This is a genomic window from Pseudomonas sp. Marseille-Q1929, assembly GCF_017316265.1.
Taxonomy (GTDB): domain Bacteria; phylum Pseudomonadota; class Gammaproteobacteria; order Pseudomonadales; family Pseudomonadaceae; genus Aquipseudomonas.
On record NZ_JAFLWU010000017.1, the window covers coordinates 1 to 57385 of the forward strand.

The following is a 57385-nucleotide window of genomic DNA, read 5'->3' on the forward strand; positions in this document are numbered from 1 at the left end:
CAGGTGTGGTGATAGTGCCGTCATCGCTCGCCCATGAAAAGCATTGTGTCTTACTCTGTCATGAAGTCGAGCTCCTCTCAGCTAAGTGAGGTCTCCTTGTTTGTTTATTAGCCCCCCGCCCACAACGTTCTACACAACCCTCATCGTCGGCAGCGTCAGATGTGTATCGGAGACAGCAACAACCCCAACCATCCCGCCACCCACAACACCCCGCCGAACCCCCCGATAAACGCCTGCTGTGCCAGCGGCTGCACATCGGCCCTCGCCGACGCCGGCAACAACCCCATCGCCGCTGGCATATCACCCGCCACCACCCGCGACGCGATCCCGGCCACTTGGTCCTGCCACTGCGCACCGATACTCGCCCCCAACAATTGCTCGCTGTGGCTGCTCAACAACGCCCCATACACGCCAATGGCCAGCATGATTGCGCTGAAACGCATGGTGGTACTCATCCCCGAGGCCATCCCGACGCGGTCGCGCGGTACGCAGGCCATGATGTTTTTCTGCGTATCGCCATTGAGCAAGCCCGCGCCGGCCCCTGTGACCGCAATGGCCAATGCGAAGGGCACGTACCCGCCGACATTCACCGCCCACGCGCTGAGCAGGTTGCCGCAGCCCACCAGGGTCAAGCCGGCGGCCATCATCGTTGCAGGGGTAAAACGCCCCGCCAGGCGCGCGCCGATGCGGGGGCAAACCAGCATGGTCAGGGCGAACGGCAACATGCCCAGGCCCGATGCGATGGCGGAAAATCCCAGGCCGTTCTGCAGGTAGAAGGGCAGCAGCGTCATCATCACTTGCGCGCATCCGGCGTAGGCAAACATCCCGAGCAAGGCGCCGATAAAGCGTGGGTGGCGAAACAGTTGCAGGTCCACCATGGGCCGTTGCTGCACGCGTTCGACCAGTACAAACACCCCCAGCAGCACCGCGCCAGCCAGCAGGCGCGCATAGGTCAGCGGGCTGTCCCAGCCGATGCGGTTGGCCTCGATCAGCCCCCAGATCAGGCACAGCAGGCTGGCACTGAACGCCAGGCTGCCCCAGGGATCAAGGCGGGCCGACTGGGTATCGCGGGATTCCGGGATGGCGCGCAGCACCAGCGCCATCAGTGCCAGGCCCACGGGCAGGTTGAGGTAGAAAATCCAGCGCCAGCCCAGGTACTCGGTGATCAAGCCGCCAAGGGTAGGTGCAGCAGTCATCGCCACGCCCATGCACGCGCCCCAGAACGCCCAGGCTTTGGCGCGCTCCACTTCATCGTGGAAGGTATGGCCGATGGAGGCCAGGGCCGACGTCAGCAATAGCGCCGCGCCGACGCCTTTGACGGCGCGGGCGATGTCCAGCCACAACGCGCTGGGCGCGGCGCCGCAGCCGATGGACGCGAGGATGAAAATACTCAGGCCCCAGACCAGGGTTTTCTTGCGCCCGAAGCGGTCGGCAAGGCTGCCGGCCGGCAAGAGCAGTGCGGCGAAGGCCAGCATATAGGCACTGACGACCCACTCGATATCGGCGAAATTGGCCCCCAGGTCGCGGGCGATACTCGGCAGGGTGACGGCGACAATATTGGTGTCGAGCACAATCAGCGAGCAGACGCCGGAGGCGGTGAGCAACGTCAAGCGCGGGTTGACGGGCCTCATGGGTAGATTACCCGGGAGGCAATGGTAGGTGTGAAATCGCAAGGCATCGCAAAGGCTCTCTGGCTGTTAGGATAGGCCCAGCTTATCGCCGTCCAACGTTGCCTTTGTTAGGTAGCAATAAGAACTTCATTACCTTTGAGCTAATCCTGCGATGGAAATCCGTCATTTTCGCTACTTCCTGGCCGTCGCCCGGCAACGCAACTTTACCCGCGCCGCCGAGCAACTGGGCATTGCCCCGCCGACCTTGAGCCGGCAGATCCAGGACATGGAAACCGCATTGGGCACGCGCTTGTTTATCCGTCAGCAGCGCGAAGTCAGCCTGACCGAAGCGGGCGCGGCACTGGTGCAGGAAGCCGAAGCCACCGTGCGCCAATTCGAATGCGCCCAGCGCCACGCCCAACGGGCCGGGCGCGGTGATATCGGGCATATCGAACTGGGTTATGTGGCGTCGGCGGTGTATGGCGGCGTGCTGCAGCGGCAGATGCAGGCGTTCAGTCAGGCGTTTCCCGATGTGAGCGTGAATGTGCGCGAATGCGCCATGGCCGCATTGCCAGGCGCGGTGGCGGATGGGCGGTTTGATATTGGTTACGTCCGCTCGCCCATGACCTTGCCCGACGGTGTCGAAGCGATACGCCTGGACAGTGAAGGGTTTGTTTTGGCGCTGACGCAGGGTTCCTGGCTGTTGGGGTTGAAGGCCATCGGCTGCGAACACCTGCAAAACGAGACCTTTATCCTCCCGGAGCAGATCAGCGGTACGCTGCACGTCGCCGCCCAGGGCGGTTATGCGCCGCGCCTGGGGCCGCAGCCGGGTGGCTTGGTCGCGGTGCTGGCGCTGGTATCGCTGGGGCAGGGCGTCGCGGTGGTGCCGGCGTCGGTGGTGGGGCATGTGACGCTGCCGAATGTGCTGTACCGCCCCATTCAAGGCAATGACGCGTCGTCGTGGCTGTCGCTGATTCACCGCCGGTTTGAAAAAGCACCGGCGGTCGCGCGGTTTATCCAGCAGGTAAAAGCGGCGCGCTGAACACGACTACAGATCTTGTAATAGTTTTGCACTGTAGGAAATTTACCTTTCGGCTGTACGATTCAAGTCCTTTTTTATCGCAGGATTTGCATGAACACCCTCTCGGAGCCCCCCAGTCGTCTTTCCCCAAGACATCCGCTGCTGCCGTTCCCGCTGAAGCATCCCGTATTCCGACTGCTAACCTTGTCCCGGTCCACTGACCGCGCATTGCTGTGCCTGGCATTCTGAACTTCGAATCAAAGAGACTCTATAAATGGAATGGTTAGCGGATCCAACGGCCTGGCTCGGCCTGTTGACCTTGATTGTGCTGGAACTGGTGCTGGGTATCGACAACCTGGTGTTTATCGCGATCCTCGCGGACAAACTGCCACCCGAGCAGCGTGACCGTGCGCGCTTGATCGGTTTGTCCCTGGCATTGCTGATGCGCCTGGGCCTGCTGGCGAGTATTTCGTGGTTGGTGACCCTCACCCAGCCGCTGTTCGAGGTGTTCGACAAGAGCTTCTCCGGCCGCGACCTGATCATGCTGTTTGGTGGTGTGTTCCTGCTGTTCAAGGCCACCATGGAGTTGCACGAACGCCTCGAAGGCCACGTCGCCCAACGCAGCGGCAATGCGGCCTACGCGATGTTCTGGCCGATCGTGGCGCAGATCGTGGTGCTCGACGCTGTGTTCTCCCTCGATGCGGTGATTACCGCCGTGGGCATGGTGGATGAGCTGGCGGTGATGATGATCGCGGTTATCGTGTCCATAGGCGTGATGATTGTCGCGAGCAAGCCGTTGACCCGCTTCGTCAATGCGCACCCGACGGTGATCATGCTCTGCCTGGGCTTCTTGATGATGATCGGTTTCGCCCTGACCGCCGAAGGCCTGGGTTTCCATATTCCGAAGGGCTACCTGTATGCGGCCATCGGTTTCTCGATCCTGATCGAAGTGTTCAACCAGATTGCCCGCGCTCGTCGCAAGAAGTCGGCGCAAGGCGTGTTGCCGGTACGTGAGCGCACCGCCCATGCGGTGATGCGCTTGCTCGGCGGCCGTAGCCTGGCGGTGGAAGAGGTGGGTGAAGAGGTGGCCGACCTGTTGGGCGAGCCGGATACCACGCAAGGCCCGCTGTTTGATCGCCGCGAGCGCGTGATGATCAGTGGCGTGCTGCAATTGGCCGAGCGGCCGATCCGCACGTTGATGACGCCACGGGCCAAGGTGGACTGCATCGACTTGGCGGACGACGCCGAGACGATTCGCCTGAAACTGATGCATTCGTCCTACTCGCGCCTGCCGTTGATCCGTAATGGCGCGGTGGATGAACCCCTGGGTTTCGTGCACAAGAAGGAGCTGCTCAAGGAGTACCTGGCCGGCAACGAGCCGAACCTGGAGCATCTGGCACGCCGGGCGATCAACCTGCTGGAGAGTTTCTCGGTGCTCAATGCCCTGGAGCAGATGCGCCAGGAATCCACCCACATCGCCTTTGTGATCAACGAATTCGGTGACTTCATGGGCGTGTTGAGCATGACCGATATTCTCGAATCCATCGCCGGTGAACTGCCCGACGCCAGTGAAATCGAGGGGCCGGACATTGTCGAGGACGGTGCAGGTTTTCGCGTGAACGGCGCCCTCAACCTCAACCAGATCCGCCAGCGCACCGGCTTCAACGCCACGGCGACCGAGGACTACCAGACCCTCGCCGGCCTGGTGATGAGCCTGCTGGACCGCTTGCCGGTGGTGGGCGACAGCCTTGTGTACGAGGGCTGGCGCCTGACCGTGGCGGCCGTCGAGGAGCGGCGGGTGACCCAGGTGGCTATGGTGCGTGAAACGTAAAGCGGTCCTTGCCCGCATGTTTTGACACATACAACGCCTGGTCCGCCTTGACCAGCACTTGGTTCAGGGTTTCGCCATCCTCCACCCGGGCCAGGCCGATGCTGATGGTCACCGGGTGTTGGCTGGCGTCCGCCCGCACCTGGGCACACAACTGCTCCGCCAACTGCGCCGCGTCTTCGCGGCGTACGCCTGCCAGGTAGATAGCGAATTCTTCGCCGCCGAGGCGCGCATAGTCGTATTGGCTCATCACCGCGCGGATGTCATTGGCGACACGCTTGAGTACATCGTCGCCGACGTCGTGGCCGAACCGGTCATTCACTTTCTTGAAATTGTCGATGTCGATCATCGCCAGGTAGTGGTCGTGCGCGCGTGGCTGGTGGGCGAGTTTTTGCCCGGCGCTGGCCATGAAGGAGCGGCGGTTGGGGATGTCGGTCAGTGTGTCCACGTAGGCCTGGTCCAGCAGCAGCTTGGCCATGATGTAGTTGCTCAGCTTGACCTGGCGCAGCTTGAGGAAGCTGTAGAGGGTCAGCAGGCTGAGAAAGCTGGAATAAAAGAACACCGTGGTGCCTTTGACTTCCAGCACCGAGGTTTCGGTGAGGTAGAACGGGTTGAGCACCACCCAGGTGATCACCAGCGTGGCGGCGAATGCCCAGCGGCTCAACGGCAGTACGGATGCGCTGTAGAGGATGGTCGACGCGCCGAGGATCAGCCAGCCGGGGTGCAGGTCCATGGGCAGGCCTTCGATCACCAGGCGGATGCCGATGGCGATGATGCTGACGAAAATCAGGTTGATCCACTGGAAGTGGCGCACCTGGGTGTTGAAGGCCAGTACCAGCGTGGTGATCAACAGCGCGCTGAGAAATATCACCGAATAGAAGGTAAAACCCTGGCCGCCGCGAAAGCTGACGATCAGGTTGAACACCAGCCAGATGCTGATGCTGGCGAGGTAGATCAACAGGCAGAAAGGCTTGAGTCGCTCGAAATCGTGCTGGGCGAACTCAAGTTGCAAGGCGGGTGAGGGGAGTTTCTTGAGGACTTCGGCTTCAATGGTCTTGAACATTGCTGACCCTGGCTCGGCTGAGACTGCATTGAGCAGCGTAGACGTCTGTCAGGGCCGTGCAAGGGCTAACTGGCGTAGCGGGCGAAGGTATCCTCCACGAGTTGTGCCTGATCTTCCAAGGGGCCGAAGCCTTTGAGTGTCTCTTTCAGTTGCCCGTTGAAATAGATCAGCGCGGTCGGAGTGCCCGTGACCTCGGGATGCCTTGGGGTTTGTGCACAGTCAAGCACCATGCTCACGACGTTGGGGTATCTGGCGGCAACCCTTTCAAACAGCGGCACGGCTTCGGTGCATGCAGGGCAGTGGGCGGAAACAAACAGCAGAAACACCGGATGTGGAGAACTCAATACCCGTTGGTAGTCCTCGGCATTGGCAATCGTTGCGGTGGCAAGTCCCATGACGGTGGCGCTCCTGCGTGGCGTCAGTTGAGTGCCAACGCTAAATCGAGGATTCGCTACCGTCTACTGTCAACCTTCACAGGTTGGCATCACGCTCCAGACGCTCGCGTGCCTTGCGTGCCTGATTTGCGCATTTCTTGTATTCCAGGTTGTCCCGCGAGGCCTTGGCTTGGCGGTAGCCGTGATGGTTCTGGCTGGTGTAGTTGGTGCTCAAGGCTTCGTTGAGCTTGCGCAGTTCGATCTTGCAGTCGCGCCGGTCGTTGCCGGCCCAGGCGCTGGTGGCGATCAGACAGGAACATATAACCAGGGTGAGGCTGAGCTTCATCGGGGTGCGGTCCTTGTCGGCGGGGATGTGCAAAGGCTAGTCCAGCATGGGGATTTTTCCATGGTGCGTGCGCACTGCAACGGTGCGCGGTAACGCTGTTGTAGCGCACTCGGCTGGGGCCTGTCACCGCACTGTGGGGCCTGGGGTAGCAGGTTGACCGCAGGTGCTGGCGTAACGCCGTATCGTCAGCAACGATTTATCTTGCTGATTTGTAATGAATTTATTCCCTGCGTGTTTTTCTGTTACGGCGTGTGGCACACTTTCTGCTGTCTATTCCGTTGTTACATACTAGGTTCCGGTATAGCGGAATACACAACCCCTGGAGTGCTTGTCATGCATCACCGACCTTCCGTGTTCAAAGCGTGTGTTTTTCTCTTCGCCGCATCGGCTTCCCTCGCAAGCCTCGTGCAGGCGGCGGACAGCAAGCTCGATAACGTGCTCAAGCGTGGGCATCTGATCGTGGGTACAGGCAGTACCAATGCGCCGTGGCACTTCCAGGGAGCGGATGGCAAGTTGCAAGGGTTTGATATCGACATCGGGCGCATTGTCGCCAAAGGATTGTTCAACGATCCAAGCAAGGTCGAGTTTGTGGTGCAGTCGTCCGACGCGCGGATTCCCAACCTGCTGACCGACAAGGTCGACATGAGCTGCCAGTTCATTACCGTCACCGCCAGCCGTGCGCAGCAGGTCGCGTTTACCCTGCCGTACTACCGCGAAGGCGTGGGCCTGCTGTTGCCCAACAACAGCAAATACAAGGAAATCGAAGACCTGCAAGCCGCCGGCGACGGCGTGACCGTGGCTGTGCTGCAAAACGTGTACGCCGAAGAACTGGTGCACCAGGCGCTGCCCAAGGCCAAGGTCGACCAGTACGACAGCGTCGACCTGATGTACCAGGCGGTGAACTCCGGCCGCGCCGATGCCGCTGCCACCGACCAGTCTTCGGTCAAATACCTGATGGTGCAGAACCCTGGCCGCTACCGCAGCCCGGTTTACGCCTGGAGCCCGCAAACCTACGCGTGCGCGGTCAAGCGTGGCGACCAGGACTGGCTGAACTTCGTCAACACCGCCCTGCACGAAGCCATGACCGGTGTGGAATTCCCCACCTACAAGGCCTCGTTCAAGCAGTGGTTTGGCGTCGACCTGCCCGAGCCGGCGATTGGTTTCCCTGTCGAGTTCAAGTGATTCGTGACAACCGGGGCGCCGCCGACGGCGCCCCTATCAGGTACTGCTGACCATGAACTATCAGTTGAACTTTGCTGCCGTGTGGCGCGATTTCGACACCTTGCTGGCGGGGCTCGGTCTGGGCCTGCAACTGGCATTGCTGTCGATCGCCATCGGCTGCGTGATCGGCCTGCTGATGGCCTTTGCCATGCTGTCCAAACACCGTGCGTTGCGCATCTTCGCCTCGGTGTATGTGACGGTGGTGCGCAATACGCCGATTCTGGTGCTGATCCTGTTGATCTACTTTGCGTTGCCTTCGCTGGGGATTCGCCTCGACAAAATCCCCTCGTTCATCATCACCCTGTCGTTGTACGCCGGTGCCTACCTGACCGAAGTATTCCGCGCCGGGCTGTTGAATATTCCCAAGGGCCTGCGTGAAGCCGGCCTGGCCATCGGCCTGGGCGAATGGCGCATCCGTGCCTACATCACCGTGCCGGTGATGTTGCGCAACGTGCTGCCGGCACTGTCGAACAACTTTATCTCGCTGTTCAAGGACACCTCGCTGGCCGCCGCGATTGCCGTGCCGGAGCTGACCTATTACGCCCGCAAGATCAACGTCGAAAGCTACCGGGTGATTGAAACCTGGCTGGTCACGACCGCGCTCTACGTGGCTGCCTGTTACCTCATTGCCATGCTGCTCCGTTACCTGGAACAGCGTCTGGCGATCCGTCGTTAAGGAGGGTTCCCATGTACGAGTCCCCCAGCTGGCTGCATGAGTTGTGGATCGCCCGGGATACCCTGTGGGCGGGCTTTCAAGCCAGTGTGTATGTGTCGGCGCTGGCGATTATCTTTGGCACCCTGATCGGCATTGTCGCCGGGTTGATCCTGACCTACGGCAAGTTCTGGATGCGTGCGCCGTTTCGCCTGTATGTCGACTTGATCCGTGGCACGCCGGTGTTTGTGCTGGTGCTCGCGTGTTTCTACATGTTGCCGGCCCTCGGTTGGCAGATCAGCGCGTTCCAGGCCGGTGCGGTCGGCTTGACGCTGTTTTGCGGCTCCCACGTGTCGGAGATCGTGCGCGGTGCGCTGCAAGCCATTCCCCGTGGGCAATTGGAAGCGGGCAAGGCGATTGGCCTGACGTTCCAGCAGTCCCTGGCCTACGTGCTGTTGCCCCAGGCGCTGCGGCAGATCCTGCCGACCTGGGTTAATTCCTCCACGGAAATCGTCAAGGCGTCGACCCTGCTGTCGGTGATCGGCGTGGCGGAATTGCTGCTCAGTACCCAGCAAGTGATTGCGCGCACGTTCATGACCCTGGAGTTCTACCTGTTCGCCGGGTTTCTGTTCTTTGTCATCAACTACGCCATCGAATTATTCGGGCGCTACATTGAAAAGCGGGTGGCCTTGCCATGAACCAACCTCACATCGAGCAACCGTTGCTCAACATTCGCGGCCTGCGCAAACAGTACGGCGAGGTGGAAGTGCTCAAGGGCGTCGACCTGACCATGCAGCGCGGCAACGTGGTCACGTTGATCGGCTCCAGCGGTTCGGGCAAGACCACGCTGTTGCGCTGCGTCAACCTGCTGGAAGAGTTCCAGGGCGGGCAGATCACCCTCGACGGTGAGTCCATCGGCTACAGCGACATCGGCGGCAAGCGCGTGCGCCACCCCGAGCGGGTGATTTCCCAGCATCGCGCCATGACCGGCATGGCGTTCCAGCAGTTCAACCTGTTCCCGCATTTGACGGCGTTGCAGAACGTCACCCTCGGCTTGCTCAAAGTCAAAAAAATGGGCAAGGACGAGGCCGTGGCACTCGCGGAAAAATGGCTCGACCGCGTAGGGCTTCTGGAGCGCCGCAACCACTTCCCCGGCCAGCTCTCCGGTGGCCAGCAACAGCGTGTGGCGATCGCCCGCGCCATTGCGATGAACCCCAGTCTGATGCTCTTCGACGAAGTCACCTCGGCCCTCGACCCGGAGTTGGTGGGCGAAGTGCTCAGCGTGATCAAGGGCCTGGCGGAAGAGGGCATGACCATGTTGCTGGTCACCCACGAGATGCGCTTTGCCTATGAAGTGTCCGACAAGATCGTTTTCATGAACCAGGGCCGTATAGAAGAGCAGGGTAGCTCGAAGGACATTTTCGAACGCCCACAGTCGCCGCGCCTGGCGGAATTTCTCAAGAACATTCGTTTTTAATCAGGAGGCTATTTTTATGAGCATTACTCGTTACGGCACCGGCAGCACCGCCGGCGGCGGCCAGCCCCGTCCCTTCGCCCGCGCGGTGGAAGCGGACGGCTGGCTCTACGTCTCGGGCCAAGTGCCAGCGGTGGACGGTGAAATCATCAACGGCGGCATCGTCGAGCAAACCCGACAGACCATGCGCAATGTGGTGGCGATTCTTGAAGAAGCCGGCTACGAGTTGAAAGACGTGGTGCGTGTCGGCGTGTGGCTGGAAGACCCGCGCGACTTCTGGAGTTTCAACAAGGTGTTCGGCGAATACTTCACCCCGGAACACGCCCCGGCGCGGGCCTGTGTGCAGGCCAACATGATGGTGGATTGCAAGGTGGAGATCGATTGCGTGGCCTACAAGAAAAAGGGCTAAATGCCCGACTCTTGAGATCACCGAAGATCCCATGTGGGAGCTGGCTTGCCTGCGATGACGGAGTGTCAGGCAACCCATGGGTGACTGAACCACCGCCATCGCGGGCAAGCCCGCTCCCACAGGGGTTCACTGTGCAGCATTACCACTATGACCGGACCAAAAACTGCCATGACCGAAGACACCATCAAGCGCCGCGCCAAAGGCCTGGACCGGGCGTTCGATATCCTCGATTTTCTCAAGGAGATCGGCCAGCCCCTGCGCCCGAATGATATTGCCAGCGGCATCGGCAGCCCCAAGTCCACGGTCTATGAACTGGTCGCCTCGCTGCTGGAGCGGCGCATCCTCGAAACCGTGGGCAAGGACGGTCACGTCTACCTCGGCCGCCAGCTGTACTTCCTCGGCCAGGCGCACCTGCGGCACTTCGACCTGACCCGCGAGGCCGACCACGCCTTGCAGGAGATCGTCAGCCAGACCCACGAAACCGCGCAGATGTGCCTGCTCAACGGGCGCAAATACACGGTGGCGCTGATGCGTGAGGGCGAGCGGCACTTTCGCATTTCCTCGGACATCGGCGAAAACGCGCCGATCCCCTGGACCGCGTCCGGGCGCCTGTTGCTCGGGCATTTGAGCGACAAGCAGATCATCGACCTGATCGACCACGACGACTTTATCCTGCCGGACGGCCAGCGCTTGCCGCTGGACACCTTCCTGGCGCAAATCCGTCAGGCCACCCTCGATGGGTTCTTTTCCTTCGACAGTGTGGCCGACACCTTTACCCATTGCTTTGCCGCCCCGGTACGGGACGCGCAGGGCATCAGCATTGCGACCCTGTGCATCGTCGCCCCACGGGCCGATGCGCTGAAAAACTACAACGACTATCGCCGGGTGTTGATCGACAGCGCCAACAACCTGGCCCGTCGCATCAACGAATAGGAGCATTTCATGTCTGCCATCAATGCCGTTGCAAAGGGTGCCGCCGCCGTCGGTGCCCACTTGGTCCGTGACGTCAGCCTGCCTGCCCTGGTGCTGCACCGCGAAGCCCTTGAACACAACATCCGCTGGATGCAAACCTTCGTCAGCAACAGCGGCGCCGAACTGGCGCCCCATGGCAAGACGAGCATGATGCCGGCGCTGTTCCAACGCCAGATCGCCGCCGGTGCCTGGGGCATCACCCTGGCCAGTGCGGTGCAGACCCGCGCCGCCTATGCCGGTGGCGTGCGCCGCGTGCTGATGGCCAACCAACTGGTGGGCGCGCCCAACATGGCGTTGATCGCCGACCTGCTGGCGGACAAGGATTTTGACTTCCACTGCATGGTCGACCACCCGGACAACGTCGCCGACCTCGGCCTGTTTTTCGCCGCCCGTGGCCTGCGTCTCAACGTGATGATCGAATACGGCGTAGTCGGTGGCCGTTGCGGTTGCCGCAGCGAGCAGGAAGTGCGCGACCTGGCCAAGGCGATCAAGGCCCAACCGGCCCTGGCCCTCACCGGTATCGAAGGCTACGAAGGGGTGATCCACGGCGAGCACGCCATCAGCGGCATCCGCGACTTTGCCGCGAGCCTGGTGCGCCTGGCGGTGGATCTGCAGAACAACGGTTCGTTCGACCTGCCCAAGCCCATCGTCACCGCCTCGGGGTCGGCCTGGTATGACCTGATCGCTGAATCGTTTGAAGAACAAAATGCCGCCGGCCGCTTCCTCAGCGTATTGCGCCCGGGCAGCTACGTGGCCCACGACCACGGCATCTACAAAGAAGCGCAATGCTGCGTGCTCGACCGTCGCAGTGACCTCAACGAAGGTCTGCGCCCGGCACTGGAAGTCTGGGCCCATGTGCAATCGATGCCAGAGCCGGGGTTTGCGGTGATCGCCCTGGGCAAGCGCGACGTGGCCTACGACGCCGGGTTGCCGGTGCCGCTCAAGCGCTACAAGGCGGGCGTTGTGGGCTCTGAAGGCGATGATGTGAGCGCGTGCAAGGTCACGGCCGTGATGGATCAGCATGCGTTCATGACCGTCGCCGCTGGGGTTGAACTGCGCATTGGCGACATCATTTCGTTTGGCACTTCGCACCCTTGCCTGACCTTTGACAAATGGCAGGTGGGATGCCTGGTGGATGAGCAGTTGCAGGTGGTTGAGAGTTTGCATACCTGCTTCTAGACCGAGTCGCGGCCATCGCAGGCAAGCCAGCTCCCACATTTTGATCTGTGAACACTTTCAAATGTGGGAGCTGGCTTGCCTGCGATGGGGCCCTAAAAAACACCCGAGACAATCGCCATGAGCACCCACCCCCACATCGCCCTCATCGGCGAATGCATGATCGAACTGCAACACCGCGCCGACGGCAGCCTGCACCAAAGCTTCGGCGGCGACACCCTGAACACGGCGGTCTACCTGCGCCGCGAGCTGGGCGATAGCGGCCATGTCGACTATGTGACGGCGCTAGGCGATGACAGCTTCAGCGACGCCATGTGCCAGCAATGGACCGACGAAGGCCTCGGCCTCGGCATGGTCCAGCGCCTGCCCGGGCGCTTGCCGGGTTTGTACTGCATCCAGACCGACGCCAATGGCGAGCGCAAATTCCTCTACTGGCGCAACGAAGCCGCCGTGCGCGACTGCTTCACCACGCCCGCTGCCGAGCCGATCCTGGCCGCATTGCCGGCTTACGACGTGGTGTATTTCAGCGGTATCACCCTGGCGGTGCTGGGTGAAGTCGGCCGCGAGCGCTTGCTGCACACCCTGGTCGAAACCCGTCGGCGCGGCGGCAAGGTGGTGTTCGACAACAACTACCGCCCGCGTTTGTGGGCCAGTGTCGAGGCGGCACGTGAGGCGTATCGCAAGGTCTTGGCCCAGGTGGACATGGCCTTGCTGACCGAGGATGACGAGCGAGCGTTGTTTGGGTATGCCAGCAGTGAGCAGGTGTTTGCGGCGTATCCGGCGATTGAGGAAGTGGTGCTCAAGCGTGGTGCGGAGGACTGCCTGATCCGTTCTAACGGCGAGCGCTTTGCTGTGCCGGCCGTGAAAGTCGAGAAGGTGGTGGATACGACGGCGGCGGGGGATTCGTTCAGTGCGGCGTATCTGGCCAGCCGTTTGAAGGGCGGCTCGCCGGAGCAAGCGGCGGTGGCGGGGCATGGGTTGGCGAGTCGGGTGATTCAACTGCCGGGGGCGTTGATCCCCCGGTGATTGGCCGCCTGCGGCGGATCGCGGGCAAGCCCGGCTCCCACAGTTGACCGAGTTTTGTCTGAAGGAACTCGGTCAACTGTGGGAGCTGGCTTGCCTGCGATAGCGGCCTGAAGCCAACCCCTCAATCCCGGTAAAACACCTGCACGAGGTGATACCCAAACTTGCTCTTGATCGGCCCATGCACCACCCGCAGCGGCTTCTTGAAAATCACCGCATCGATCACCCCCACCATCTGCCCCGGCCGAATCTCCCCCAGATCACCACCGCGCTTGCCCGACGGGCAGGTGGAGTACTTCTTGGCCAGCACGTCAAAGGCTTCGCCCTTGGCAATGCGCTGCTTGAGTTGTTCGGCTTCTTCGCTGGTTTTCACCAGGATATGACGGGCTTGGGCTTTCATTGATCTCTACCAGGTACGTGCAACGGCGCGCGATTATGCCTGAACTCATTCGACCACGCTGATCATGCTACGGATTTTCGTGGCCAGCAGGTCGATGGAAAACGGCTTGGCCACCATGTCCATGCCGTCCTCCAGGAAACCTTGGCGCTCGGCGGCTTTTTCCGCGTACCCGGTCATGAACAACACGCGCAGGCCCGGCCTATGTTGGCGGGCGATCTCTGCCAGTTGCCTGCCGTTCATGCCCGGCAGGCCGACGTCGGTGACCAGCAGATCCACGCGTAAATCCGATTCCAACAGCGGCAGCGCAGTGCGTGCATCCGCCGCCTGGTGTGCGGTGTAGCCCAACTCATCGAGCACGTTGACCACCAGCATGCGCACCGCCGGATCGTCTTCGACCACCACCACGGCTTCACCTGCCAGGGCCACCGGCGCTTCACCGAGGCTGGCCGGCAGGCTGCTTTCCAGCGCGGTGCCATGCAGGCGCGGCAGGTACAGGCGCACGCAGGTGCCCTGGCCCGGTGCGCTGTGGATGGTCACGTGCCCGCCGGACTGCTGGGCAAAGCCGTAGATCATCGACAGCCCAAGGCCAGTGCCTTGGCCGATGGGTTTGGTGGTAAAGAACGGGTCGAACGCCTTGGCAAGGATTTTCGGCGCCATCCCTGCGCCGTTGTCGCACACGCCGAGCATCACGTAGTCACCGGCTTTTACCGGTTCCAGGGTGGTGATGTCGGTGCCGTCCAGGTAGCTGTTGGCCGTCTCGATCAGCAGTTCGCCGCCGTCGGGCATGGCGTCGCGCGCATTGATCACCAGGTTGAGCAGGGCGTTTTCCAGTTGGCTGGCGTCGGTGTTCACCGGCCAGATGTCGTGGCCCAGTTGCACCTTGAGCGCGATATGCGCGCCCTTGGTGCGGCGGAACAGCTCTTCCAGGGACGCCACCAGCTGGTTCGGGTTCAGCGGGCGACGGTCCAGCGACTGGCGCCGTGAAAACGCCAGCAGGCGATGGGTCAGGGCGGCAGCACGGTGGGCGGAGGACACGGCGGCATCGGTAAACCGACCGATTTCGTCACTGCGCCCAGCGGCGATATAGCGTTGCATCAGGTCCAGGCTGCCGATGATCCCGGTGAGCATATTGTTGAAGTCGTGGGCGATACCGCCGGTGAGCTGGCCCACGGCTTCCATCTTCTGCGCATGGCGCAGGGCATCTTCGGCGCGTTCGCGTTCGAACATCTCGTTTTGCAGGCGCTCGTTGGCTTCGGCCAATGCCTGGGTGCGCTGGGCCACACGCTCTTCGAGGTTCTCGTTGAGGTGGCGCAGGGCTTCTTCGGTGAGTTTGCGTTCGGTTTCGTCGATGACAAAGATGTAGAAGCCGTTTACCGAACCGTCATTGCTGAAACGCGGCAGGTACTTCATCAGCGCATGGCGCGGGCGCCCGTCGCGGTGCGGGGTGATGGTCTGGAAGCTGCACGCCTTGCCCTTGAGCGCCGCGTTGATCTGGTCCTCGCGGCCGGCATACACCTCGTCGCCGAGCACTTCGCGGATGCTCTTGCCGTACAGTTCCTGGGGCGTCATGCCGTACCACTCCAGGTACGCGCTGTTGTTCAGGCGAAAGCGTTGCTCGTGATCGACGTAGCCAATCAGCACCGGCATGGCGTTGATGATCAGCTGCAACTCGGTCTGGCTTTGGCGCAAGGCCTGTTCGGTGTGCTTGCGCTCGGTGAGGTCCAGCGCCGCGCCGAGAAAACGCGCCGGGCGGCCCTGATGGTCCTTGTAGCAACGCCCCCGGGCAAACACCCAGCGCACCTGGCCGTCGGCTTGCTGCAGGCGGTATTCCTCGGCGTATTCGGTGCCAAAGGTGATGCAATGCTTGATGCTGCGCGCCACCATGCCCCGGTCTTCCGGGTGCACGCCTTGCAGGTAGGCGCTAATGGGCAACAGGCTGGCATGGTCGGGCGCCACGCCGTGCAGGTAGGCAAAGTGGGCGTCGGCGATAAAGCGGTCTTCGCCGATGTCCCAATCCCAGGTGCCCACGGCATCGGTGGCGGCCAGCGCCAGTTGCAGGCGTTGCTCGGTGTTGTGCTGGGCCTTGCGGCGTTCGTTGGTTTCGATGGCGGTGACCAGGATCCCGGCGACGCTGCCGCTTTCATCACGCACTGGGCTGTAGGTCAGGTCCAGCCAGATCTCGGTGTCGCGGTGATTGCGTTGCAGGATAAAGCGCTGCTCGGTGAAGGTGCGCACCTGGCCTTCGAGCACGGCGTTGTAGATCGGCGCGGTGAAGCTTTGCAGCTCCGGCCAGGCCTGGTGCGCGGGTTGACCGAGGGCGTCGGGGTGCTTGTTGCCGGCCAGCAGGGCGAAGCCGTCGTTGTAGAGCTGGGTCAGTTGGCTGCCCCACAGCAGGAGCATCGGCATCGGTGAGTGGACGACGATATCCACGGCGGTGCGCAGGCTTTGCGGCCAGTCGTTGATCTCACCGAGGGGGCTTTGCGCCCAGTCCAGCCGCGCGATCAAGGCGGCGGCTGCGCTGACGGTGGGTGTTCCATTCATGAAAAAGCCCTGAGCGTAACGCTTTGAAATATGACAAACGCCGATTATCCCGTGAGTCGGGAACGGCTGACTACCCCTCGAAAAATAGCACGCCTTGGTGTTTTGTCCTCAAATGAGTGTGTCAGGGCTGAAACCTTTCATCTTCACGCTAGTTCGGGGCGGTCGCGAAACTCCTCCAGGGCCTGTGGATTGGCGAGGGCGTCGGTATTTTTCACCGGTTCGCCGTGCACCACGTTGCGCACCGCCAATTCGACGATCTTGCCGCTGATGGTGCGGGGGATATCCGTGACAGCGAGGATCTTCGCCGGCACATGACGTGGCGTGGTGTTGGCTCGGATCACCTGGCGGATTTGCTGTTCCAGGGTCTCATCCAACTCGATACCGTCGTTGAGGCGCACAAACAGCACCACCCGTACGTCATCCTGCCAGCGCTGACCAATGGCCAGGCTTTCCAGCACCTGGGGGACTTTTTCCACCTGGCGATAAATCTCCGCCGTGCCGATGCGCACACCGCCGGGGTTGAGCACCGCGTCGGAGCGCCCGTGAATCAACAGGCTGCCGTTGGGCCGTTGCTCGGCGTAGTCGCCCTGGGCCCACACGCCGGGGAACTGGCTGAAGTACGAGGCGCGCAGCTTCTTTTGCTCGGGATCGTTCCACAAACCGATGGGCATGGCGGGAAAGTGGCGGGTGCAGACCAGCTCGCCTTTTTCGCCGACCAGCGCGCGGCCCTGGTCATCCCAGACCTCGATCGCCATCGCCAGGCTCTTGCACTGCATCTCGCCCCGGCGCACCGGCAGCACCGGGTTGCCGATCACAAAACAGGAGACGATATCGGTGCCGCCGGACATGGACGACAGGCACAGCTCAGCCTTGATCTCGCGGTACACGTAGTCGTAGCTTTGCGGCGACAGCGGCGAGCCGGTGGAGATCAGGCCCTTGAGGCTGCGCAAATCGTGGCTCAGGCGCGGTTGCACGGCGGCCTTTTCCAGGGTGGCGAGGAACTTCGGGCTGGTGCCGAACACGCTGATCCGTTCGGCGTCGATCAAGTCGATCAGGCGCTCTGGCCCCGGATGAAACGGCGAGCCGTCATACAGCACCGCTGTGGCGCCGATGGCCAGCACCGAGACCAGCCAGTTCCACATCATCCAGCCGCAGGTGGTGTAGTAGAACAGGCAGTCATCGCGGTTCAGGTCGGCATGTAGGCCGTGTTCCTTGAGGTGCGTGAGCAGCACACCGCCGGTGCCGTGGATGATGCACTTGGGCACGCCGGTGGTGCCGCTGGAATAGAGGATGTACAGCGGGTGATCGAAGGGCACCGCGACGAATTCAGGCTCGCCGCCGGGTTGGTAGAAGTCGCCCCACAGGCTGACGCTGGCCGCTGTTTGATAGTCCGCGACCTGCGCCTGGGGCCGTGCGTACGGCACGATGATCAGCTGCTCCAGGGACGGCAGGCGTTCGAGGATTTCGTTGAGCTTGGCCGTTTGGTCGATGTCTTTGCCGGCGTAGCGGTAACCGGCGCAAGTGATCAGCACCTTGGGTTCGATCTGGCCGAAACGGTCGATCACGCCCTGGGTGCCGAAGTCGGGCGAGGAGCACGACCAGATCGCCCCGAGGCTGGTGGTGGCAAGCATGCCCACCAGGGTTTGCCAGGTATTGGGCATGCACGCGGCGACGCGGTCGCCCTGGGTCACGCCGATGGCCCGCAGGCTGCTTTGCAGGCCCGCGACGTGGGCCGCCAGTTCGGCGTAGGTCAGTTGTTCGCGCTGGCCGTCTTCACCGATGGCAACCACGGCGGGGTGGTCGTCGCGGCGGCGCAGCAGGTGTTCGGCAAAGTTCAGGGTGGCGCCGGGGAACCACTGGGCGCTGGGCATTTCATCGCCTTCGATCAGCACGGCGCTGGGCGGGCTGCGAAACTGCACGTCAAAGAACGCGACGATGGCCTGCCAGAAGTCGGGGCGCTGGTCGATGCTCCACTGGTGCAGGGCGGGGTAGTCGGCGAGTTGCAGGGCGTAGCGGTCGTTGATGTAGCGGCGGAACTGGTCCATGCGCGTGGCGGCGATGCGTTCCGGGGAGGGTTGCCAGAGGATGTCGGACATAAAGCTGCCTCTTATTCTTGAACAAACGCAGATGAAAACGGTGGGAGCTGGCTTGCCTGCGATGGCGGTGTGTCAGTCACTGATGTGTTAACTGGCCTACAGCTATCGCAGGCAAGCCAGCTCCCACATTTGAATCGCTGTGTTTGAGCTACTGGGCCAGCCAGCCGCCGTCGATGTTCCACGCGGCGCCGCGCACTTGGCTGCCGGCTTCGCTGCAGAGGAACAGTACCAGCTCGCCGAGTTGCGGCGGCGTGACAAACTCCAGCGACGGCTGCTTCTCCGCCAGCAGATCATGCTGCGCCTGCTGCGGGTCCACGCCGGTGGCGATGCGATCATCAATCTGCTTCTGCACCAGCGGCGTCAGCACCCAGCCCGGGCAGATGGCGTTGCAAGTCACATTGCTGGTGGCCGTCTCCAGGCCCACCACCTTGGTCAAGCCGATCACCCCATGCTTGGCCGCCACATACGCCGCCTTGCCCACCGAGCCGACCTGGCCGTGCACCGAGGCGATGTTGATGATGCGCCCCCAACCCTTGGCCTTCATCCCCGGCAGGCTCAAGCGCGTGCTGTGGAACACCGACGACAGGTTGATGGCGATGATCGAATCCCAGCGCTCGGCAGGGAAGTCTTCCACCGCGGCCACGTGCTGGATGCCGGCATTGTTGACCAGGATGTCGACGCCGCCGAATTCACGCTCGGCGTAGGCGAGCATATCGGCGATCTGCGCCGGGTCGCTGACGTCCGCCGGGTGATGGCCGACCTTGCCGCCAAACGCCTGGACCTGGGCGATCACCGTGCTGGCGTCGCCGAAGCCGTTGAGGATCAGGTTGGCGCCGGCCTTGGCCAGGCTCAGCGCTATCCCCAGGCCGATGCCGCTGGTGGAGCCGGTGACCAGGGCGGTCTTGCCGTTTAAAGTCGTCATGAAAACCTCACACAATGCCGGTGGCGTAGAAAGTCCCGATCACCACGAACACCGCAAGGGTCTTGATGATGGTGATGCCGAAAATGTCCTTGTAGGCTTCGCGGTGGGTCAGCCCGGTCACCGCCAGCAGCGTGATCACCGCGCCGTTGTGGGGCAGGGTGTCCATGCCGCCGCTGGCCATGGCGGCGACGCGGTGCAGCACTTCAAGGGGGATATTGGCCGCATGGGCCGCCGAAATAAAGCTCTCGGACATGGCCGCCAGCGCAATGCTCATGCCGCCCGAGGCGGAACCGGTGATGCCGGCCAGCAAGGTCACGGTAATCGCTTCGTTGACCAGCGGGTTGGGGATGCCCTTGAGCCAATCCGCCAGCACCAGAAAACCCGGCAGCGAGGCGATCACTGCACCAAAGCCGTATTCCGAGGCGGTGTTCATCGCCGCCAGCAGCGCGCCGCTGACCGCACTTTTGCTGCCTTCGGCGAGTTTGCTTTTGATCGCCGACCAGCCGAACGCGAGCACCATCAAGATGCCCACCAGCAGCGCCGCCTGCACCGCCCAGATCGCGGTGAGCTTGGCGATTTCGGTGGTTACCGGCGCGCTCATGCCCGGCAGGGCGAGGCTGTGGGTCTTGCCGTACCACTGCGGAATCCAGTGGGTGAACAGCAGGTTCATCACGCCCACGAGGATCAGCGGCGACAGGGCGATCCAGGGATTGGGCAGGCTGAGGTTTTCGGCGGTTTCCGGCTCGTTGCGCAGCTCGGTGCCATAGCCTTCGCCAGCACGCTGGGCCTTGTTGCGCTGGCGCGCCAGGTAGAGCATGCCGGCGCAGAATACGAAGATCGTGCCGATCAAGCCCAGCCACGGCGCGGCCCAGGCGGTGGTGTTGAAAAACGTGCTGGGGATGATGTTCTGGATCTGCGGCGTGCCGGGCAGGGCGTCCATGGTGAACGAAAACGCGCCGAGGGCGATGGTCGCGGGAATCAGGCGCTTGGGGATATTGCTCTGGCGAAACATCTCCGCCGCAAACGGGTACACCGCAAACACCACCACAAACAGCGACACGCCGCCGTAGGTGAGCAGGGCGCAGACCAGCACGATCACCAGCATCGCCTGGCGCGTGCCGAGCAAGCGGATCGCCGCGGCCACAATCGAACGGGAAAAGCCCGACAGCTCGATCAGCTTGCCGAACACCGCGCCGAGCAGGAACACCGGGAAATACAGTTTGATAAAACCGACCATCTTCTCCATGAACACCCCGGTAAAGGCAGGCGCAACGGCGGATGGATCAGTCAGCAGGACAGCGCCGAGGGCGGCGATGGGGGCAAACAGGATAACGCTATAGCCACGGTAGGCAGCCAGCATCAGCAGCGCGAGGGCTGCCAGGGCGATGATTACACTCATGGAGTGTCTCCGGATCGAATTGTTATTTTTGTGGGGTGTTGCTGTAGGAGGAAGCTATAGCTAGATCTGTGCCAAGATATTAAGTTATTGAAATATAAGGAAAATATACAAATTCTTGATGGCGATTTTGAAGGTTGTCTCTAATTTGAGACAAATGAAGATCCCCTGTGGGAGCTGGCTTGCCTGCGATAGCGGTCTATCAGCTTGCTCATCTGTCACTGATGTACCGCTATCGCAGGCAAGCCAGCTCCCACAGTTGATTGTCTTTGATTTGAGAGTTGTGTCTCGTTTTGGAGACTAGGCGATGCCCAACGCCACCATCTTCTTGTACAACGTCGACCGCCCCAGCCCCAACCGCTTGGCCGCCTCCACCACATTCCCCCCGCAGGCCGCCAGCGCCGCCGCAATGACCTGCCGATCAAACCGTTCCCGCGCCGCGCTGAAGCTTTCGCCTTCTACCGCCGCCACCGCATTGCGCTCGACCGGGGTAAAGGTGCCGATCGCCGCACGAATCTCCTCGGCATCCAGCACCAGGTCATCACTCAACAACGCCGCCCGTTCCAGCACATTGCGCAGCTCGCGGATATTCCCCGGCCACGCATGTTGCGCCAGCAGCGCCAGGGCTTCGCGGTCCAGTTCGTGCTGGCTGCGCAGTTCCTCAAGGATCGCCTCGCTCAGCGCCGGGATATCTTCCAGGCGCTCGCGCAAGGGTGGCACCTGGATCGGCAGCACGTTCAGCCGGTAGTACAAGTCTGCGCGGAACTCACCGCGCTTGATCGCCGCTTCCAGGTCCATGGACGTCGCCGCGATCACCCGCACATCGCTGTGGAGCATTTCGTTGGAGCCTACCGGTTCGAACTCCTTTTCCTGCAATACGCGCAGCAGTTTGCTTTGCAGCGGCAGGGGCATATCGCCGATTTCATCGAGGAACAACGTACCTCCCTGGGCGATCTGGAACTTGCCGGCACGGCCCTTGCGGTCGGCGCCGGTAAACGCGCCCGGCGCGGTGCCGAAGAATTCGGCTTCGAGCAGGTCGGCGGGAATCGCCGCGCTGTTGACGCTGACAAACGCCTTGTGTGCACGCGGTGATGCGCCGTGGATCGCCTGGGCGAGCAATTCCTTGCCGGTGCCGGTTTCCCCCAGCAACAGTACCGGCGACTCGGCGCTGGCACTGCGCCGTGCGCGGCGTTTGACTTCGAGGCTGGCGGCGCTGGTGCCGATAAAATGCGCGAAGTTGTATTTGCTCTGCCGCGAACGCAGCAACGAGCGGGTCGAGGCCAGTTCCTGCTGCATGCTCAGGTAGCGCTCGATCAGCGGCGACAGGTTGCGCAGCTCATCGAACAGCGCAAAACCAATCGCGCCGATCACCGCGCCGGCGTCGTTGTGAATCGGCAGGCGCATCACCACCAACGGGCCTTTGGGCGTGTCCTGGATGTCCAGCAGGATCGGCAGGTCGGTGCGCACCACCTGGCGCAACAGGCTGTTGGAAATCACCTGCTCGCACGGCTGGCCGATGGCTTCATCGGCGCTTTTCAGGCCGAAGCGCTTGGCGTAGCGCTCGTTCATCCAGACGATATTGGCGTCGCGGTCGACAATCACCGTGCCTTCGCTGGACTGTTCGATGATCTCGAAAAGCGACTGGATGGCCAGGCCGCGCACCTGTTGGTAGTCCTTGAGGCTTTCGCTGGTGTTCATGCTTTTGCCGCCAACACAAAATAGGAGTGGGAGTGCGGTCCTGTGGGAGCTGGCAAGCCAGCTCCCACAGGGGTATGCGTTTACAGGGGGATGTTGGCGGCGGCTAGTAGCTCTTGGGTGTAGGCGTGCTGGGGGGCTTCGAATACCTGATGACTCGCCCCAGCCTCCACCACCTTGCCATCCTTGATCACGATCATGTCATGGGCCATGGCCCGCACCACCGCCAGGTCATGGCTGATAAACAGGTAGGTCAGGCCGTACTTTTCCTGCAATTCACGCAACAGCGCCACCACCTGCTTCTGCACCGTACGGTCGAGGGCCGAGGTCGGTTCGTCCAGCAGCATCAGCGCCGGCTTGAGCACCAGGGCGCGGGCGATGGCGATGCGTTGGCGCTGGCCACCGGAAAATTCGTGGGGGTAGCGGTGGCGGCTGGCGGGGTCGAGGCCGACGTCCTTGAGCACCTGGATCACCTGCGCATCGCGCTCTTGCAGGCTGCACGGCGCGTGCACTTCCAGGCCTTCGCTGATGATCTGCTGCACTGACATGCGTGGGCTGAGGCTGCCGTAAGGGTCCTGGAACACCACCTGCATCTGTTTGCGCCACGGGCGCATCTGCTGGTGGTTGAGCGGGTCGAGGGCGGTGCCCTGGAAGCGGATGCTGCCGGTGGAGTCCAGCAGGCGCAGGATCGCCTGGCCCAAGGTGGACTTGCCCGAGCCGGACTCACCGACAATCCCCAGGGTCTTGCCGCGTTGCACGCTGAGGCTGATGCCGTCCACCGCGCGCAGATAGGTTTTGCGCCGGAACAAACCGCCGCCGAGGGGGAAGTGCACGCTCAGGTCGTCAACCTGCAACACCGTTTCACGCGGGTCGCTGCACAACACGTCTCCCGAGGGTTCGGCGTCCAGCAGCAGGCGGCTGTAAGGGTGCTGCGGTGCCGTGAACAACGTCTGGCAGTCGGCCTGTTCGACGATCTCGCCGGCGCGCATCACGCACACGCGCTGGGCAATGCTGCGCACCAGGTTGAGGTCGTGGCTGATCAGCAGCAGCGACATGCCCAGGCGCTGTTGCAGGGACTTGAGCAGCAGCAGGATCTTGCGCTGCACCGTCACGTCCAGCGCGGTGGTCGGCTCGTCGGCGATCAGCAGTTCCGGCTCGCAGGCCAGGGCCATGGCGATCATCACCCGTTGGCGCTGGCCGCCGGAGAGCTGATGCGGATAGGCCTTGAGGCGTTCCTGGGGTTTCTGGATGCCCACCAGTTCGAGCAGTTCAAGGATGCGCGCCTGCGCCGCCTTGCCACCCAGGCCCTTGTGCAGCAGCAGGGTTTCGCCGATCTGCTTTTCGATGCTGTGCAGCGGATTGAGAGAGGTCATCGGCTCCTGGAAGATCATCGCGATGCGGTTGCCGCGCAGCTTCTGCAAGGTGCTGGCCGATGCGCCCACCAGTTCCTCGCCGCGATAACGAATGGAGCCGGTGGTCAACGTGCCGGCTTCGGGCAGCAACTGCAGGATCGAATGGGCCGTCACCGACTTGCCCGAACCCGACTCGCCCACCAGCGCCAGGCACTCGCCGGGGCGCACGTCCAGGCTCAGCTTGCTCACCACGGTCTGGACGCTGAAGGCGACGCTGAGGTCGCGGATCTCGATCAGATTCATATGCAATCACTCATGAACGGGGGTCGAAGGCGTCACGCAACGCCTCGCCAATAAAGACCAGCAGCGACAGGATCAGCGCCAAGGTGAAGAACGCCGTCAGGCCCAGCCACGGCGCTTGCAGGTTCTGCTTGCCCTGGGCGATCAATTCGCCCAGGGACGCGCTGCCGGCGGGCATGCCGAAGCCGAGGAAATCCAGGGCGCTCAAGGTGGAAATCGCCCCGGTCAAGATAAACGGCAGGTAGCTCAAGGTGGCGGTCATGGCATTCGGCAGGATATGCCGACGGATGATCTTCGCGTCGCCCAAGCCCAGGGCCCTTGCGGCCTTGACGTATTCCAGGTTGCGCCCGCGCAGGAACTCGGCGCGCACCACGTCCACCAGGGCCAGCCAGGAAAACAGCGCCATGATCCCCAGCAGCCACCAGAAATTCGGCTCGACAAAGCCCGAGAGGATGATCAACAGGTACAGCACCGGCAGCCCCGACCACACTTCCAGCACCCGCTGGCCGATCAAATCCACCCAGCCGCCGTAATAGCCCTGCAACGCACCGGCGGCAATGCCAATGGCCGCGCTGATCGCGGTGAGCGCCAGGGCAAACAGGATCGACACCCGCGCGCCGAAGATCACCCGCGCCAACACGTCCCGCGACTGATCGTCGGTGCCCAGCCAGTTCACCGCCGAGGGCGGGCTGGGGGCAGGGCGGGTCAGTTCGTAGTTGGGCGTGTCGTCGCTGAACGGGATTGGCGGGAACAGCATCCAGCCGCCGTCCTGTTTGATCAGTTTTTGTACGTAGTCACTGCGGTAATCGGCCTGGAACGGCAGCTGGCCGCCGAACTGTTGCTCGGTGTAGCGCTTGAACACCGGGAAATACAGCTCGTTCTTGAAGCTCAGCACCAGCGGCTTGTCATTGGCGATCAACTCGCCGCCGAGAGTAAGCATAAACAGGCCGATAAACAGCCACAGCGACCACCAGCCGCGACGGTTCTTCTTGAACCGCTCGAAACGCCGACGGGCCACGGGAGACAGGTTAAGCATCAGGCGTTCCTCGCGGCGAAGTCGATACGCGGGTCCACCAGGGTGTAGCAGAGGTCACCGATGAGTTTTATCAAGAGGCCGAACAGGGTGAAGATAAACAGCGAACCGAACACCACCGGATAGTCCCGCGAGACGGCCGCTTCGTAGCTCATGCGGCCCAGGCCATCGAGGGAGAAAATCACCTCGATCAGCAAGGAGCCGGCAAAGAACACGCTGATGAATGCCTGGGGAATTCCCGAGATCACCAGCAGCATGGCGTTGCGGAACACATGGCCGTACAGCACGCGGCGTTCGCTGAGGCCCTTGGCGCGGGCGGTGACCACGTACTGACGGGTGATTTCATTGAGGAACGAGTTTTTCGTGAGGATGGTCAACGTGGCGAACCCGCCGATCACCAACGACGTCACCGGCAGCACCAGGTGCCAGAAGTAGTCGGCGATCTTGCCCACGGTGCTCAGCTCTTCGAAGTTCTCCGAGACCAGCCCGCGCACCGGGAACCAGTTCAGCGAGGTGCCGCCGGCGAACACCACGATCAGGAACATCGCAAACAGGAACGCGGGCATGGCATAGCCGATGACGATGGCGGTGCTGCTCCACACGTCAAAGCTGCTGCCGTGGCGCACCGCCTTGCGAATCCCCAGGGGGATTGAGACGAGGTAGGTGATCAGCGTGGCCCACAGGCCGAGGGAGATGGTCACCGGCATCTTTTCCAGGATCAGGTCGATCACCGTCTTGCCGCGAAAGAAGCTGTTGCCGAAGTCCAATCGGGCGTAGCTGGTGAGCATCAGCCACAGGCGTTCCGGCGCGGGCTTGTCGAAGCCGTATTGTTTTTCGATGTCCTTGATCAGCTTCGGGTCCAGGCCACGGCTGGCGCGGGAGCCTTCGCTGATGCCGTCGCCGCCTGAACCCCCCACCGCGCCGCCGCCGATGCCTTGCAGGCGGGCTATGGCTTGTTCCACCGGACCGCCAGGGGCGGCTTGGACGATCACGAAGTTGACCAGCAGGATAATCACCAGCGTGGGGATGATCAGCAGCAGGCGTCGCACGATATAAGCAAACATCAGTGGCTACCCCCGCGTTTTTGCATCTGTTCGTCTGTCAGCGGCGTGGGGCTGATTTCCCACCAGCTTTCCAGGGCTTCATCGTTCTTCGCCTCGACGGCCGGGCGGCCGAAGCGGTTCCACCACGCGGCGGACGTGCCGGGCGGGTAGTAGTTGGGAATCCATAGGTAATTCCATTGCAGCACCCGGTCCAGGGCGTGGGCGTAGGTGAGCATCTGCGCCTGGGTGTTGGCCTTGACCAGGCCCTTGATCAAGATGTCGACGGCCGGGTCCTTGAGCACCATGTAGTTGTTGGCGCCCGGGTCGAAGGCGGCTTCTGAGCCGAAGTAGTTGTACAACTCCATCCCCGGCGACGTGGTGACCGGGAAGCCAGTGACGATCATGTCGTAGTCCCGTGCCATCAGGCGGTTCACGTACTGCGAAGAGTCAATGCGCCGGATATTCAAGGTGATGCCGATCTGCGCGAGGTTGCGCTTGTACGGCAGCAACAGGCGTTCCAGGCCGTTCTGGGTATTGAGGAAGGTGAACTCCAGTGGCTCGCCTGCGGCGTTGACCAGCTTGTCGCCGTCCGGTTTCCAGCCGGCCTCTTCCAGCAGGGCCAGGGCTTGCAGCTGCTTGTCGCGGATCATGCCGCTGCCGTCGGTGACGGGGGCCTTGAATACTTGGGTGAAGACCTCGTCGGGAATCTGCCCGCGCAGGGGTTCGAGCACCGCCAGTTCCTCTGGGCTCGGTGGTTGGCTGGCGGCCAGCGGGCTGTTGGAGAAGAAGCTTTGCTGACGGATGTACATAGTGCGCATCATCTGCCGGTTGGCCCATTCGAAGTCCCACAGCATCGCCAGGGCCTGGCGCACGCGGCGGTCCTTGAACATCGGTTTTTGCACGTTGAACACATAGCCCTGGGCCGGTTGCGGCGCCTCTTTGGCCAGGTGCGCCCGTTGCAGGCGGCCCTCGTCGAGGGCCGGGCCGTTGTAGCCGATGGAATAGCCGGTGGCGGAAAACTCGCGGTTGAAATCATAGGCACCGCCGCGCAGGACCTGGCGCGCCACTTCGGTGTCGCCGAAGTATTCCAGGCTCAGGTGATCGAAGTTGTACAGGCCACGGCTGACGGGCAGGTCCTTACCCCACCAGTCGGGGTCGCGGGTAAAGGTGATGGTGCTGCCGGAGTCGATCTTGCTGATTTTGTACGGGCCGCTGCCCAGGGGTATCTCGTAGCCGCCGCCGTTGGCGAAGTCGCGGGTTTTCCACCAGTGTTCGGGGAGCACCGGCAGGGTCGCCAGGTCGAGGGGCAGGGTGCGGTTTTCATTGCTGGAGAAATCGAAGCGCACTTGGCGTTCGCCTTCGACTTCGACGTGCTTGACGTCGGCGAACAGTGTGCGAAAGCCCAGGCGGCCTTGGGTCATCAGCAGGTTGTAGCTGTAGCGCACGTCTTCGGCGGTGATCGGCGTGCCATCGGCGAAACGCGCCTTGGGGTTGAGGAAGAAGCGCAGCGACAGGCCATCCTCGGCGCGTTCCATCTTCTCGGCCACCAGGCCATAAACGGTGTAGGGCTCATCCAGGGAGCGCTGGGCCAGGGGCGAATACAGCCAGCCGTCGACCTGGGACACGCCGATGCCTTTGTCGATATACGGCAGCACATGGTCAAAGCGCCCGATCTCGATGGCCGAGCGCTTCAGGCTGCCGCCCTTGGGGGCGTTGGGGTTGACGTAGTCGAAGTGGTGGAAGCCGGCGGGGTACTTGGCCGGTTCGCCGTACACGGTGAGGTACGGCTGCGGCGCCGCGATCACGGCGGTGCTGGTCAACAGCAGGGAAGCAGTAAGCAGTCTTAGAAAAGCCAATCGCATTATCAGCCTTGAGCGCCGGGTAAACAGGAATAGGGATTTGTACGCTAACGGCATTCGTGTCGCCAGTCGTCACATGCACAACGGCCCACCAAAAGGCGGGCCGTTGTGTAGGGCATCAGCGCAGGCTGGATCAGTCCTGGCGGCTGGTGACTTCCAGCAGGTGGTAGCCGAACTGGGTTTTCACTGGGCCTTGTACGGTGTTGACCGGGGCGCTGAAAACGACAGTGTCGAATTCCTTGACCATCTGGCCTGGGCCGAACGAGCCCAGGTTGCCGCCGTCGCGGCTGGATGGGCAGCTGGAATTGGCTTTGGCGATTTCTGCGAAATCAGCGCCGCCTTCGATTTGGGCCTTGAGTTCGTTGCACTTGTCTTCAGTGGAAACGAGGATGTGACGGGCGGTGGCTTTGGCCATGGGGAGGATCTCCTTGGGGTAAAAAGGGGGAGCGTACCGGATTCAGGCGGTTATTTGTTGGCAAAGTTCCGCTGGGTTGGCTTTTGGTTGGAGTGAGTACATATCCATTGCTGCGGTAACGGCCGCTATTGGTTCCGCCCTTACGGCGGCTCACTTTTGAAGAGCGCAAAAGTAAGCAAAACGCTCTTGCCCCAACACTCGGCACCTCGCCTAGGCTCGGTGTGCCCGTAATCCGACATGGATTTGGGGGGCCGCCGCCACGCGCCATCCATGGCGCGGGGCGGCTAAACCGGCATCCCTGCCGGTTTACCCCCCAAATCCATGCCGAATTCCGGCCAGCGTGTTTAACGGGGCGCCCAAGATCAAAATCAAAAGCAAAGCGAGGCGGCCTAGTAGCCGACCGGGTCTCTGGAGCTGACGCGTTCCCCTGTGGGAGCTGGCTTGCCTGCGATGGCATCAACTGGGTGTGCCTGATGTACCGAGTTGCCTGCATCGCAGGCAAGCCAGCTCCCACACAAGCCAGCTCCCACAGTTGCCATCAGGGCAGCACGATGTAGTCGTTGTGCTGCACGACTGGCCGATGTGGACCTTGCTCCAGGTGGATGTAGCGCCCATCCACCAAGTCAATCGGCAGGCAGTCATCAATATCCATTACCGCATCGGTATGGGCCTGGGCCCAATGGCGCAGCATTTGCTGCTTGCCCAGGGCTTTCGCTTCCCGCGTATTGCGCGCCACCACCAGCACGTAGTGATGAGCCTCGCCAAACGCGTTGGCTTCATAACCGCCCAGGTTGATGAAGTACAGGCGCTCGGCGCCGGCAGCGGGGGCCAGGTGGCTGAGCTGGATCTTCCAGCCGTCCACGCCGTCCACCGCCATCCATGAATCAATGTGTACACCTTTGGGGCTGCCAAACCAGGCATCGCGCAATTGCGGGTAGGTGGCTTGCAGCGTATCCGCCACGGCGAATACCACATCGTGCACTTCGATCCTGGCCCGTGGGTGCTTGCCCCCGAGCATGACGACAAACAGCATTGCAGGTTCTTCCTGGCGACTTGGCAGGCGCCAACCATACTGCGATTGAACCCTTTTGTCCGGCGAATGCCACACTGTTTATCCGCGAACTCATCAGGAGGTTGTCATGCGTACCATTGATCTGGCCGGTGTTCCCGTGCCTGTTGTCGGCCAGGGCACCTGGCGCATGGGCGAGGACCCGGGCCAGCGCCGTGCCGAAGTTGCGGCCTTGCAATTGGGGATCGACGAGGGCATGAGCCTGATCGATACCGCTGAGATGTACGGTGAAGGTGGCGCCGAGGAGGTGGTCGGCGAAGCCATTCGCGGCAGGCGCGACCAGGTGTTCCTGGTGAGCAAGGTGTACCCGCACAATGCCAGCCGCAAGGGCGTGCCACGTGCCTGCGACGCCAGCCTGCAACGCCTGGGCACGGACTACATCGATTTGTACCTGCTGCACTGGCGTGGCCAGTATCCCTTGGAAGAAACCGTCGACGCCTTCGAACGCTTGCGTGAAGCCGGCAAAATCGGTCGCTGGGGTGTGTCCAACTTTGACGTGGCAGACCTCCAGGAACTCGCCGCCCCGGCGTGTGCCACCAACCAGGTGCTCTACAACATTGAAGAGCGCGGCATCGAGTTCGACTTGCTGCCTTGGTGGCAGCAGCACCACTTACCGCTCATGGCGTACTGCCCGATTGCCCAGGGCGGCGCGCTGTTGGCCAGCCCCACCCTGAAGCAGATCGCCCGCCGCCATGACGTTACCCCGGCGCAGGTGTCCCTGGCCTGGGTGTTGCGCCAGGACGGTGTGATCGCCATCCCCAAGGCCGTGACCCCCGAGCATGTACGGCTTAACGCAAGCGCCGCACAGCTTGTGCTGGATGAACACGACCTGGAGGCCATCGACCGGGTATTTGGTGCGCCGAAGCGCAAGCACCCGTTGGCGATGGTCTAGCCGACTACGGGCGTGCGCCAGTCGTCCGAGCCGGAAGTGCCGGCCACTTCGTGGGTCCAGACGATCTTGCGATAGGTGAAGTGCACGTCCTCGAGATGGGTGAAATGCGCATTCGCCGGGTCCTGGCAATTGGGCATGCGTGACTGGATATCGACGATGGTCGCGCCTTCCAGCTCGATGGTGAAGTAATGCTCCTGGGTGCCGGCCGAGGAGGTCCGGAACCACTCCAGGCGGCACTTTACCTCTTCACCCGCCGTGAGCGCGCTGAAGAGCAGGGGCGAGGACTTGTCGAAGATCTTGCTGATCATCAATGGCTTATGCACACGCTGCCCGGTGGGTTGGCCGGACTGCGGGTCACGAGGAATGATCACCTGGTGGCTGAACGCCTGTACCAGGATCTGATCTTCGTGGCCTTCCTGGTAGAGGTTGCCGACCGAGTCCTGGGTAAACGTGCCTGCCGTAATCAAACCTTGTTTAACACCGGTGATAGAGAGATACGCGGGTGTTGGCATGTCGCTTTCCTTGTCTGGTTATTAAGAGGTTCCACGCGGCGGAGGGTGCCGGGTGGGCAAGGTCCTATAACAAGAAGCGTGCCTGAAAGTGCAGGATCTAATGAAATAATGGGTGGTGGCTTAGTTGGGAGTTAGTTAAGAGGTAAATGGGCGGGTTTTGGAAAGTGTTTGCCCGGATTAACTGCGCAGTAGTGTGCAGTTAATTGCTCATCTCGCAGCGCTGCGCATTTAAATGGTTTGCGAGTTTTTTGACGAGTTTCACGTTGTTCAAGCTGCGCAAAAAATTGCGCATAGCCCCGTTTTATATGGGCTGTAGGATATTCCTTAACCCCGGTTGCGTTGCTTGCCCAATGATGTTTGCGTGGCTAATGTTTGCGAGCTTCGCGGCGATTCAGCGAAGTTGATGCGGTGCGCTGGTCTCGCGTTTAAATCGATGATTAGTTTGCCCGCCCTGCCTTTAATCGTCGTCGATGGCTGCGCATGATCTACTCCGATAAATTGCTCGATTATTACCTTGAACTGGCACGCTCGCCTTGCTCGGCGGCGACGTTCGCCGGCAGTGACATGCGCTTTTCAAGTGAATATGAAGCCCTGGAGTTCGAGCTGGCCAAGGCGCAATCGATACATGGCAGCGGCCAGCCGGACTGGCAGAAGGTCAGGGACGTCGCTGAGGGTGTGTTGCGTCATCACTCAAAGGATTTGCGCGTCGCAGTGTGGTTGACCTGGGCGCTGCATCAGTGCGAATCCTTCCCCGGGTTGCTCGCTGGCCTGGGGTTGCTGCGTGATCTCTGTGAGCAACATTGGCTCGAGGTTTACCCCGCCAAGCCGCGTACCCGAGCGGCGGCCTTTGGTTGGCTGGTGCTGCGCCTGGAGCCGCTGTGCCTGCAAAACCTCGCGTTGCACCCGCAACGTCCTTTATTCCAAGCCATTCTTGAACACCTCACGCAGCTCGATGAACACTGGTCTCGGCACCTGGGGGATGACGCCCCGTTGCTGCTACCGGTGCGCCGGCAGTTGGCGGAATATCTGGAGCGTGCGGCACACGCGGCACCTGAACCCGGCGCCGTGGGCGCGGTGATTGCCCAGTTCAAGCACGCCACCACCCAATTGCTCGCGCCGGAATCCGGCATCGACAGCGAAAAAGCCGCGCACAAACGGCTGCGTGCCTTGCAGGATCAAGCCCGACCGCTGTGCGCCTGGTGGTTGCGTCAGGATGCCACCGACGTGCGCGCCCTGCGCCTGAGCCGCGCCATGGCCTGGCTGACGCTGGTGGGCTACCCGGATGCCGACGGTGAGCGCGTCACCACCCTGCGCGGCCCCACGCCAGAAAAACTCCAGCGCTACCAGGAGCGCTTCGACCAGGGGCATTACGCCGACTTGTTGCTTGAGCTTGAAGCCAGCCTCGCGACGGCGATGTTCTGGTTCGATGGCCTGCGCCGGGTCTGGGAGTGCCTGGCCGCGTTGCAGGCCGCAGCGGCGATGGCCGAACTTGAGGCCGACTTTGCCCTGTTGCTCAAGCGCTTGCCGAACCTGCCCGAGCTGCGCTTTCACGACGGCAGGCCCTTTGCCGACGCGACCACCCGTGACTGGATCACGCTCCATGTCGAACGTCATATGCGCAAGCCCGAGCCGCCCAAGGTGGCCATCGATGCCACGACACAGCCTTGGGAGGCCGCCCTGCAGCAGGTCATGCCCGTGTTGCGCAAGGATGGACTCAAGGCCGCCGTCAACCAACTCAGCCAGGGCGTGCGTGCCGCCGTCAGTGAGCGTGAACGTTTTCAGTGGCGCCTGGCCGTGGCCCGGTTGTGTGTGCTGGCAGGCAAACATGAGCTGGCGAAGGTCCAGCTCGAACAGCTCGACCAAGAACTGCAACACGCCGGGCTCGAGCGCTGGGAGCCGGCGCTGGCCTTGCAGGTCGCGCAATTGCTGTACCGCTGTTGCGACCTCTTGCCGCAAAGCCAGGCCGTGCGCGAGCGCAAGGAAGACACCCATCGCAGGTTGTGCCGTTTCGATCTGGAAGCGGTACTTGAATAGGCTTTCGAGCCACAAAAAAAAGGAGAAACACCATGGCCAAAGACGGTTCAGTTGCGCCTAAGGAGCGCATCAATATTACGTTCAAACCAGCGCTTGGCGGTGCTCAGGAAGAGGTCGAGCTGCCGTTGAAATTGCTGGTGCTGGGGGATTTCACCGGGCGCGAGGACCTACGCAAGCTGGAAGACCGCAAACCCATCGGCATCGACAAACACACCCTGGACGAGGTGCTCGCCAAACAGGCGTTGAGCCTCACCCTCAGCGTGCGCAATCGCCTGCAGGACGAGGCCGACACGCAAGAGCTGGGCATAGCCGTGCGCATCAACTCAATGAAGGACTTCAACCCCGCGAGCCTGGTCGAGCAGGTCCCGGAGTTGCAAAAACTGATGGCCCTGCGTGAAGCGTTGATGGCGCTCAAGGGCCCGCTGGGCAATACGCCGAGTTTTCGCCACGCCATTGAACAGGCGTTGGCCGACGACGATTCCCGCGCGCGGGTCTTGGCTGAGCTTGGCCTGAGCAGCCCTGACGCCTGATTTTTTCAGTAAAAGGACACTGATGCATGAGCATCCAAACACAGCCGCAGCACCTGCAACCCACCAACGAACGCAGCATTCTCGACAGCATCATCGCCCAGACGCTGTTGAACGCCGATGATGAGGCCTACGGCATTGCCAAGCGCGGCGTCGCCGCGTTTATCGCAGAGTTGGTCAAGCCGCATAACAGCGGTGAACCGGTGAAGAAACGCCTGGTTGACCGGATGATCAGCGAGATCGACACCAAGCTCAGCCGGCAAATGGACGAAATTCTCCACCATCCCGAGTTCCAGGCGCTGGAGGCCGCGTGGAAAGGCTTGCAACTGCTGGTCGAGCGCACTGACTTTCGGGAAAACATCAAGATCGAGCTATTGAATGTCGCCCGCCAGGACTTGCTCGACGACTTCGAAGACTCGGCGGAAATCACCCAGTCCGGGCTGTACAAACACATCTACAGCGCTGAGTACGGCCAGTTTGGCGGCCAGCCCGTGGGCGCGATCATTGCCAATTACTACCTGTCGCCCAGCGCTCCTGACGTCAAGCTCATGCAGTACGCGTCCAGCGTTGCCTGTATGGCCCATGCGCCGTTTATCGCGTCTGCGGGGCCGGGCTTTTTTGGCCTCGAAAGCTTCACCGGGTTGCCGGACCTCAAGGACCTCAAGGACCATTTCGAAGGCCCGCAGTTTGCCAAATGGCAAAGCTTTCGCCAAAGCGAGGATGCGCGCTACATCGGCCTGACGGTGCCGCGTTTCTTGTTGCGCACGCCCTACGACCCGCTCGAATGCCCGGTGAAGACCTTTGTGTATCAGGAGAACGTGGTCCACAGCCACGAACACTACTTGTGGGGCAATACCGCCTATGCCTTCGCCACACGCCTGACCGACAGTTTTGCGCGGTTTCGTTGGTGCCCGAACATCATCGGCCCGCAAAGCGGCGGTGCAGTGGAGGACTTGCCGCTGCACCACTTCCACAGCATGGGCGAAATCGAAACCAAGATTCCCACCGAAGTCCTCGTCTCCGACCGTCGCGAATACGAGTTGGCCCAGGAAGGCTTCATCGCCTTGACCATGCGCAAGGGCAGTGACAACGCCGCGTTCTTTTCCGCCAGCTCGGTGCAGAAACCCAAGCACTTCGGCATCAGCGCCGAAGGCAAGGGCGCGGAGTTGAACTACCGCCTGGGCACGCAATTGCCCTACATGATGGTGGTCAACCGCCTGGCTCATTACCTTAAGGTCTTGCAGCGCGAACAGCTGGGGTCGTGGAAGGAACGTACCGACCTGGAACTGGAGCTTAACAAGTGGATCCGCCAGTACGTCGCCGATCAGGAAAACCCCAGCGCCGAAGTGCGTGGGCGACGCCCGTTGCGGGCCGCGCGGATTATCGTCAGTGACGTGGAAGGCGAACCCGGCTGGTATCGCGTCAACCTGAGCGTGCGACCGCACTTCAAGTACATGGGGGCGGATTTCACCCTGTCCCTGGTCGGCAAGCTCGACAAAGCATGAGCGCCAGCCAAGGGATGACCGATCACCGCAGCCTGTTCGAGCGCCTGGCACGGCCGGAGGCCGCCCAAGCCTCCCACGTGGCCTGCATCGCCACACACCTGGGGAACATGCTCAGCACCCGCGCGGGTAGCGTGCAGACGCGACCGGACTACGGGCTGCCCGACTTCAACGACATGCGTTGCAGCCTGCATGAGTCGTTGAGCCAGTCACGGCGGCAGATCGAGGGTTTTATCCAGGCCTGCGAACCACGGCTAGCGAATGTCCACGTCAGGCTGTTGCCCCGTGATCGCGACCCCTTGGTCCTCACGTTTGTAATTGACGCGCTGCTGACCGTCAACGGCGTCACCCAGCCCGTCGCATTCCGCGCTCAATTGGGTGAGGCCGGACGGGTCGAGGTGGTGCCTGATGGCCTTTAACCGCTATTACCAAAGTGAACTCAGCGCCCTGCGTCAGCTTGGGCGGCGTTTTTCTGAGCGCAACCCAGCCCTGGCGCCATTCCTCGCCGACAGCGGGCAAGACCCGGATGTGGAACGGTTGCTGGAAGGCTTTGCGTTTCTCACCGGGCGTCTGCGCCAGAAGCTGGACGATGAACTGCCCGAGCTGAGCCACTCGCTGATGCAATTGTTGTGGCCCAACTATATGCGGCCGGTGCCGGCATTCAGCATGTTGCAGTTCGACCCGCTCAAGCACGCCGGGCCTGGCGTCGAGGTGGCGCGGGATACGGCCGTGGAGAGCGTGGTGGTGAATGGCGCACGCTGCCGTTTCCGCACCTGCTACACCACCCAGGTCATGCCGCTGCAGATCGGCGCGCTGGACTATGCAGCCCAAGGCGAGCGCGCATTGTTGAGCCTGCGCCTGGACATGAGCGCCGACGGTGATTTCAGTATGCTGGCCGTCGACACCCTGCGCCTGTATCTGGCCGGCGACCGCTATATCAGCCAAGGGTTGTACCTCAGCCTGTTGCGGCACCTGGACGGTATCGAACTGTTGCCGTTGGACGCGGACGGGGTACCGCTCAACGGCGGGGACGGGCAGCCGACGGTGCTGCGACTGCGCCCGCAGCAGGTGCAACCCGTTGGGTTTGCCGAGGATCAGGCCTTGATCCCTTATCCGCAAAACAGCTTTCGCGGCTACCGCCATTTGCAGGAGTACTTCGTCTTTCCCGAGAAGTATCTGTTTGTCGATATCAACGGGCTTGAAGTGGTCCGCACGTTACCCACGCAGGTGCTGAAAGCCACGCGCAGCCTGTTGCTGCGCTTTGCCTTGGATATTCGCGGGCACGCGCCGCAGCCGCCGACCCTGGACAATGTGAAGCTGTATTGCACGCCTATCGTCAACCTGTTCCAGCACGACGCGGTGCCGGTGCGGCTGGACGCCAGGCAGGACGAGTACCTGCTGCTGCCGGGGGAATATGCCCCCGGCAATGCCAGTGTGTTTTCCGTGGACACGGTGACCGGCTGGCGGCCGGGGGGCTTGGGCTACCAGGCTTACGTGCCGTTCGAATCCTTTGAACACGATGGCGATGCCGCGAGCTATACCGTTCGCCAGCGTGCTTCGGCGCAGCATGCCGGGCTGGATACCTGGCTGGCGGTCGGCCATGGGCAGGGCCATGAGCAGGAAACACTGTCGGTCGAGCTGACCTGCACCAACCACAACCTGCCACGGCAACTGCAGGTGGGCGATATCCGCCAGGCCTGCGAGCAAACGCCGGAATTTGTCACCTTCCGCAATATCAGCGTGCCGACCCCCAGCTTTGCGCCGCCCCTGGACCAGGATTTTCTGTGGAAGCTGATCAGCCACATGTCGCTCAACTACCTGTCGCTGACCGATATCAACGCGCTCAAAGTGATTCTCGAAACCTACGACCTGCCGCGCTATCACGACCGGCAGACGCAGAAAACCAGCCGGCGCCGCCTGGACGCCTTGCGTTCGATCCGCCACGAAGCGGTCGACCGCCTGCATCGCGGCCTGCCATTGCGCGGCTTGCGCGTCGACCTGTGCATCGAGCCCCAGGGCTTTCTCGGCCAAGGTGAAGTGTTTGTGTTCGCCTCGGTCCTCAATGAGTTTTTCGCACTGTACGCCAGCCTCAACTCGTACCACGAACTGCGAGTGATCAGCACACAAGGAGATGTGTACCTATGGCCAACCCGGATGGGCCAACAACCCCTGCTTTAACCACGCTGACCCGCACCATTCGCGAGTACTCGCTGTACCAGGCGGTACTGCAAGTGGTCGGTCACTTGCGCGTCGCCCATCCCTTGCTGGATGAGGACGCGCTGTACGAGCAACTGGAGTTTGTCGCCAACCCTGGCCTTGGGTTTCCCGGGCAGGACATTGACCGCGTGGAGTTCTTCAACGAACACGGGCAACTGCGTGCGCGCCTGCGCCTGAATGTCCTCGGGCTGTTTGGCGCGGGTTCGCCGCTGCCGGCGTTTTACGGCGAACAGGCCTGTGCCGAGCAAACAGGCGGCAACGTGACGCGGGATTTTCTCAACCTGTTTCAACACCGCCTGCAACGGTTGCTGCTGCCGATCTGGCGCAAATACCGCTACCACGCGCGGTTTTGCAGCGGCGCGGGTGATGCCTTCTCCGAGCAGATGTTTGCGCTGGTGGGCTTGGGCGGGCAGGTGATACGCGAGGTGACGCAACTGGATTGCAAGCGCTTGCTGCCATACCTCGGGCTGTTGAGTTTGCGCGCGCATTCGGCGGCCCTGGTCGAGACGGTGCTGCGTTACTACTTCAAGCACGAGCGCTTGTTCATCGAGCAGTGGGTGGCGCGCAGCGTGTCGATCGAGCCGCTGCAGCGCAACCGGTTGGGCCTTGCCAACCATGGGCTGGGCCTGGACCTGGTGTTGGGCGAGCGTGTCGCCGACTGTGGCGGCAAATTCCGGGTGCATATCGTTGGGCTCGATTGGCAGCGTTTTCACGAATTCTTGCCGTTCGGCACGGGTTACCCGGCGTTGTGTGCCCTGGTGCGGCTGACCGTACGCGACCCGCTGGCCTATGACCTGCGCCTGGTGCTGGCCGCAGGCGAGATCCGTGCGTTGCATATCGGCGCACGCAACGTGTGCCGCCTGGGCTGGACCACTTGGCTGGCGCACGAGCGCGCCGACGGCGCGGTCACGCTGGCCGGCAATGTTCAATAGGGAGCAAGGATGATGATGAATATCGATTTGCAACAACTGATCCAGACCTTGACCGCCCGCACGCGCGGCGACCTGGAGCGGGCAGCCGAGCGTTGTGTCAACCGTGGTGGCCGGGAAGTGTTGGTGGAAGATCTGCTGCTGGTGCTGTTGGAGTATTCCGGCGGCTTGGTGGACAAGGCCCTGATGGACGCCGGGGTACCCGCGAGTGAACTGCACGCAGTGCTGCAACCCAAGAGCGAGAGTCATGCGACGCGCAATCCCGTGTTCGCCCAGCCCCTGGTGCGCTGGTTGCAGCAAGCGTCGATGGTAGCCCATGTCGAACTGGGGCAGCCCGAGGTCGATCACGGCGCACTGTTGCTGGCGCTGTTGCGCCACCCGCTGGAGCATGCGGGCAACGCCTATCAGCGCTGCCTGGCACGCCTGGATGTGGCGCGCGTGCGCGACTTTATCCTGAGCCAAGCCCCGGCCCACGAGCAGGCGGTGGTGGGGTCGATGCTGCAACGGTTTACCCATGACCTGACGCAGCAGGCCCGTGACGGGCGGATCGACCCGGTGTTCTGTCGCGACGGGGAAATCCGTCAGTTGATCGACATCCTGATGCGCCGCCGCAAAAACAATCCGATCCTGGTCGGTGAGGCCGGCGTGGGCAAAACCGCCGTCGTCGAAGGGCTGGCCTTGCGCGTGGTCGCCGCGCAGGTGCCGGCCCCGCTCAAGGCTGTGCGTCTGTTGACCCTGGACATGGGCTTGCTGCAAGCCGGTGCGAGCCTGCAAGGCGAATTTGAACGGCGCCTCAAGGGCTTGATTGACGAGGTCCAGGCTTCGCCCCAGGCGGTGATCCTGTTTGTCGATGAGGCGCATACCCTGGTGGGGGCGGGTGGTCCGGCAGGTGGCAGCGATGCGGCCAACCTGCTCAAGCCGGCATTGGCCCGAGGTGAGCTGCGGACCATCGCGGCCACCACCTGGTCGGAATACAAACGCCACATCGAAAAAGACCCGGCGTTGTCCCGGCGTTTTCAGCCGGTGCTGGTCAACGAGCCGAGCGTTGGCGACGCTGTGTCGATCCTGCGCGGGCTCGTGCCGGTATATGAGGCCAGCCATGGCGTGTACGTGCGTGACGACGCGGTGGTTGCCGCTGCGCACATGAGCGCGCGTTATCTGGCCGGGCGCCAATTGCCGGACAAGGCCGTGGATGTGCTGGATACGGCCTGCGCCAGGCTGCGTACGCAGCTGGCGATGCCCAGTGAGGCGATGCAGCAGTTGCGCGCCGAGCGCGCAGAAGCCATGCGCCAGCATGGGGCGTTGACCCGCGATGCCGACGCCGGATTACCCGTCGACCATGCGGCCCTGCACGGCGTGAACCAGCGCTTGGAGTCAATCGAACAGGCGTGTGAGGCGTTGCCGAAAGACGAACAACCGTCGATCAAGGCCGAAGTCTGCCCCCGCCTGATCGCTGAAGTTATCAGCGCCTGGACCGGCATTCCCGTGGCACAGATCGCCCTGGAACACAGTGCCATGGTCATGGGGTTCGCCGACGCCTTGCGCGCACGCATCTTCGGCCAGGAACACGCCGTGCAGGCCCTCGACCGCAATCTGCGAGCGGTCGCGGCGGGGCTGAACCCTGCCGACGCGCCGGTAGGCGTGTTCCTGTTGGTCGGCCCCAGCGGAGTGGGCAAGACCGAAACCGCATTGGCCCTGGCGGACCTGTTGTATGGCGGCGAGCGTTTTGTGACCACCCTCAATATGTCCGAGTATCAGGAGAAGCACTCGCTGTCGCGCTTGATCGGTGCGCCGCCTGGCTATGTGGGCTACGGCGAAGGCGGTGTGCTGACGGAGGCGGTGCGCCAGCGCCCGTATTCGGTGATCTTGCTCGATGAGGTCGAGAAGGCCGACCCGGAGGTGTTGAACCTGTTTTACCAGGTCTTCGACAAGGGCCGCGCCAACGACGGCGAAGGCCGGGCGATCGACTTTCGCAATACGCTGATCCTGCTGACGTCCAACCTCGCCAGCGAGCACATCGGCGCACTGTGCGCCGACGGGCAGCGGCCCGCCATCGAGGCGTTGCACGCGGCGATCCAGCCGGTGCTGCGTGCGCACTTCAAACCGGCGTTGCTTGCGCGCATGCGTGTGGTGCCTTACTACCCGATTGCCGGTGAAGGACTGCATGACGTCGCCCGTCTCAAGCTTGGGCGCCTGGGCCAGCGCTTGCAGCAACGCAAACTGGCGTTTACCTATACCGACGAACTGGTTGCGCACATGGCGCAGCGTTGCCTGCATAGCGACAGCGGCGCCCGCTACATCGACCAATGGATCGAGAACCAGTTGCTAGCGCAGATGGCGGATCAGTTGCTGGCCGCGATGTCGGCTGGCGAATGCCTCGCCCACGTCCACGCGCGGCTGGACGAACACGGCGCGCCGGTCTGTGAGTTCAGCCAATGACGCAGACGTTATTCAGCCAACTGCCGCAACCCTTGGCCTACGCCGAAACCCTGTTGGGCTGGATCAGCCGCCTGGGGCTTGAACACGATGAAAGTCGTTTGCCGAACCTGTGCGTGACCGCTGCCGCACAACTGAGCGAGTGTGAACTCAGCCAATTGTATTGGCGGGATGCAACCAGTGGGCGGCTGGTGCTGATTGCCCAGCATTCACGTGAAGCACAGCCGCTGGGCGAGAGGGATTTCCAGCACGAGCAACTGCTGCAGTGTGTCGTGAGCCAGCGCATCACCCTTTGCCTCGACGATGTGCACGGCAGTGTCTATGACAGCGCGTTCCTGCCTACAGCGTCGGCGCCGTGGCGTGCCCTGGCCAGCGTGCCGCTGCTGAACGCTCGCCACGCAATCATCGGCGTGTTGCTGTGCGCCAGCCTGCGCTCGGTAACGTTGCAGGGCTACACGGCATCGCTGGCGCAACTGGGCAGTTTTGCCCTGAACCAACGGGCGATGTTGCGGCGTATGCAGCCGGTACAGGCAGATGTGCTGCCCGAGGTGAATGCGCCACCGATCAGCACCTATGGCCTTATCGGTAACAGTGCAGCCATGCAAGACACTTGCCGCTTGATAAGCAAGGTCTTGCATACCCCTTACACCGTATTGCTGCGCGGTGAAACCGGCACGGGCAAGGAAGTGGTGGCGCGCGCCATTCACGCCAGCGGCCCGCGCAGGGCCCAGGCATTCGTCGTGCAAAACTGCGCCGCGTGCCCGGAAGGGCTGCTGGAAAGCGAGCTGTTCGGCTATCGCAAAGGAGCGTTCACCGGTGCCGAACGCAACCATGCCGGGCTGTTTGATGCAGCGCACGGCGGCACGTTGCTGCTCGATGAAATCGGCGACATGCCGCTGGCATTGCAAGCCAAGTTGCTGCGGGTGTTGCAAGAGGGCGAGGTGCGCCCACTGGGGGCCAGCAGCGCCCATAAGGTCGATGTGCGCATCATCGCTGCGACCCACCGGGACCTTGCGGCCATGGTGGCCCTGGGCAGTTTTCGCGAGGACCTGTACTACCGCCTGGCGCAGTTCCCCATCGAATTGCCCGCCTTGCGTGCGCGGGACGGCGATGTGCTGTTGCTGGCCCGGCACTTTGCCGACAACGCCTGTTCGATGCTGGGCAAGGCGCCGGTGGCCTGGTCAGGCGCTGCGATCGATCAACTGTCGAGCCACGGCTTTCCGGGCAATGTGCGCGAACTCAAATGCCTGGTGGAGCGCGCGGTATTGCTGAGTGACGACGGCGTCATCCTGCCGACGCACCTTTCGCTGGTGCCCGACTCGCCGGTGGCGGTGGTCGAGGCCACGTTGCGCCAGCGCCTGGAACGGGTCGAGCGGGTGGTCCTGATCGATTGCCTGCACAAAAACCGTGGTAACCGAACGCGCACCGCGCGTGAGTTGGGGGTCGCGCGGCGCACGCTGTTGTATCGCCTGGCCCGCCTGAATATTCCCCTTGGCGATGCCCTGGCGGAACACTGAATGAATCCTTTAGGGAGATACCCAATGCCTGATCGTTGGTGGCGAGCCCTGGTGCTTGCGGTTTTTTTACTGGGCGGCTGCAACGCCAATTACGTCTTTGATGACGGTGACTACCGCCCGTTGGGCGATCCACAGGCGAGCCACCGTGGCCAGTGAGTCGGAGAGGTCATTCATGCAGTTAGTGCTAGAGGTGTGCAGCGGCGGCCAAGCCGCCCCATCGGCCCACAAGGTGTTTGCTGGCGCCGGCGGTGTGATCGGGCGGGGCAGCGGTTGCGACTGGGTGCTTCCCGACGCCAGCCGCGTGTTGTCCAGCCACCATGGCCTGGTCAGCTACCGGGACGAGCGCTATTTCCTCACCGATATCAGCAGTAATGGTATCGGTGTGGCGGGCAGCGCCGAACGCTTGCGCCGGGGGCAGCCGTGGCCGATCCACGATGGCAACGTCTTCGAGTTGGGGCCGTTGGCGATTCGCGCACGGTTGATGGCGCCGCTGCAGCGGTTGGCAGAACCTGTGCCGATTCCCGACGATGGGTTTCTGGCGCCGGCCCCGCTGCCGTTGATCGAGGAGGCGTGGGGGGCCAATGACACGCCGCAATCCTGCACGGAGCGCGGTACGCCGCAATGGGACCATCTGCGGACGCCGACCCTCACGGCGCCTGCGGACGAAGCCGCTGCGCCATTGCCAGTTGCATCGGCGGCGCAGAGCAACGATGCGTTCTGGGCGCACTTCGCCGAGGCGCTGGGTATCCGTATGCAGATGCTCGACACGCCGCGCTGCGAGGCTTTGGCGATCAGGGTAGCGCGCTTGCTCAAGCACACCCTTGATGACCTGCAACAGTGCCTGCGCACCCAGGAGGCGCTGAAAGGCGAGTTGGACATGGATTGCCAAGGGCACGACGGCCTACAGGACCTGCACATGTTGTTGGGTGATGGCGCAGTGGGTGAGCTGCCCGCACAACAGGCCGTGACCCAGGCATTCCGCGACCTGCAAGCCCATCAAGTGGCGATGCTGGCGGCGTGCCGGGCCGCCGTGCAGGGCGTACGCCAGGCGTTTGCACCGGATCACCTGCAACGCTGCTTTGTACGTCAGGGCAAACCTCCAAGGTTCTTCAGGGAGGGCGCGCATTGGCGTGCGTATCAACGGTATTACCAGCAGTTGATTGACGGCGAACTGTCGGCCGAGCCAGCGCTTGGCCCTGATTTTCTCGCGGCCTACCAGGATCAGGTGCGCCTGATCGCGACCTTGCATGCGAACAAACAAGGATGATGTCCATGTATCGAGCCTCCATGGTGACCCTGCTGGCAATGCTGCTGGCAGGTTGCAGCGCGTTGTCACCGTTTTCGTCGCTGACCAAGCTGGACCTGACACTGGCCGCCGGCGAGCGGCTCAACCCGGACCTGCATGGCCGCCCATCGCCGGTGGTGGTGCGCCTGATTGAACTGCGGCATCCGGTGGCGTTTGAACACAACGACTTTTTCAGCCTTTACGAGCGTGCAGAGCAGGTACTGCCCAAGGATTGGGTGAGCGCCGAAGAGCTGGAACTGCGCCCGGGTGAACGGCGTCTCCTCAAGCTCAGCGTGGCGTCGCACAGCCGCTACGTGGGGGTAGTGGCGGCCTATCGAGACCTCCCGCACGTGCAATGGCGCTGGGTGCTGCCCGTCAGCCCGCAGCGGCGTACGCAGGCCGAGTTGCTGCTGGACGAGACGGGTGTGCGCCAAGTCGGCGCGGGGGAGGGGTGAGATGCTGGTTGATAAAGTCGTCTGGCAAGAAGGCATGCTCTTGCGGCCTCAGCACCTGCAACACAACGATCGCCACTACCAGCAGCAGCTCAGTTGGACCCGCCTGCTGGTCCCGGATGCCTGGGGCTTCTTGAGCCTGACGATGGATTTGCAATACCTGCACCTGGGCAAGATCGTGGTCAGCCAGGCCAGTGGCGTGCTGCCGGATGGCAGCCTGTTCGAGCTGGGTGCCGGGATGCCACCACTGGTCTTGCACGTCGCGGCCAACACTGGCAAGCAAGGGATCTACCTGGCATTGCCATTGGCCAGCGGCACCCAGGTCGACACACGGCGGCCGGAGCAGGTCGATGTGTTGGCGCGCTATGTCAGCTGTGAAGTGCTGGCACCTGATTCCAATGCCGGCAGCGAGTCCCACTGTCGGCTCGATTGCGCGCGCCCGGATTTGCGCCTGGTTGCCGGGGAGCAACACAGTGACCAGACGCTGGTCACCCTCCAGGTTGCCCAGGTGATGGCGTGCACCAGCGAAGGCGGCGTGACCCTGGATTCGGATTTTAGTCCGACCTTTATCTACCTCCAGCAACACGGTTACCTGGCATTGTGCCTGACCGAAGTGATCAGCCTGCTGGCCAGCCGGGGCGAGGCGATTGCCGCACGTATCCGTGGCAACGGCGGCGCCCCGGGGACGCAGCTCGGTGATTTCCTCATGCTGCAGTTGATCAACCGCACCGAACCTGTCCTGCGCCATTACACGCGTCAGTCCCAGGTACGCCCGGAAACCCTGTACCGCGAGCTGTTGGCGATCCTCGGCGAGTTATCGACCTTCGCCAATGACAGCAAGCGTTGCCGTTTGCAGCTGCACTACCAGCACAGCGATCAGAGTGCGAGCTTTCGCGGGCTGATGGAGGCTATTCGCAGCCTGCTGTCGATGGTGCTTGAGCAGCAGGCCATCGAGTTGGCCTTGCAGGTGCGCCAGTACGGGGTGTTGGTATGCCCGGTCAGCGAGCTGAAATTGCTCGGCGTTGCCACGTTTATCCTCGTTGCGAGTGCCCAGTGCGACGGCGATACCTTGCGTACTCGCCTGCCGGCGCACCTCAAGATCGGCGCCGTGGAGCGGATCCGCGAGCTGGTCAACCTGCACTTGCCGGGTATCCGCCTCAAGCCGCTGCCAGTGGCGCCCAGGCAGATCCCGTTCCATGCCGACAAAACCTATTTCTTGCTTGAACTCAGTGCCCTTGACCTCGCGCAACTGGAGCAATCGGGCGGCTTTGCCTTCCATGTCAGCGGCGAGTTTGCCGAGCTGCAACTGAACTTCTGGGCCATCAGGAATTGAATACCATGACCATGGACAGCGAATACCCAGCGGATGAAAAAACCATCTTGCTTGACCGTGACGGTCATGGGCCGGCACAGCGGGCAATCACCGACCACCCATCGCCGCCGCGTTTCGAGCAATTGGCCGACCGGATGATCTACGCCGCTCGTTTGCCCGGTGCCCATAGCTTCAACGTGGGTCTGAGCACGTTGGTGGCGGCGGCCTGGGCAGTTTTGGCCGAGGCCGCACAGCTCAAGGGCTGCGTCGGTCGCGAGAGCCTGGGCGCGCTGAATGAGCGCCTGGTGTCGGCGATCACGCAGTTCGAGCAGCGCGCCTTGCATGCTGGTGTGGAGAGCGCCGAGGTCAACACGGCCCGCTACGTGCTGTGTGCGGTGCTGGATGAGGCGGTGGTCACGGCGCAGTGGGACAGTCACGGCGACTGGTCGCAGATGAGCCTGTTGAGCCGCTTTCACCATGAAACCTTGGGCGGCGAAAAGTTTTTCACCCTGTTGGAGCGACTGTCTCGCGACCCGATCAAGCACGTGGCGATGCTGGAGCTGATGTACCTGTGCCTGGCAATCGGCTTCGAAGGCAAATACCGCGTGATGGAACGCGGGATGGTGCGGCTCGAAGCCGTGCGCGACGGCCTGTATCGCCAGATCCGGCATGTGCGCGGCAACCCACCGCCGGCGGTGCCAGCACCTGCGCTGCGCAGGCGCAAGCGGCATTTACGCGGGCTTTCCATACCGTGGCTGGCGGTGTGTGTCCTGGCCTGCCTGCTGGCCCTGTACACGGGGTTTGCCTGGGTCCTGGGCAACGAGCGCGTGAGGGCGCTGGAACCCTTTCATCCTATGGCGCCGGCCCTGACCCGGACGCCCTTGTAACGCAGGGAGCAATGAATGAACGCATTCTTCAAGGGCGCGGGTACCGTGCTGCGTCGGGTTTGGGTCTGGAGCCTGCTGCTGGTGCTGTTGAGCGCCGGCCTGGTGTGGTGTTTCGGGCCTTTGCTGGCGGTGGATGACTATCGCTTCTGGCAGGCCACGACCGCACGTTTATTGACGATCAGCAGCCTGTTCCTGCTGTGGGGGCTGGCAATGGTCTGGCTCGGTGGGCGTCGCGTGGCCGCGTCGCACACGCCTGAAAGCCAGGCCCGCAACGCACACAAAGGCCGACTCGAAGACGAGCGGCGACACGTACGCGCGCGCTTCAAGGCAGCCGAGCAGGCCCTGGCGACAACACCGCACTACGGTAACCACCGCAAGCGTTGGCGCCATGAGCTGCCGTGGTATGTGCTGATAGGCGAGGAGGGCAGCGGAAAAACCAGCCTGTTAGCGGCGAACGGATTGCAAGCGCCCCTTGACCTCCGTGAAGCAACGCCAGCCGGGCGCAGCACTTTCTGCGACTGGTATTTTGCCGACAACGCGGTCTTGATCGACACGCCTGGCCGTTACCTGACCCAACCGCACGGTGCACCCGACGCGGCGGGATGGGCGACGTTGCTGGGCTTGCTCAGGACGCGGCGCAGGGCCTGCCCGCTCAACGGCGTGGTGGTAACGCTGTCGGTGCAGACTTTGCTTGCCAGCAACGAACACGACCTGGACCTGCATGCCCGCCAGGTGCAGGCACGTTTGCAGGAGGTCCGGCAGACGTTGCATGTGGATGTGCCCCTCTATCTGGTGCTGACCCACGCGGACCGTTTGCCGGGGTTTGCCGAGTATTTCGATACAGCCGAGGCGCGAGCGGCTGCCGGGGTGTTGGGTGAGCCGTTGGCCGTTGGCACCGCGGGGGCCGAGATAGCACAGGTGCGCCAGGCATTCGAGGCCCTGCTGCAACGCTTGAGCGCGGAACTGATCACGCGTTTGCATCAGGAGCGCAACGTGGAGCGCCGTGCGCGCATGCTGGACTTGCTTTCAGAAGTGGCGCGGATGGGCGAGCGTTTGTGCCCGTTCATCGAGACGGCGTTCCGTGCCGATCGTTCCCCACGCCTCATGGGTGTGCGCGGTTTTTACCTGACGTGGGCGGGCGATGCACGGGTGCACGGTGTGCCGGAGCTGTTCCGCCAAGTGATCCTTGCCGAAGCCGACCTCGCCGGCCTGCATACCCAGGAACGCCAGCGCCTGCTTTGGCGCCAGGCCGGGTTGGGCCTGGCGGTGCTGTTGCTGCTGGGGGCGAGCGCGGCCCTGTGGACACACAGCTACACGGTCAATCATCTGCGCCTTGGGCAACTGGTTGAATTGGCACGCGAAACCGCAGCCGTTGCCCCAGAGACCGACGGCACCCTGGTTGTCCTGGCACAGTTGGACCAACGCTTTGCCGCCACCCAGGTGTTCCCGGCAAAGGGTGATGCCCGGTTTCTGGAGCGCGCGGGCCTGTACCAAGGCGACCTGAGTACGCCGGTGTTGGCGAGTGCCTACGAACACACCTTGCACCAGCAGTTGCTGCCGGCTGTCGTCGCGCTGCTGGAGGACCAGGTGCAGGGCAGCCTGGCAGACCGCGAGCGGTTGCTGGACCCCCTGCGTGCGTACCTGATGCTGACGCTGCGCGAACGGCGAGAGAACAGTTGGCTGGCCGAGCGTGTCGCGCAAGCCTGGTCCACGCGTTATGCCGGTGCGGCCGCAATACAGGAACGTCTGAATGCACACGTGGCGCGGTTGCTGGCGTTGCCGTTCACGGCGCCGCTCAATGATGCCCTGGTGGCCCAGGCGCGCCAGGTGTTGCGCGGTGAATCGTTGGCCGACGTGGTCTACCGGGTCCTGCGTGAGCAGGCGCGTGAGCTGGAACCCCTGCGCCTGGCCGAAGGCGCGGCGTTTGCCGCCCTTGATCCGCCCATTCCCGGTTTTTACACCAAGCGCTTCTTGCAGTATTTCGATGCACAAGGGCCTCGGTTGGTGAATGCCATTGCCCAGGACAACTGGGTGCTTGGCGAGAGCGCCGACCTGAGCGCGCTGGAGCTGCGTCGATTGATACTGGCGTTGGAGCAGCGCTATTTCAGCGAGTACGCCGATGTCTGGAGCGGCGCCCTGGGGCGGGTTCGGCGCGGGGCGAGCGAAGACTTGAAGCAGGACGCCGCACGGCTGGCGAGTGTGACGTCGGCCCGCTCGCCCCTGGTGCTGCTGTTGCAGCAGGTGCGGGACAATACCCTGTTGGCTGGCCCATTGCCGATGGCCGAAGACTCCCCCCGGCGCACGTTGCAACGGCGTTTTGAGCCGCTTCACCAGTTACTGGATGAGCAGCAGAACCCCGGCGTCGAGCTGACCCGGGCATTGGGCGTGCTTGATGAACTGCACCTGCAACTGGTTGCCTTGAACCGCAATGGCTCAGCCGGGCAGGCCGCGTTCCTGCGGGTCAAACGGCGCATGGAAGGGCAGCCGGATGTGTTGGGCACGCTGCGCGACGTCGCAACGCGCTTGCCGCTGCCGCTGGCGGGCCTGTTTGAGGGCATGGCCGACGACAGCTGGCAGCATTTGCTGGAGGAGGCCTATGTGTACGTCAATCAGCGTTATCAAAGCGAGGTCTACGGGGTTTACGCCCAGGCGATCCGTCAGCGCTACCCATTCAACGCCCACGCCGCCAGCGACGTGGCCCTCAGTGATTTCCAGGCGTTTTTCAAGCCGCAAGGCGTGATGGCACGCTTTTACGACAGTTATCTGCGGCCTTTCGTCAGTGCCGAGGGCGGGCGTTATCGTCTGCGTAGCCTGGATGGACGTAGCCTGCCGATGACACGCGGGATGCTTGATCACCTGAGCAAGGCCCAGCTTGTGCGCCGCAGCTTTTTCACCGATGGCGGGGGCGAGTTGCAGGTGCGCTTTACCTTGGCGCCCTACAGCCTGGATCAGGCAGTCAGTCGCGCCGTGTTGCGTATCGGTGAACGCCAGTTGGAATACCGCCACGGGCCCATCGTGCCGATGGTGTTCCAGTGGCCTGAGGAGGCCGAAAACGGTCGCAGTAGCCTGGTGCTGGAGCGGGGCGCGGAGCGGCCATTGGGCCTGGAAAAAAACACCGGCGCCTGGTCGTGGTTTCGCCTGGTTGACCTGTTGCAGAGCGAACCGGCCAGTGGCCGCGATGGGCACGTGCTCAAGGCCGACCTGGCCGGCTTGCGCGCCAATTTCCTGTTGACCAGCCAGCGCACCCCCAGCCCGTTCCCGTTGGGGAATTGGCGCACGTTCCGCTTACCGGAGCAGCTATGAACCCCGTGCCCTGGCGCAGTGCCGCGCGTTCCCAGCGCGGCAAGCTCCGCGCGCGTAATGAGGATGCCTTCCTGGACCACCCGCAGAGCGGCTGCTGGGCAGTGGCGGACGGGATGGGTGGGCATCGCGCGGGCGATGTCGCCAGCCAAGCGGTGATTGCCAGCCTGGCCGAGCTGCACGTGCAAGGCACGCTGGACCAGCGGGTCGAGGCGCTGCGCCGGTGCTTGCAACGGCTCGACCGGCGCCTGGATCTTGAAGGCCAGCACGGCACGATTGGCAGCACGGTGGTGGCGCTGCTGTTGGAGGGGCATCGCGCCGCCTGTGTGTGGGCGGGAGACAGCCGTTGTTACCTGTGGCGCGCGCAGTGTCTGTACCAGTTATCGCGAGATCACTCGCTGCTTGAGCGACTGATGGCCGAGCAGCAGTTGAGCCGCGAGCAGGCACAGGCCCACCCGGACGCCCGGGCGCTGACCCGTGCAGTCGGTGGCCGCGAGCCGTTGAGCCTGGAGGTGCTCGAACTTGCCACGCGCCCCGGCGATGTATTCCTACTGTGCAGCGACGGCCTGTACCAGGCGCTCAGCCACCGGGAGTTGGGCGGCGCCCTGAGCCAGGGCACGGCGCAGCAGATCGTGGAGCGTTTGTTTGCCCTGGTGTTGCGCGGGCCCGCACGGGATGACCTGACGGCGGTGGTGGTGCAGCCATGACGGAGGCGAAGATCGCCTCCGGCCTGCTTGCCGGGCGTTACCACCTTGAGCGGGTGCTCGGCACGGGCGGGATGGGCGTGGTGTATCGCGCCCGCGACTTGCTGCACGAGCAATTTGGCAAGCCCTGTTCGCGCGTGGCGTTGAAGGTGGTGGGCGATGGCCTTGCCCAGTCCAGTGATGCCCATGTGTTGTTGTTCAGCGAGTTTGCCGTGACCCGCAGCCTGCATCATGAGCGGATCGTGCGGGCGTTCAGCTTTGAGGTCGATACCACTTGCGAGGTCGCGTTTTTCACCATGGAGTTGCTACCGGGCCTGACCTTGGACCGGCTGCTGCTGGAAAACCCTGGCGGCGTGCCCTGGCCGCAGTTGCAGCCGATGGCGGTGCAGGTGCTCGACGCACTGGCGTACGCCCACGGGCAGGGTGTACTGCATGGCGACCTGAAGCCGGGCAATGTGATGGTGGGCGAGGCGGGCATCCATTTGTTCGACTTTGGCTTGGGCCAGGGCGAGGGGTTGCCGCAGTTGAGTCGTGACCGTTTCAACGCGTGGACACCCGCGTACGCCGCCCCGGAAATGGCCGACGGTGGTGTGCTGACCCCGGCGGCGGATCTCTACGGCGTAGCCTGCATGGTGTACGAATTGACTGAAGGAGGCCGCCCCGCCGACCGTCAGCCGCTCAAGCCGCGCAGGCTCCCCAGGCAATGCTGGCCCGCACTCAAGACCGCGTTAGCCGTGGACCCGCAGCGCCGCGTCATCAGCGTCGCCGAATTGCGTGAAGCGCTGGCCCGCGCCCCTTGGCGCTGGTACCTGTAGCCAGTGGCTCAGCCGGTCAGGTCGTGCAGTTGGCAATACTCTGGCCAACTCAGCCCGGCCATTTGCGCCACTTCTTTATGCACTTCCAGGCGCTGGGTCTCGAAGGCTTCAGGCGACTCCGCCGTCAGCTTGAGCGTCAACTCCCAGGCGAACAGGCCCAGGCGCTCCGCTTCGGCTTCGAAGGCCTCGTGCAGGCGTTCGGCGCGGTACTGCGCCAGGGTTTCGCCCTTGGCCTGGGCGGCGAGGGGGTTGAGGGTGTCGAGTTGCGTGACGACCTCAGGGTGTTCGTTCAAGAAACGGTCCAGCGCGCGCTGGTGGTTATCGCCGGGTTGGGACAATGCGTCACTCCAGATAGAAAAGGCTTCAAGCGCCGCTACGGTGTCGGCGCCGGGCGTTTTTGCGCAGGCGGCGCTGGATGGCGTTGCGTATCGGCTCAAGCAAAAACAGCAGCAGGTAAGCCATCAGCACCGTGACCAGGTCCATCGAACTGTCGCCCAGCGACCCTGTCAGTTGCTCCACGGTGTCCTTGATCATCAACAGCAAAGAAACACCCGCTACCCACAACAACACGTTGAGCAACAGCGGGCGTACGCCCGTTGAGGGTTTGTCTAGCATACTGAACCTCATCTCCCTGACGGCGGTTTCCTACGCGGATACTACGGGTTGAAGCCGGTGGGGGACTTGTGTCAGGTCATAAAATCCAATTAATCGTACGGCTCATGTTTACCGGGTTGTCATCAAGTACTGCGCCAAGGCTGCGTAGGCAGGCAACGTCACCCCGTCGTTGGCGGCATTGCCGGCGATGGGGTGGGAGGCGAAGCGCACAATCACCATTTCGGCCTTGGGGTCGATGTAGATGCTCTGGCCATGCACGCCACGGGCCATGAAGGCGCCGTCCGGGTTATGGGTGACCCACCACATGGCGCGATAACTCCAACCCTGCAACTGACTATAGCCGGCCTTGGCAAATGCGCGTTTATCACCGCCTTGGCGGATATCGCTCACCACCGCTTCAGGAACGATTTGCTGGCCATTGAAGCGGCCGTTGTTGCGCAGCATCTCGCCAAACCGGCCGAGGTCGCGCAGCCCGGCGTTGAAGCCGCCACCGGCGAACGGCGTGCCGATGGAATCCACGCTGAAATACGCGTCCTGCTCGCTGCCCAACCGGCTCCAGATGCGCTCGCTGAGCAGTTGCGCGACATTGCGCCCGGTGGCGCGGGCAATCACCCAGCCGAGCACGTCGGTGTTGACGGTCTTGTAGCCAAACGCCTGGCCATGCTCACCGCGTTGGCGCACGGTCTGCAGGAACTCGAAATAGCTGCGCGGGCCGGTGTAATCCTTGGGCTTGGGCAGTGGGTTGCCGGCCTGGGCGTGGGCCCAGACTTCGGCGTTGGGGTCGGCGTAGTCTTCGCTGTAGTCCAGCGCGGTGGTCATGTCCAGCACTTGGCGCAGGGTCGCGCTGCCAAAGGCGGAGTGGGCCAGTTCCGGCACGTATTCGACGACCTTTTTGCTGGCGTCGAGGGTGCCGTCGGCCACCAGCATGGCCCCGAGGGTGCCGACCACCGACTTGGTGACCGACATCGCCGCATGTTGGCCGTTGTCCTTGAACACACCGAAATAGCGCTCATACACCACCGTGCCACGGTGCAGCACGAGGATGCCGTCGGTGTAGGTGGCATCCAGGGTCTGGCGCCAGCTCAGCGCCTGGCTGGCGCCGGTCGGCACCACGGCCAGGCTGTCGATCCGGGTATCCAGCTGGCGGGCCAGGGGCGACGGCGCGCCGAGCCCGCGCGAGACGTTGACGGTGGGCATCAACTGGCGAAAGTTCGACACGCTCCAACGCATCGCCGGGAAGCGAAAGTAGCTGCCATCTTCAAAACGCAGGGTTCGGTCAGCCGGTGGCGGCGCGCCGACCATCCACTTGAGCAGGGCCGGGTCACTGGCCTGGGCGTCGGGGAAGGGTGCGTTGGCGGCGTGGGCCAGCAAGCTGGCAGCGCTGAGGAACACGCCGGTCATAACGGGAAGGAATCGCAGCATCAGCAGGCGCCTTGATGTCGGGGAGACGACGGGAGCAAGGCTCGGGGCTCGACTCCATTCGAGGGAAACGTTACCGGTCGGGGCAACAGCTATCCGGCAGGATGGGCCAAACGGGGGGCTTCGACAACCGCCATGGCTCCAAATGAGTAGGGAATAATTTGCCCGGGTGCGGCAAAAGCCTTTCACTCCCGGCATCAGGACGTGTAGCGTTAGCCGGTATTTTCGCCCCGCGATGGACAGAGGGATCGGTCATGGCGCAAACGCTGTTCAAGCTGTTCTTTACCCAGCGTCTGGCTGCCTTGGCCAGTACCGAGTCGTTGCGGGCGATTCGCGAGGGGCTGTTGTGGATCCTGCCGTGCCTGTTGGTGTCGGCGGGGTTTCTGATCTTGTCCGAATGCGCCCGGGTGTTGGGGTTCGATCCGCAGGTGGTGGGTTTCCTGGCCGGGTTGCACAACCAGATCAGTTCGGTGATCCCGCTGCTGGTGGCGGCGTCGATTGGCTACATGCTGGCGATCCAGTACCGCTTGCCCCAACTGCCTGTGGCTTTCCTGTGCCTGGCCCATGTGGTGGTGGCCACGTTTATCCTGCGTGAGTACCCGCGCGCCTCGGCCACGTTTGTGCTGTTTATCGCGATTGCCTCGCCGCTGCTCAATGTGCCGGCGATTGCCTGGTTGCACCGTTACCGCTGGACGCGGCTGGTCAACGAGGACCTGGTGGGGCACAACCTGCGCGGCACTATCAATATGGTGCTGCCCGGTGCCGTGACGGCGCTGGCACTGGTGGTGGTGTTGTCGCTGCTGTTGCAGATTCCCTATGTGGCGCAGTTGCAGGGGCCGCAGGTGCTCGAAGCGCTGGATTCGCCCTACGGCAGCGGCCTGTTTGTGACCTTGATGAATTCGCTGCTGTGGTTTTTCGGCATCCACGGCGTGTACGCCATGCAGCCGTTGTTCGATGTGCTCGACCACGCGGTGGTGCTCAACGCGGCGGCGTTGGCGGCCGGTGAGCCGATCAGGTACGCGCTCAACAGCGGCCTGCTGGGCAGTTTTGCGTTTATCGGCGGTTCCGGCGGCGCCCTGTGTTTGCTGGTGGCGATCCTGCTGTTCTCGAAGAGCCAGTCCATGCGTTTGCTGGCGATTGCCAGTGTGCCGCTGTCGTTGTTCAACGTCAGCGAAGTGCTGCTGTTCGGCTTGCCCATCATCCTCAACCCGCGCTTGTTCATTCCGTTTCTGCTGGTGCCGGCGTTTAACACCATGGCCGCGTTGACGGTGGTGCAGCTGGGCTGGGTGTCGCCGGCCGTGGTCAGTGTGCCGTTCACCTCGCCGGTGCTGTTCAACGCCTACCTCAGTACCCATGGCGATATCGCGGCGGTGGCGTTGCAACTGGTGTTGTTGGGCGTCGGTACGTTGATCTACGCGCCCTATGTACGGGCGATCCATCGGCAACCGGCTGAAGGCGGCACGGTGTACCTGCGCTCGTTGGACATGACCTTTCGCGGCCTGGAAGAAAAAGGCCGCCTGCTGGAGGCCGACCCGGTGCTGGCGTCCCACAAGGCGATTGCGCGCCAGGCCAGTGAACTGAGCCGCATCCAGCAGATCAGCGACTACGAGTTCTACCTCGAATACCAACCCCAAGTGTCCACCCTGACGGGCCTGTGTACTGGCTGCGAAGCGTTGATGCGCGCACGTGACAGCCAGGGCACCGTGCATTCGCCGTGGGAGTTCTTGCAGTGGCTGGCGCAGGCCCGGTTGATGCCGGATGTGGATGTGTGGGTGGCGTCCGAGGCGGTGCGTCAGTACCAGCATTGGCAGGCGTTGGGGTTTGCGCTGCCGATGACCATCAATATCTCCAGCGCCACCTTGACCGACCCGGCCTACGGCAATCGCCTGGTGAAAATCCTCGCCCAGGCCCATGGGCAGGTGTCGGTGGAAATCACCGAAGACGCGCTGGTAAGTGATATCCAGGCCACGCGCCAGACCATCGAAAAACTGCAGGCCATCGGCGCCAAGGTGTATATCGATGACTTCGGCACCGGGTTCTCAGCCCTGAGTTACCTGCACCAGTTTCCGGTGGATTTCATCAAGATCGACCGCAGCTTTGTGGTCGCTCAATGCGACCCCAAAGGCGCCCAGGTGCTGACGGGCATGTTGCGCTTCTGTGAGGCGCTGAACCTCGGCGTGGTGGTCGAAGGGGTGGAGACCGCCGAGCAGTTGGCCTTCCTGAATACCGGCAGCGAGCTGTTTATCCAGGGCTGGTATTTCAGCAAGGCGCTGCCGGGCGATCAGTTGCAGGGGTTTGTGCGCGAACGTGCGGCGCTGGCCGAGGCTTAGGTCGAGGGGTAGCTGCGTTCGACTTCTTCGACCAAGCCGTCGATGCGTTCCAGGCGCGCGCGGTTGTCGTGGTCCCAGGGGTGAAAGCCGGGACGGAAGTAATCCAGCCACGGCCGAAACATCCGTGGGAATACACCCCGTGGCCCATACAGAAATTTCAGCATGCGCCAGAAGCCCTTCAGGTGCCCGCCGGCCTTGCGGTCGGCGATCAGCAGGCGCAGGTGGAAATCGAACACCACCAGCCAGAAGAACAGCGTGGTGGTGAGCATGGTCCCGGTGCGCAGCAAGTAGCGCTTGGGGCCGGGTTCTATCACGCGGTTCCATACATCGAAGGCCACGGCCTTGTGTTCGGTTTCTTCGAGGGCGTGCCAGTACCACATCTGCTGGTAACCCTTGAGTGAGTTGCCAAAGCGCGTTGGGTCGCTGAGCAGGATTTCCGCGAGCATCGCGGTGTAGTGCTCCAGGGCAATGGTGATGGCCAGGTTGAACGACGGCGGGAAGTGTTTTTTCTGCCAGTCGAGAATGAATTTGAGGCGCCGGTCCAGGGTGTGCGCCGGCAGGCCAGCGGCTTGCAGCAAGTCGTTGTAGGCCACGTGTTCACGGCTGTGCATGGCTTCCTGGCCGATAAACCCCTGGACCTGTTTTTTCAGGTCGGGATCGATGATTTGCGCGCGGTAGTGACGCACGCTGTCCATGAAAAACAGCTCGCCCTGGGGAAACAGCAGCGACAGCGCGTTGAAAAAATGCGTGATGAACGGGCCTTGTTCATGCCAGTCCTTGATGCGTTCGGCAGGCAAGCTGAAGTGAAGGTCGCGACGGATCGGCAACATGGCAGGTGCTCCTGTTCAGAGACGGGACTCGTCGTTGGTTTCCAAGACCTGGGTGCGCGGTTTGGGCGCCATGCGTTTGCTGGCCAGTACCACCAGCGCTTGATAGGCCGCCGGCAAGCAGCGGGCGAGCAGGTCGAGGAAGTAGGCGTCACGGCCGATCAGCACGCGGCGCTTGTTGTTGCGCACGCCTTGCAGGATCACTCTGGCGGCTTTGTCGGCGTCGGTGATAAACAGCTTTTCGAAGTCGGCGCGGGCTTGTTGTTCGCTGTGGATCAGAAAACCGGTCATGTTCGCGTCGATGCGGCTGCTGCGGCAGATATCGGTACGAATCCCGCCCGGGTGCACGCAGGTCGCGGACACGCCGCAGCGTTGCAGGTCGAGTTCCTGGCGCAGCGATTCGGTAAACCCGCGCACCGCAAACTTGGTGGCGTTGTAGCCGCTCATGCCGGGCTGGGCAAACAGGCCGAACACGCTGGAGGTGTTGACCACATGGCCGTCGCCGCTGGCTTTCAAGTACGGCAGGAACGCCTTGGTGCCGTGGACCACACCCCAGAAATTGATGCCGACGATCCATTCCAGGTCGGCATAGTCCACGCCTTCCACGGTGCTCGACAGCGCCACCCCGGCATTGTTGAAGATCAGGTTGACCTGGCCGTGCTGCACAAAGGTCTCGGTCGCCCAGGCTTGCACGGCCTCGCGCTCGGACACGTCGAGCACCTGGGTGGTAATCGTCACCGGCGCCAGCGTGGACGCCTTGATGATCGCCACGGTCTGTAACAGCCCCGGGCCGTTCTTGTCGGCCAGCGCCAGGTGGCAACCTTCCCGCGCCAGGGCCAGTGCCAGTGCGCGGCCCATGCCGGAAGCGGCGCCGGTGATGGCCGCGACGCGACCGTTGAAGGACTTCATGACAGGCTCCTTTCGGCGGCGCTGTGGGGCACGGCGACCGGGCGGGGTGGCTGGATCGGCAGCAGTCGGGCCACGTAATCCTTGAGGGCAAAATGCCGGGTGACCTGCTTGAAGCGCCAGGTCGAACCGGGCCACTGGGTGGTGTTCTTGCCGGTGCGCGGGTCGAGGTACCAGCTCTGGCAGCCGCCGGTGTTCCAGATCGTGCGCTGCAACTTGGCCTGCACGTCCAGGTTGTAGGCTTCTTCCACGGCAGGCTTGACCTCCACCGTGGCGATGCGATGGCGCTGCATCTGCTGGATGGCGTCGAGAATGTAAGTGACCTGGGCCTCGATCATCAAAATCATCGAGTTATGCCCCAGGCCGGTGTTGGGCCCGACGATGAGGAACAGGTTCGGATAACCCGGCACCGTCGTGCCCTTGTAGGCATGGGCGCCGTCGTGCCAGGTGTCCATCAGGTCGATGCCATCGCGGCCGATGATGCAGTCGCGGGGCAGGGGATCGCTGGCCTGGAAGCCGGTGCCGAAGATCAGGCAATCGGCCGGGTGCTTGATGCCGTTGGCGGTGACCACGCCGTCGGCTTCGATACGCAGCACGGTGTCAGTCACCACCTCGACGTTGCTGCGTGACAGCGCCGGGTAGTAGTCGTTGGAAATCAACACGCGCTTGCAGCCAAT

51 protein-coding genes (1 of these 51 cut by a window edge) are annotated in these 57385 nt (G+C 62.7%); 28 read left to right on the plus strand and 23 right to left on the minus strand.

What is annotated here, in order from left to right:
- Positions 1–155: 155 nt before the first annotated feature.
- A complete protein-coding gene (locus J1G37_RS18220) occupies positions 156–1631 on the minus strand; it encodes an MFS transporter (RefSeq protein WP_207044030.1) in 1476 nt (491 codons plus the stop codon).
- A 151-nt stretch (positions 1632–1782) separates the two neighbouring features.
- Here J1G37_RS18220 and J1G37_RS18225 point away from each other — a divergent pair, with 151 nt between their 5' ends.
- Together J1G37_RS18225 and J1G37_RS18230 are read left to right on the plus strand one after the other, a co-directional pair.
- On the plus strand, positions 1783–2652 hold the full coding sequence (locus J1G37_RS18225) for a LysR substrate-binding domain-containing protein (RefSeq protein ID WP_207044032.1): 870 nt from the start codon (positions 1783–1785) through the stop codon (positions 2650–2652).
- A gap of 253 nt (positions 2653–2905) precedes the next feature.
- On the plus strand, positions 2906–4462 hold the full coding sequence (locus tag J1G37_RS18230) for a TerC family protein (RefSeq protein ID WP_207044035.1): 1557 nt from the start codon (positions 2906–2908) through the stop codon (positions 4460–4462).
- Here J1G37_RS18230 and J1G37_RS18235 read toward each other — a convergent pair.
- The 3 genes from J1G37_RS18235 to J1G37_RS18245 form a co-directional block, all read right to left on the minus strand.
- Positions 4443–5522, minus strand: coding sequence for a GGDEF domain-containing protein (locus tag J1G37_RS18235; RefSeq protein ID WP_207044038.1), 1080 nt, complete (start codon positions 5520–5522; stop codon positions 4443–4445). The genes J1G37_RS18230 and J1G37_RS18235 overlap by 20 nt on opposite strands.
- Positions 5523–5587: 65 nt before the next feature.
- Positions 5588–5917 (minus strand): thioredoxin family protein, encoded by a 330-nt coding sequence (locus J1G37_RS18240; RefSeq protein WP_207044039.1) that lies wholly within the window; start codon positions 5915–5917, stop codon positions 5588–5590.
- 76 nt (positions 5918–5993) lie between these two features.
- On the minus strand, positions 5994–6242 hold the full coding sequence (locus J1G37_RS18245; RefSeq protein ID WP_207044351.1) for a hypothetical protein: 249 nt from the start codon (positions 6240–6242) through the stop codon (positions 5994–5996).
- A 333-nt stretch (positions 6243–6575) separates the two neighbouring features.
- Between J1G37_RS18245 and J1G37_RS18250 the strand changes: the two genes are divergently transcribed.
- The 8 genes from J1G37_RS18250 (at position 6576) to J1G37_RS18285 (ending at position 13172) form a co-directional block, all read left to right on the plus strand.
- The gene (locus tag J1G37_RS18250; RefSeq protein WP_124526746.1) at positions 6576–7424 is read left to right on the plus strand and encodes a transporter substrate-binding domain-containing protein; all 849 of its coding nucleotides are present in this window, start codon (positions 6576–6578) and stop codon (positions 7422–7424) included.
- Between the two features lie 52 nt (positions 7425–7476).
- The gene (locus tag J1G37_RS18255; protein WP_124526745.1) at positions 7477–8139 is read left to right on the plus strand and encodes an amino acid ABC transporter permease; all 663 of its coding nucleotides are present in this window, start codon (positions 7477–7479) and stop codon (positions 8137–8139) included.
- Positions 8140–8150: 11 nt separating this feature from the next.
- On the plus strand, positions 8151–8813 hold the full coding sequence (locus J1G37_RS18260) for an amino acid ABC transporter permease (RefSeq protein WP_017737241.1): 663 nt from the start codon (positions 8151–8153) through the stop codon (positions 8811–8813).
- A complete protein-coding gene (locus J1G37_RS18265; RefSeq protein ID WP_124526744.1) occupies positions 8810–9592 on the plus strand; it encodes an amino acid ABC transporter ATP-binding protein in 783 nt (260 codons plus the stop codon). Before J1G37_RS18260 ends, J1G37_RS18265 begins: the two co-directional genes overlap by 4 nt.
- Before the next feature lie 16 nt (positions 9593–9608).
- Entirely contained in the window at positions 9609–9998 is a 390-nt protein-coding gene (locus tag J1G37_RS18270) for a RidA family protein (RefSeq protein ID WP_078742925.1), read from the plus strand.
- A gap of 168 nt (positions 9999–10166) precedes the next feature.
- Positions 10167–10931 (plus strand): IclR family transcriptional regulator, encoded by a 765-nt coding sequence (locus J1G37_RS18275; RefSeq protein WP_207044041.1) that lies wholly within the window; start codon positions 10167–10169, stop codon positions 10929–10931.
- A gap of 9 nt (positions 10932–10940) precedes the next feature.
- A complete protein-coding gene (locus tag J1G37_RS18280; protein WP_207044043.1) occupies positions 10941–12149 on the plus strand; it encodes an amino acid deaminase in 1209 nt (402 codons plus the stop codon).
- A gap of 117 nt (positions 12150–12266) precedes the next feature.
- Positions 12267–13172 (plus strand): sugar kinase, encoded by a 906-nt coding sequence (locus tag J1G37_RS18285; RefSeq protein WP_207044045.1) that lies wholly within the window; start codon positions 12267–12269, stop codon positions 13170–13172.
- A gap of 121 nt (positions 13173–13293) precedes the next feature.
- Here the strand turns inward: J1G37_RS18285 and J1G37_RS18290 are convergent, their stop codons facing one another.
- The 12 genes from J1G37_RS18290 to J1G37_RS18345 form a co-directional block, all read right to left on the minus strand.
- Entirely contained in the window at positions 13294–13569 is a 276-nt protein-coding gene (locus J1G37_RS18290) for a peptidylprolyl isomerase (RefSeq protein ID WP_017737235.1), read from the minus strand.
- Positions 13570–13614: 45 nt separating this feature from the next.
- Complete coding sequence (locus J1G37_RS18295; RefSeq protein ID WP_207044050.1) at positions 13615–16110, minus strand: PAS domain-containing protein; 2496 nt, start codon at positions 16108–16110, stop codon at positions 13615–13617.
- A gap of 143 nt (positions 16111–16253) precedes the next feature.
- Complete coding sequence (locus J1G37_RS18300; protein ID WP_207044053.1) at positions 16254–18206, minus strand: acetoacetate--CoA ligase; 1953 nt, start codon at positions 18204–18206, stop codon at positions 16254–16256.
- Positions 18207–18354: 148 nt separating this feature from the next.
- Entirely contained in the window at positions 18355–19128 is a 774-nt protein-coding gene (locus J1G37_RS18305; protein WP_207044057.1) for a 3-hydroxybutyrate dehydrogenase, read from the minus strand.
- Between the two features lie 7 nt (positions 19129–19135).
- A complete protein-coding gene (locus tag J1G37_RS18310; protein ID WP_207044060.1) occupies positions 19136–20527 on the minus strand; it encodes a GntP family permease in 1392 nt (463 codons plus the stop codon).
- A gap of 297 nt (positions 20528–20824) precedes the next feature.
- Complete coding sequence (locus J1G37_RS18315; protein ID WP_207044063.1) at positions 20825–22222, minus strand: sigma 54-interacting transcriptional regulator; 1398 nt, start codon at positions 22220–22222, stop codon at positions 20825–20827.
- 80 nt (positions 22223–22302) lie between these two features.
- A complete protein-coding gene (locus J1G37_RS18320) occupies positions 22303–23874 on the minus strand; it encodes an ABC transporter ATP-binding protein (protein ID WP_207044066.1) in 1572 nt (523 codons plus the stop codon).
- Positions 23875–23884: 10 nt separating this feature from the next.
- On the minus strand, positions 23885–24907 hold the full coding sequence (locus J1G37_RS18325) for an ABC transporter permease (RefSeq protein ID WP_207044069.1): 1023 nt from the start codon (positions 24905–24907) through the stop codon (positions 23885–23887).
- On the minus strand, positions 24907–25968 hold the full coding sequence (locus J1G37_RS18330; RefSeq protein ID WP_207044072.1) for a microcin C ABC transporter permease YejB: 1062 nt from the start codon (positions 25966–25968) through the stop codon (positions 24907–24909). The genes J1G37_RS18325 and J1G37_RS18330 overlap by 1 nt, the downstream gene beginning before the upstream one ends.
- On the minus strand, positions 25968–27809 hold the full coding sequence (locus tag J1G37_RS18335) for an extracellular solute-binding protein (RefSeq protein ID WP_207044074.1): 1842 nt from the start codon (positions 27807–27809) through the stop codon (positions 25968–25970). Before J1G37_RS18335 ends, J1G37_RS18330 begins: the two co-directional genes overlap by 1 nt.
- Positions 27810–27939: 130 nt before the next feature.
- A complete protein-coding gene (locus J1G37_RS18340; protein WP_010210937.1) occupies positions 27940–28221 on the minus strand; it encodes a peptidylprolyl isomerase in 282 nt (93 codons plus the stop codon).
- A 538-nt stretch (positions 28222–28759) separates the two neighbouring features.
- On the minus strand, positions 28760–29254 hold the full coding sequence (locus tag J1G37_RS18345) for a DUF1543 domain-containing protein (RefSeq protein WP_207044076.1): 495 nt from the start codon (positions 29252–29254) through the stop codon (positions 28760–28762).
- Between the two features lie 106 nt (positions 29255–29360).
- On the opposite strand from J1G37_RS18345, the gene J1G37_RS18350 reads away from it, so the two are divergent.
- Entirely contained in the window at positions 29361–30182 is an 822-nt protein-coding gene (locus J1G37_RS18350; protein WP_207044079.1) for an aldo/keto reductase, read from the plus strand.
- Here J1G37_RS18350 and J1G37_RS18355 read toward each other — a convergent pair.
- Positions 30179–30694, minus strand: coding sequence for an Hcp family type VI secretion system effector (locus J1G37_RS18355; protein WP_207044081.1), 516 nt, complete (start codon positions 30692–30694; stop codon positions 30179–30181). The two genes, J1G37_RS18350 and J1G37_RS18355, sit on opposite strands and share 4 nt — an antisense overlap.
- Positions 30695–31174: 480 nt before the next feature.
- Here J1G37_RS18355 and tssA point away from each other — a divergent pair, with 480 nt between their 5' ends.
- The 16 genes from tssA to J1G37_RS18430 are packed head-to-tail and all read left to right on the plus strand — an operon-like array spanning position 31175 to position 50611.
- Positions 31175–32728: a type VI secretion system protein TssA gene (gene tssA / locus J1G37_RS18360; RefSeq protein ID WP_207044102.1), complete on the plus strand. Its 1554-nt coding sequence runs from the start codon at positions 31175–31177 to the stop codon at positions 32726–32728.
- Between the two features lie 32 nt (positions 32729–32760).
- Positions 32761–33258: a type VI secretion system contractile sheath small subunit gene (tssB, locus tag J1G37_RS18365; RefSeq protein WP_207044115.1), complete on the plus strand. Its 498-nt coding sequence runs from the start codon at positions 32761–32763 to the stop codon at positions 33256–33258.
- 26 nt (positions 33259–33284) lie between these two features.
- On the plus strand, positions 33285–34760 hold the full coding sequence (gene tssC, locus J1G37_RS18370; RefSeq protein WP_207044131.1) for a type VI secretion system contractile sheath large subunit: 1476 nt from the start codon (positions 33285–33287) through the stop codon (positions 34758–34760).
- A gap of 14 nt (positions 34761–34774) precedes the next feature.
- Positions 34775–35176 (plus strand): type VI secretion system baseplate subunit TssE, encoded by a 402-nt coding sequence (tssE, locus tag J1G37_RS18375; protein WP_207044360.1) that lies wholly within the window; start codon positions 34775–34777, stop codon positions 35174–35176.
- Positions 35166–36935, plus strand: coding sequence for a type VI secretion system baseplate subunit TssF (gene tssF / locus J1G37_RS18380; RefSeq protein WP_207044147.1), 1770 nt, complete (start codon positions 35166–35168; stop codon positions 36933–36935). Before tssE ends, tssF begins: the two co-directional genes overlap by 11 nt.
- A complete protein-coding gene (gene tssG / locus J1G37_RS18385) occupies positions 36899–37906 on the plus strand; it encodes a type VI secretion system baseplate subunit TssG (RefSeq protein WP_207044150.1) in 1008 nt (335 codons plus the stop codon). The genes tssF and tssG overlap by 37 nt, the downstream gene beginning before the upstream one ends.
- Before the next feature lie 12 nt (positions 37907–37918).
- On the plus strand, positions 37919–40342 hold the full coding sequence (locus tag J1G37_RS18390) for an AAA family ATPase (protein ID WP_207044152.1): 2424 nt from the start codon (positions 37919–37921) through the stop codon (positions 40340–40342).
- Positions 40339–41856, plus strand: coding sequence for a sigma 54-interacting transcriptional regulator (locus J1G37_RS18395; protein ID WP_207044154.1), 1518 nt, complete (start codon positions 40339–40341; stop codon positions 41854–41856). The genes J1G37_RS18390 and J1G37_RS18395 overlap by 4 nt, the downstream gene beginning before the upstream one ends.
- 24 nt (positions 41857–41880) lie before the next feature.
- Positions 41881–42012, plus strand: coding sequence for a type VI secretion protein (locus tag J1G37_RS29035; protein WP_242551642.1), 132 nt, complete (start codon positions 41881–41883; stop codon positions 42010–42012).
- A gap of 16 nt (positions 42013–42028) precedes the next feature.
- Positions 42029–43123 (plus strand): type VI secretion system-associated FHA domain protein, encoded by a 1095-nt coding sequence (locus tag J1G37_RS18400; RefSeq protein ID WP_207044156.1) that lies wholly within the window; start codon positions 42029–42031, stop codon positions 43121–43123.
- Between the two features lie 5 nt (positions 43124–43128).
- Complete coding sequence (gene tssJ / locus J1G37_RS18405) at positions 43129–43596, plus strand: type VI secretion system lipoprotein TssJ (RefSeq protein WP_207044158.1); 468 nt, start codon at positions 43129–43131, stop codon at positions 43594–43596.
- 1 nt (position 43597) lies between these two features.
- A complete protein-coding gene (tssK, locus tag J1G37_RS18410; protein WP_207044174.1) occupies positions 43598–44926 on the plus strand; it encodes a type VI secretion system baseplate subunit TssK in 1329 nt (442 codons plus the stop codon).
- 5 nt (positions 44927–44931) lie between these two features.
- Entirely contained in the window at positions 44932–45792 is an 861-nt protein-coding gene (gene icmH / locus J1G37_RS18415) for a type IVB secretion system protein IcmH/DotU (RefSeq protein ID WP_207044182.1), read from the plus strand.
- Positions 45793–45807: 15 nt separating this feature from the next.
- On the plus strand, positions 45808–49095 hold the full coding sequence (locus tag J1G37_RS18420; protein ID WP_207044185.1) for an ImcF-related family protein: 3288 nt from the start codon (positions 45808–45810) through the stop codon (positions 49093–49095).
- A complete protein-coding gene (locus J1G37_RS18425; protein WP_207044187.1) occupies positions 49092–49799 on the plus strand; it encodes a PP2C family serine/threonine-protein phosphatase in 708 nt (235 codons plus the stop codon). The genes J1G37_RS18420 and J1G37_RS18425 overlap by 4 nt, the downstream gene beginning before the upstream one ends.
- Positions 49796–50611: a serine/threonine-protein kinase gene (locus J1G37_RS18430; protein WP_207044190.1), complete on the plus strand. Its 816-nt coding sequence runs from the start codon at positions 49796–49798 to the stop codon at positions 50609–50611. Before J1G37_RS18425 ends, J1G37_RS18430 begins: the two co-directional genes overlap by 4 nt.
- A gap of 8 nt (positions 50612–50619) precedes the next feature.
- Here the strand turns inward: J1G37_RS18430 and J1G37_RS18435 are convergent, their stop codons facing one another.
- The 3 genes from J1G37_RS18435 to J1G37_RS18445 all read right to left on the minus strand — a co-directional run bounded on the left by J1G37_RS18435 (position 50620) and on the right by J1G37_RS18445 (position 52627).
- Positions 50620–50949: a DUF6388 family protein gene (locus tag J1G37_RS18435; RefSeq protein ID WP_207044192.1), complete on the minus strand. Its 330-nt coding sequence runs from the start codon at positions 50947–50949 to the stop codon at positions 50620–50622.
- A 25-nt stretch (positions 50950–50974) separates the two neighbouring features.
- Positions 50975–51226 (minus strand): hypothetical protein, encoded by a 252-nt coding sequence (locus J1G37_RS18440; protein WP_207044194.1) that lies wholly within the window; start codon positions 51224–51226, stop codon positions 50975–50977.
- 108 nt (positions 51227–51334) lie between these two features.
- On the minus strand, positions 51335–52627 hold the full coding sequence (locus J1G37_RS18445) for a serine hydrolase (RefSeq protein ID WP_242551647.1): 1293 nt from the start codon (positions 52625–52627) through the stop codon (positions 51335–51337).
- Positions 52628–52899: 272 nt separating this feature from the next.
- Between J1G37_RS18445 and J1G37_RS18450 the strand changes: the two genes are divergently transcribed.
- Positions 52900–54975 (plus strand): EAL domain-containing protein, encoded by a 2076-nt coding sequence (locus tag J1G37_RS18450; RefSeq protein WP_207044197.1) that lies wholly within the window; start codon positions 52900–52902, stop codon positions 54973–54975.
- On the opposite strand, the gene J1G37_RS18455 is transcribed toward J1G37_RS18450, so the two are convergent.
- The 3 genes in view from J1G37_RS18455 to J1G37_RS18465 are tightly spaced (at most 15 nt apart) and all read right to left on the minus strand, a layout consistent with a single transcriptional unit that may run on beyond the window.
- Entirely contained in the window at positions 54972–55805 is an 834-nt protein-coding gene (locus J1G37_RS18455) for a metal-dependent hydrolase (protein ID WP_207044199.1), read from the minus strand. The two genes, J1G37_RS18450 and J1G37_RS18455, sit on opposite strands and share 4 nt — an antisense overlap.
- Before the next feature lie 15 nt (positions 55806–55820).
- Positions 55821–56711 carry an SDR family NAD(P)-dependent oxidoreductase gene (locus J1G37_RS18460; protein ID WP_207044201.1) on the minus strand — a complete coding sequence of 297 codons (891 nt, stop codon included), beginning with the start codon at positions 56709–56711 and terminating at the stop codon, positions 55821–55823.
- On the minus strand, positions 56708–57385 hold the end of the coding sequence (locus tag J1G37_RS18465) for an NAD(P)/FAD-dependent oxidoreductase (RefSeq protein ID WP_207044203.1). The gene runs 858 nt beyond the window's last position; only the last 678 of its 1536 coding nucleotides appear in the window; the start codon falls outside the window, past its right edge; its stop codon occupies positions 56708–56710. Before J1G37_RS18465 ends, J1G37_RS18460 begins: the two co-directional genes overlap by 4 nt.

Coding starts and splice junctions, on each gene's coding strand:
- tssF (WP_207044147.1), top strand. CDS start 35,166: ATGGCCTTTAACCGCTATTACCAAAGTGAACTCAGCGCCCTGCGTCAG.
- J1G37_RS18230 (WP_207044035.1), top strand. CDS start 2,906: ATGGAATGGTTAGCGGATCCAACGGCCTGGCTCGGCCTGTTGACCTTG.
- J1G37_RS18355 (WP_207044081.1), bottom strand. CDS start 30,694: ATGCCAACACCCGCGTATCTCTCTATCACCGGTGTTAAACAAGGTTTG.
- J1G37_RS18280 (WP_207044043.1), top strand. CDS start 10,941: ATGTCTGCCATCAATGCCGTTGCAAAGGGTGCCGCCGCCGTCGGTGCC.
- J1G37_RS18300 (WP_207044053.1), bottom strand. CDS start 18,206: ATGTCCGACATCCTCTGGCAACCCTCCCCGGAACGCATCGCCGCCACG.
- J1G37_RS18320 (WP_207044066.1), bottom strand. CDS start 23,874: ATGAATCTGATCGAGATCCGCGACCTCAGCGTCGCCTTCAGCGTCCAG.
- J1G37_RS18250 (WP_124526746.1), top strand. CDS start 6,576: ATGCATCACCGACCTTCCGTGTTCAAAGCGTGTGTTTTTCTCTTCGCC.
- tssA (WP_207044102.1), top strand. CDS start 31,175: ATGATCTACTCCGATAAATTGCTCGATTATTACCTTGAACTGGCACGC.
- J1G37_RS18455 (WP_207044199.1), bottom strand. CDS start 55,805: ATGTTGCCGATCCGTCGCGACCTTCACTTCAGCTTGCCTGCCGAACGC.
- J1G37_RS18400 (WP_207044156.1), top strand. CDS start 42,029: ATGCAGTTAGTGCTAGAGGTGTGCAGCGGCGGCCAAGCCGCCCCATCG.
- J1G37_RS18295 (WP_207044050.1), bottom strand. CDS start 16,110: ATGAATGGAACACCCACCGTCAGCGCAGCCGCCGCCTTGATCGCGCGG.
- J1G37_RS18395 (WP_207044154.1), top strand. CDS start 40,339: ATGACGCAGACGTTATTCAGCCAACTGCCGCAACCCTTGGCCTACGCC.
- J1G37_RS18275 (WP_207044041.1), top strand. CDS start 10,167: ATGACCGAAGACACCATCAAGCGCCGCGCCAAAGGCCTGGACCGGGCG.
- tssE (WP_207044360.1), top strand. CDS start 34,775: ATGACCGATCACCGCAGCCTGTTCGAGCGCCTGGCACGGCCGGAGGCC.
- J1G37_RS18390 (WP_207044152.1), top strand. CDS start 37,919: ATGATGAATATCGATTTGCAACAACTGATCCAGACCTTGACCGCCCGC.
- J1G37_RS18305 (WP_207044057.1), bottom strand. CDS start 19,128: ATGACGACTTTAAACGGCAAGACCGCCCTGGTCACCGGCTCCACCAGC.
- J1G37_RS18440 (WP_207044194.1), bottom strand. CDS start 51,226: ATGCTAGACAAACCCTCAACGGGCGTACGCCCGCTGTTGCTCAACGTG.
- J1G37_RS18225 (WP_207044032.1), top strand. CDS start 1,783: ATGGAAATCCGTCATTTTCGCTACTTCCTGGCCGTCGCCCGGCAACGC.
- J1G37_RS18290 (WP_017737235.1), bottom strand. CDS start 13,569: ATGAAAGCCCAAGCCCGTCATATCCTGGTGAAAACCAGCGAAGAAGCC.
- J1G37_RS18335 (WP_207044074.1), bottom strand. CDS start 27,809: ATGCGATTGGCTTTTCTAAGACTGCTTACTGCTTCCCTGCTGTTGACC.
- J1G37_RS18450 (WP_207044197.1), top strand. CDS start 52,900: ATGGCGCAAACGCTGTTCAAGCTGTTCTTTACCCAGCGTCTGGCTGCC.
- J1G37_RS18245 (WP_207044351.1), bottom strand. CDS start 6,242: ATGAAGCTCAGCCTCACCCTGGTTATATGTTCCTGTCTGATCGCCACC.
- J1G37_RS29035 (WP_242551642.1), top strand. CDS start 41,881: ATGCCTGATCGTTGGTGGCGAGCCCTGGTGCTTGCGGTTTTTTTACTG.
- J1G37_RS18345 (WP_207044076.1), bottom strand. CDS start 29,254: ATGCTGTTTGTCGTCATGCTCGGGGGCAAGCACCCACGGGCCAGGATC.
- J1G37_RS18265 (WP_124526744.1), top strand. CDS start 8,810: ATGAACCAACCTCACATCGAGCAACCGTTGCTCAACATTCGCGGCCTG.
- J1G37_RS18330 (WP_207044072.1), bottom strand. CDS start 25,968: ATGTTTGCTTATATCGTGCGACGCCTGCTGCTGATCATCCCCACGCTG.
- J1G37_RS18325 (WP_207044069.1), bottom strand. CDS start 24,907: ATGCTTAACCTGTCTCCCGTGGCCCGTCGGCGTTTCGAGCGGTTCAAG.
- J1G37_RS18310 (WP_207044060.1), bottom strand. CDS start 20,527: ATGAGTGTAATCATCGCCCTGGCAGCCCTCGCGCTGCTGATGCTGGCT.
- J1G37_RS18420 (WP_207044185.1), top strand. CDS start 45,808: ATGAACGCATTCTTCAAGGGCGCGGGTACCGTGCTGCGTCGGGTTTGG.
- J1G37_RS18445 (WP_242551647.1), bottom strand. CDS start 52,627: ATGACCGGCGTGTTCCTCAGCGCTGCCAGCTTGCTGGCCCACGCCGCC.
- J1G37_RS18240 (WP_207044039.1), bottom strand. CDS start 5,917: ATGGGACTTGCCACCGCAACGATTGCCAATGCCGAGGACTACCAACGG.
- tssK (WP_207044174.1), top strand. CDS start 43,598: ATGCTGGTTGATAAAGTCGTCTGGCAAGAAGGCATGCTCTTGCGGCCT.
- J1G37_RS18220 (WP_207044030.1), bottom strand. CDS start 1,631: ATGAGGCCCGTCAACCCGCGCTTGACGTTGCTCACCGCCTCCGGCGTC.
- J1G37_RS18340 (WP_010210937.1), bottom strand. CDS start 28,221: ATGGCCAAAGCCACCGCCCGTCACATCCTCGTTTCCACTGAAGACAAG.
- tssG (WP_207044150.1), top strand. CDS start 36,899: ATGGCCAACCCGGATGGGCCAACAACCCCTGCTTTAACCACGCTGACC.
- tssJ (WP_207044158.1), top strand. CDS start 43,129: ATGTATCGAGCCTCCATGGTGACCCTGCTGGCAATGCTGCTGGCAGGT.
- J1G37_RS18255 (WP_124526745.1), top strand. CDS start 7,477: ATGAACTATCAGTTGAACTTTGCTGCCGTGTGGCGCGATTTCGACACC.
- J1G37_RS18270 (WP_078742925.1), top strand. CDS start 9,609: ATGAGCATTACTCGTTACGGCACCGGCAGCACCGCCGGCGGCGGCCAG.
- J1G37_RS18350 (WP_207044079.1), top strand. CDS start 29,361: ATGCGTACCATTGATCTGGCCGGTGTTCCCGTGCCTGTTGTCGGCCAG.
- J1G37_RS18425 (WP_207044187.1), top strand. CDS start 49,092: ATGAACCCCGTGCCCTGGCGCAGTGCCGCGCGTTCCCAGCGCGGCAAG.
- tssB (WP_207044115.1), top strand. CDS start 32,761: ATGGCCAAAGACGGTTCAGTTGCGCCTAAGGAGCGCATCAATATTACG.
- J1G37_RS18460 (WP_207044201.1), bottom strand. CDS start 56,711: ATGAAGTCCTTCAACGGTCGCGTCGCGGCCATCACCGGCGCCGCTTCC.
- J1G37_RS18235 (WP_207044038.1), bottom strand. CDS start 5,522: ATGTTCAAGACCATTGAAGCCGAAGTCCTCAAGAAACTCCCCTCACCC.
- J1G37_RS18315 (WP_207044063.1), bottom strand. CDS start 22,222: ATGAACACCAGCGAAAGCCTCAAGGACTACCAACAGGTGCGCGGCCTG.
- J1G37_RS18260 (WP_017737241.1), top strand. CDS start 8,151: ATGTACGAGTCCCCCAGCTGGCTGCATGAGTTGTGGATCGCCCGGGAT.
- icmH (WP_207044182.1), top strand. CDS start 44,932: ATGACCATGGACAGCGAATACCCAGCGGATGAAAAAACCATCTTGCTT.
- tssC (WP_207044131.1), top strand. CDS start 33,285: ATGAGCATCCAAACACAGCCGCAGCACCTGCAACCCACCAACGAACGC.
- J1G37_RS18285 (WP_207044045.1), top strand. CDS start 12,267: ATGAGCACCCACCCCCACATCGCCCTCATCGGCGAATGCATGATCGAA.
- J1G37_RS18430 (WP_207044190.1), top strand. CDS start 49,796: ATGACGGAGGCGAAGATCGCCTCCGGCCTGCTTGCCGGGCGTTACCAC.